The organism is Rhabdaerophilum calidifontis (genome assembly GCF_008641065.1).
Classification (GTDB): Bacteria; Pseudomonadota; Alphaproteobacteria; order Rhizobiales; family Beijerinckiaceae; genus Rhabdaerophilum; species Rhabdaerophilum calidifontis.
In genome coordinates, this window is the sequence record NZ_VTRS01000009.1 from 67,782 (window position 1) to 116,601 (window position 48,820).

The 48,820-nt window shown below is 66.2% G+C and carries 49 protein-coding genes and 1 pseudogene (1 of these 50 running past the window's edge); 35 read left to right on the forward strand and 15 right to left on the reverse strand.

Annotated elements, in window-relative coordinates; all coding sequences use genetic code 11:
• The 10 genes and pseudogenes from FWJ24_RS13220 to FWJ24_RS13265 all read left to right on the forward strand — a co-directional run.
• Window positions 1-167, forward strand: partial view of a DUF6511 domain-containing protein gene (locus FWJ24_RS13220; protein ID WP_150288308.1) — the 3' portion only. It extends 262 nt beyond the left edge of the window; the window shows 167 of its 429 coding nt (coding positions 263-429); the start codon falls outside the window, past its left edge; its stop codon occupies window positions 165-167.
• Window positions 167-925, forward strand: coding sequence for a PD-(D/E)XK nuclease family protein (locus FWJ24_RS13225; protein WP_150288309.1), 759 nt, complete (start codon window positions 167-169; stop codon window positions 923-925). The genes FWJ24_RS13220 and FWJ24_RS13225 overlap by 1 nt, the downstream gene beginning before the upstream one ends.
• Complete coding sequence (locus FWJ24_RS13230) at window positions 922-3,213, forward strand: AAA family ATPase (RefSeq protein ID WP_150288310.1); 2,292 nt, start codon at window positions 922-924, stop codon at window positions 3,211-3,213. Before FWJ24_RS13225 ends, FWJ24_RS13230 begins: the two co-directional genes overlap by 4 nt.
• 545 nt (window positions 3,214-3,758) lie before the next feature.
• Window positions 3,759-4,217, forward strand: coding sequence for a crossover junction endodeoxyribonuclease RuvC (locus tag FWJ24_RS13235; protein ID WP_206110852.1), 459 nt, complete (start codon window positions 3,759-3,761; stop codon window positions 4,215-4,217).
• A gap of 190 nt (window positions 4,218-4,407) precedes the next feature.
• Window positions 4,408-4,836, forward strand: coding sequence for a DUF6362 family protein (locus tag FWJ24_RS13245; protein ID WP_150288313.1), 429 nt, complete (start codon window positions 4,408-4,410; stop codon window positions 4,834-4,836).
• Window positions 4,837-5,280: 444 nt separating this feature from the next.
• Complete coding sequence (locus FWJ24_RS13250) at window positions 5,281-6,621, forward strand: site-specific DNA-methyltransferase (protein ID WP_150288314.1); 1,341 nt, start codon at window positions 5,281-5,283, stop codon at window positions 6,619-6,621.
• Between the two features lies 1 nt (window position 6,622).
• A pseudogene (locus FWJ24_RS14735) lies at window positions 6,623-7,129 on the forward strand (DNA cytosine methyltransferase); the annotation flags it as partial.
• Window positions 7,130-7,334: 205 nt separating this feature from the next.
• Window positions 7,335-7,817, forward strand: a complete 483-nt coding sequence (locus FWJ24_RS14740) for a hypothetical protein (protein WP_206110856.1) — start codon at window positions 7,335-7,337, stop codon at window positions 7,815-7,817.
• The gene (locus FWJ24_RS13260) at window positions 7,814-8,272 is read left to right on the forward strand and encodes a MerR family transcriptional regulator (protein ID WP_150288315.1); all 459 of its coding nucleotides are present in this window, start codon (window positions 7,814-7,816) and stop codon (window positions 8,270-8,272) included. The genes FWJ24_RS14740 and FWJ24_RS13260 overlap by 4 nt, the downstream gene beginning before the upstream one ends.
• The gene (locus FWJ24_RS13265) at window positions 8,269-8,493 is read left to right on the forward strand and encodes a DUF7220 family protein (protein ID WP_150288316.1); all 225 of its coding nucleotides are present in this window, start codon (window positions 8,269-8,271) and stop codon (window positions 8,491-8,493) included. The genes FWJ24_RS13260 and FWJ24_RS13265 overlap by 4 nt, the downstream gene beginning before the upstream one ends.
• Window positions 8,494-8,548: 55 nt before the next feature.
• On the opposite strand, the gene FWJ24_RS13270 is transcribed toward FWJ24_RS13265, so the two are convergent.
• On the reverse strand, window positions 8,549-9,118 hold the full coding sequence (locus FWJ24_RS13270; protein ID WP_150288317.1) for a DUF3489 domain-containing protein: 570 nt from the start codon (window positions 9,116-9,118) through the stop codon (window positions 8,549-8,551).
• A 96-nt stretch (window positions 9,119-9,214) separates the two neighbouring features.
• On the reverse strand, window positions 9,215-9,487 hold the full coding sequence (locus FWJ24_RS13275) for a hypothetical protein (protein ID WP_150288318.1): 273 nt from the start codon (window positions 9,485-9,487) through the stop codon (window positions 9,215-9,217).
• Window positions 9,488-9,607: 120 nt separating this feature from the next.
• Here FWJ24_RS13275 and FWJ24_RS13280 point away from each other — a divergent pair, with 120 nt between their 5' ends.
• From FWJ24_RS13280 to FWJ24_RS13315, 8 genes are all read left to right on the forward strand, one after another.
• Window positions 9,608-10,195: a hypothetical protein gene (locus FWJ24_RS13280; protein WP_246155684.1), complete on the forward strand. Its 588-nt coding sequence runs from the start codon at window positions 9,608-9,610 to the stop codon at window positions 10,193-10,195.
• A gap of 46 nt (window positions 10,196-10,241) precedes the next feature.
• The gene (locus tag FWJ24_RS13285; RefSeq protein WP_246155685.1) at window positions 10,242-12,230 is read left to right on the forward strand and encodes a phage terminase large subunit family protein; all 1,989 of its coding nucleotides are present in this window, start codon (window positions 10,242-10,244) and stop codon (window positions 12,228-12,230) included.
• A 42-nt stretch (window positions 12,231-12,272) separates the two neighbouring features.
• Window positions 12,273-12,482 carry a phage head-tail joining protein gene (locus FWJ24_RS13290; protein ID WP_150288320.1) on the forward strand — a complete coding sequence of 70 codons (210 nt, stop codon included), beginning with the start codon at window positions 12,273-12,275 and terminating at the stop codon, window positions 12,480-12,482.
• Entirely contained in the window at window positions 12,482-13,978 is a 1,497-nt protein-coding gene (locus FWJ24_RS13295; RefSeq protein ID WP_150288321.1) for a phage portal protein, read from the forward strand. Before FWJ24_RS13290 ends, FWJ24_RS13295 begins: the two co-directional genes overlap by 1 nt.
• Window positions 13,979-13,982: 4 nt before the next feature.
• Window positions 13,983-16,037: a prohead protease/major capsid protein fusion protein gene (locus FWJ24_RS13300; RefSeq protein ID WP_150288322.1), complete on the forward strand. Its 2,055-nt coding sequence runs from the start codon at window positions 13,983-13,985 to the stop codon at window positions 16,035-16,037.
• 77 nt (window positions 16,038-16,114) lie between these two features.
• Window positions 16,115-16,450 carry a DUF2190 family protein gene (locus FWJ24_RS13305; RefSeq protein ID WP_150288323.1) on the forward strand — a complete coding sequence of 112 codons (336 nt, stop codon included), beginning with the start codon at window positions 16,115-16,117 and terminating at the stop codon, window positions 16,448-16,450.
• The gene (locus FWJ24_RS13310) at window positions 16,450-16,761 is read left to right on the forward strand and encodes a head-tail joining protein (protein ID WP_036707952.1); all 312 of its coding nucleotides are present in this window, start codon (window positions 16,450-16,452) and stop codon (window positions 16,759-16,761) included. Before FWJ24_RS13305 ends, FWJ24_RS13310 begins: the two co-directional genes overlap by 1 nt.
• Complete coding sequence (locus tag FWJ24_RS13315) at window positions 16,758-17,387, forward strand: DUF6441 family protein (RefSeq protein ID WP_150288324.1); 630 nt, start codon at window positions 16,758-16,760, stop codon at window positions 17,385-17,387. Before FWJ24_RS13310 ends, FWJ24_RS13315 begins: the two co-directional genes overlap by 4 nt.
• A gap of 60 nt (window positions 17,388-17,447) precedes the next feature.
• Here FWJ24_RS13315 and FWJ24_RS13320 read toward each other — a convergent pair whose 3' ends face one another.
• Complete coding sequence (locus FWJ24_RS13320; protein WP_150288325.1) at window positions 17,448-18,320, reverse strand: GIY-YIG nuclease family protein; 873 nt, start codon at window positions 18,318-18,320, stop codon at window positions 17,448-17,450.
• A 99-nt stretch (window positions 18,321-18,419) separates the two neighbouring features.
• Between FWJ24_RS13320 and FWJ24_RS13325 the strand changes: the two genes are divergently transcribed.
• The 4 genes from FWJ24_RS13325 (at window position 18,420) to FWJ24_RS13340 (ending at window position 20,487) form a co-directional block, all read left to right on the forward strand.
• A complete protein-coding gene (locus FWJ24_RS13325) occupies window positions 18,420-18,839 on the forward strand; it encodes an acyl-CoA transferase (protein ID WP_150288326.1) in 420 nt (139 codons plus the stop codon).
• Window positions 18,840-18,863: 24 nt separating this feature from the next.
• Window positions 18,864-19,805: a phage tail tube protein gene (locus FWJ24_RS13330; RefSeq protein ID WP_150288327.1), complete on the forward strand. Its 942-nt coding sequence runs from the start codon at window positions 18,864-18,866 to the stop codon at window positions 19,803-19,805.
• Between the two features lie 2 nt (window positions 19,806-19,807).
• Window positions 19,808-20,245 (forward strand): hypothetical protein, encoded by a 438-nt coding sequence (locus FWJ24_RS13335; protein ID WP_150288328.1) that lies wholly within the window; start codon window positions 19,808-19,810, stop codon window positions 20,243-20,245.
• A 71-nt stretch (window positions 20,246-20,316) separates the two neighbouring features.
• Window positions 20,317-20,487 carry a DUF7697 family protein gene (locus FWJ24_RS13340; RefSeq protein WP_425468941.1) on the forward strand — a complete coding sequence of 57 codons (171 nt, stop codon included), beginning with the start codon at window positions 20,317-20,319 and terminating at the stop codon, window positions 20,485-20,487.
• On the opposite strand, the gene FWJ24_RS13345 is transcribed toward FWJ24_RS13340, so the two are convergent.
• Together FWJ24_RS13345 and FWJ24_RS13350 are read right to left on the reverse strand one after the other, a co-directional pair.
• Window positions 20,477-20,857, reverse strand: coding sequence for a type II toxin-antitoxin system VapC family toxin (locus FWJ24_RS13345; RefSeq protein ID WP_150288330.1), 381 nt, complete (start codon window positions 20,855-20,857; stop codon window positions 20,477-20,479). The genes FWJ24_RS13340 and FWJ24_RS13345 overlap by 11 nt on opposite strands.
• Window positions 20,857-21,075, reverse strand: a complete 219-nt coding sequence (locus tag FWJ24_RS13350; protein ID WP_007427722.1) for an AbrB/MazE/SpoVT family DNA-binding domain-containing protein — start codon at window positions 21,073-21,075, stop codon at window positions 20,857-20,859. The genes FWJ24_RS13345 and FWJ24_RS13350 overlap by 1 nt, the downstream gene beginning before the upstream one ends.
• Window positions 21,076-21,139: 64 nt before the next feature.
• On the opposite strand from FWJ24_RS13350, the gene FWJ24_RS13355 reads away from it, so the two are divergent.
• The 13 genes from FWJ24_RS13355 to FWJ24_RS13410 all read left to right on the forward strand — a co-directional run bounded on the left by FWJ24_RS13355 (window position 21,140) and on the right by FWJ24_RS13410 (window position 32,883).
• Window positions 21,140-23,557 carry a phage tail tape measure C-terminal domain-containing protein gene (locus FWJ24_RS13355; protein WP_150288331.1) on the forward strand — a complete coding sequence of 806 codons (2,418 nt, stop codon included), beginning with the start codon at window positions 21,140-21,142 and terminating at the stop codon, window positions 23,555-23,557.
• Complete coding sequence (locus FWJ24_RS13360; protein ID WP_150288332.1) at window positions 23,557-24,183, forward strand: DUF2460 domain-containing protein; 627 nt, start codon at window positions 23,557-23,559, stop codon at window positions 24,181-24,183. Before FWJ24_RS13355 ends, FWJ24_RS13360 begins: the two co-directional genes overlap by 1 nt.
• Window positions 24,180-24,530 carry a hypothetical protein gene (locus tag FWJ24_RS13365; RefSeq protein ID WP_028031152.1) on the forward strand — a complete coding sequence of 117 codons (351 nt, stop codon included), beginning with the start codon at window positions 24,180-24,182 and terminating at the stop codon, window positions 24,528-24,530. Before FWJ24_RS13360 ends, FWJ24_RS13365 begins: the two co-directional genes overlap by 4 nt.
• Complete coding sequence (locus FWJ24_RS14920; RefSeq protein ID WP_281291988.1) at window positions 24,523-24,654, forward strand: hypothetical protein; 132 nt, start codon at window positions 24,523-24,525, stop codon at window positions 24,652-24,654. Before FWJ24_RS13365 ends, FWJ24_RS14920 begins: the two co-directional genes overlap by 8 nt.
• Window positions 24,655-24,658: 4 nt before the next feature.
• On the forward strand, window positions 24,659-25,315 hold the full coding sequence (locus tag FWJ24_RS13370; RefSeq protein ID WP_150288333.1) for a lysozyme: 657 nt from the start codon (window positions 24,659-24,661) through the stop codon (window positions 25,313-25,315).
• Window positions 25,316-25,320: 5 nt separating this feature from the next.
• Window positions 25,321-25,551, forward strand: coding sequence for a hypothetical protein (locus tag FWJ24_RS13375; RefSeq protein WP_028031150.1), 231 nt, complete (start codon window positions 25,321-25,323; stop codon window positions 25,549-25,551).
• Window positions 25,544-25,645, forward strand: a complete 102-nt coding sequence (locus tag FWJ24_RS14970; RefSeq protein ID WP_425468938.1) for a DUF3789 domain-containing protein — start codon at window positions 25,544-25,546, stop codon at window positions 25,643-25,645. Before FWJ24_RS13375 ends, FWJ24_RS14970 begins: the two co-directional genes overlap by 8 nt.
• Window positions 25,646-25,797: 152 nt before the next feature.
• Complete coding sequence (locus FWJ24_RS13385; protein WP_150288334.1) at window positions 25,798-25,998, forward strand: hypothetical protein; 201 nt, start codon at window positions 25,798-25,800, stop codon at window positions 25,996-25,998.
• Window positions 25,995-26,879, forward strand: coding sequence for a DUF2163 domain-containing protein (locus tag FWJ24_RS13390; protein WP_150288335.1), 885 nt, complete (start codon window positions 25,995-25,997; stop codon window positions 26,877-26,879). The genes FWJ24_RS13385 and FWJ24_RS13390 overlap by 4 nt, the downstream gene beginning before the upstream one ends.
• On the forward strand, window positions 26,876-27,322 hold the full coding sequence (locus FWJ24_RS13395; protein WP_150288336.1) for an NlpC/P60 family protein: 447 nt from the start codon (window positions 26,876-26,878) through the stop codon (window positions 27,320-27,322). The genes FWJ24_RS13390 and FWJ24_RS13395 overlap by 4 nt, the downstream gene beginning before the upstream one ends.
• A 9-nt stretch (window positions 27,323-27,331) precedes the next feature.
• Window positions 27,332-31,297: a baseplate multidomain protein megatron gene (locus FWJ24_RS13400; protein ID WP_150288337.1), complete on the forward strand. Its 3,966-nt coding sequence runs from the start codon at window positions 27,332-27,334 to the stop codon at window positions 31,295-31,297.
• A gap of 53 nt (window positions 31,298-31,350) precedes the next feature.
• The gene (locus FWJ24_RS13405; protein WP_166443720.1) at window positions 31,351-31,731 is read left to right on the forward strand and encodes a hypothetical protein; all 381 of its coding nucleotides are present in this window, start codon (window positions 31,351-31,353) and stop codon (window positions 31,729-31,731) included.
• Window positions 31,732-31,806: 75 nt separating this feature from the next.
• Window positions 31,807-32,883 (forward strand): DUF2793 domain-containing protein, encoded by a 1,077-nt coding sequence (locus FWJ24_RS13410; protein ID WP_150288338.1) that lies wholly within the window; start codon window positions 31,807-31,809, stop codon window positions 32,881-32,883.
• A gap of 45 nt (window positions 32,884-32,928) precedes the next feature.
• On the opposite strand, the gene FWJ24_RS13415 is transcribed toward FWJ24_RS13410, so the two are convergent.
• The 10 genes from FWJ24_RS13415 to FWJ24_RS14745 all read right to left on the reverse strand — a co-directional run.
• Window positions 32,929-33,873 carry a GIY-YIG nuclease family protein gene (locus FWJ24_RS13415; protein ID WP_114535616.1) on the reverse strand — a complete coding sequence of 315 codons (945 nt, stop codon included), beginning with the start codon at window positions 33,871-33,873 and terminating at the stop codon, window positions 32,929-32,931.
• Between the two features lie 25 nt (window positions 33,874-33,898).
• Window positions 33,899-36,010 carry a BREX system Lon protease-like protein BrxL gene (brxL, locus tag FWJ24_RS13420; RefSeq protein ID WP_150288339.1) on the reverse strand — a complete coding sequence of 704 codons (2,112 nt, stop codon included), beginning with the start codon at window positions 36,008-36,010 and terminating at the stop codon, window positions 33,899-33,901.
• Between the two features lie 11 nt (window positions 36,011-36,021).
• On the reverse strand, window positions 36,022-38,529 hold the full coding sequence (gene pglZ / locus FWJ24_RS13425) for a BREX-1 system phosphatase PglZ type A (RefSeq protein ID WP_150288340.1): 2,508 nt from the start codon (window positions 38,527-38,529) through the stop codon (window positions 36,022-36,024).
• Complete coding sequence (gene pglX / locus FWJ24_RS13430; protein WP_150288341.1) at window positions 38,522-42,016, reverse strand: BREX-1 system adenine-specific DNA-methyltransferase PglX; 3,495 nt, start codon at window positions 42,014-42,016, stop codon at window positions 38,522-38,524. The genes pglZ and pglX overlap by 8 nt, the downstream gene beginning before the upstream one ends.
• Window positions 42,016-45,537, reverse strand: coding sequence for a BREX system P-loop protein BrxC (gene brxC, locus FWJ24_RS13435; protein WP_150288342.1), 3,522 nt, complete (start codon window positions 45,535-45,537; stop codon window positions 42,016-42,018). The genes pglX and brxC overlap by 1 nt, the downstream gene beginning before the upstream one ends.
• A gap of 4 nt (window positions 45,538-45,541) precedes the next feature.
• Window positions 45,542-46,144: a DUF1788 domain-containing protein gene (locus tag FWJ24_RS13440; RefSeq protein ID WP_150288343.1), complete on the reverse strand. Its 603-nt coding sequence runs from the start codon at window positions 46,142-46,144 to the stop codon at window positions 45,542-45,544.
• On the reverse strand, window positions 46,141-46,761 hold the full coding sequence (locus tag FWJ24_RS13445; protein WP_150288344.1) for a DUF1819 family protein: 621 nt from the start codon (window positions 46,759-46,761) through the stop codon (window positions 46,141-46,143). Before FWJ24_RS13445 ends, FWJ24_RS13440 begins: the two co-directional genes overlap by 4 nt.
• A complete protein-coding gene (locus FWJ24_RS13450; RefSeq protein ID WP_166443721.1) occupies window positions 46,758-47,630 on the reverse strand; it encodes a WYL domain-containing protein in 873 nt (290 codons plus the stop codon). The genes FWJ24_RS13445 and FWJ24_RS13450 overlap by 4 nt, the downstream gene beginning before the upstream one ends.
• A gap of 157 nt (window positions 47,631-47,787) precedes the next feature.
• Window positions 47,788-47,976 (reverse strand): helix-turn-helix transcriptional regulator, encoded by a 189-nt coding sequence (locus FWJ24_RS13455; RefSeq protein WP_246155686.1) that lies wholly within the window; start codon window positions 47,974-47,976, stop codon window positions 47,788-47,790.
• Between the two features lie 488 nt (window positions 47,977-48,464).
• Window positions 48,465-48,820: hypothetical protein (locus FWJ24_RS14745; RefSeq protein WP_206110849.1), on the reverse strand; the 356-nt coding region annotated here is incomplete at its 5' end.

Below are 48,820 nucleotides of genomic sequence, written 5' to 3' on the forward strand. Positions count from 1 at the left end.
TTCCCGCCGTCATGCGCGCGCTCGCCCCAGAGATGGAGCGCATCGGCTGGGAAAGGCCGCTGGGCCAGCTGACCCAAAACGACATGCACCGGCTGATCGTCGTGACCGTCGAGGCGTTCCGCGCCGAGATGGCCGAGATCGCCGCAGAGTCGGAGATCCCGTTCTGATGCTGGACTTCAACAAGCGCCCCGGTATCGCCGAGCGCATCAATGCGGCCGTGGATGCCGCGCTCGAAGCCGAGCGCGCGGCGACGCAACCGCGCGATTACCTCGGCGCGTCCCGGCTGGGCCATGCCTGCGAGCGCGCGCTGCAGTTCGAGTTTGCAGGCGCGCCGAAGGACGAGGGCCAGGACTTCTCCGGCCGGTCGCTCCGGATATTCGCGATCGGGCATGAGCTCGAAGATCTCGCCATCCGCTGGCTGCGGGCGGCGGGGCTCGATCTGGTGACCCAAAAGCGCGACGGCGGCCAGTTCGGGTTCTCCGTCGCAGGCGGGCGCATCCGCGGTCATGTCGACGGGATCGTCGCCGAGGCCACAGCGGCGCTTGGACTGCGCACCCCCGCGCTCTGGGAGTGCAAGACGATGAACGCGAAGAACTGGCGCGAGACGGTGGCCAAGGGCGTGACCGTCGCGAAGCCGGTCTATGCCGCGCAGATTGCGCTCTACCAGGCCTACATGGAAGCGACGGTGCCGGGCATCAGTGCGAACCCCGCGCTCTTCACCGCGATAAACAAGGACACGGCCGAACTGCACCACGAGCAGGTCGCCTTCAATGCCGATCTCGCGCAGCGAATGTCGGATCGCGGCGTCCGGATCCTGCGGGCGACCGACGCGGGCGAGCTGCTCCCGCGCATTGCCGCCAATCGCGACTTCTTCGAATGCCGGTTCTGCCCGTGGGCCGAGCGCTGTTGGGGTCTGCCGGCATGAGCGACGACAACATCATCCACTTCAATCCCTGGCGGGACTTCAACGACGCAGCACCCCTCGCCGATCCCTTCGCGGTCGAACCGGACGCGGGCCAGATCGCGCGCTTCGTCGATGTGGTCTTTGGCTATTCCGACGGGCTGATCCCGGTTCGCGGTTTCGTCGACAAGGGTCAGGGCAAGGACGGCCGGCCGCACAACATCTGGATCGACGCGGACGCCACCGCGCCCGAGAAGCTCGGCACCTTCGCGGGATGGGCCGCGCGTGAGGGCGCGGCGGTCTATGTCATCCCCGGCACGGTGGCGGAGACGGGTCAGGCCCGCGCCGCGGACGTCCATCAGATGCAGAGCCTCGTGGTCGATCTCGACTCGGGCGACATCCCTGCCAAGCTCGATCATCTCGTTCACCACCTCGGGCGACCGACGCTCACCGTCGAGAGCGGCGGGCGCACGCCCGAGGGCGCGACCAAGCTGCATGTCTGGTGGAAGCTGACAGAGCCCGTCGAGGGGGCGGACCTTGCCCGGCTCTGCCAGCTGCGCGGCGAGATCGCGCTGAAGGTTGGTGGCGACACGCATTTCCGCTCGGCCCACCAGCCGATCCGCGTGCCCGGCACCGTCTATCACAAGGGCGGGCTCACGCGCCTCGTGCAGATCCGCGAGGCGGCCGCTCTAGAGGTCGATCTCGCCGAGATGACCGAGCGCGTCGCCGACATGCCGCCCATGCCCGGCGTCGGCATGGCCACGGCCGAGCTCCGCGAGAAACCCGGCATTGACGACGTGCTGGTGACCCCGGTGCACGAGGGCGGCACGGACGACTGGTCCCGTTTCGAGGGGGCTTCGGCCGCCATCGGCTATTTCCTGCGGCTGGTCCACGAGGGCCGGATGTCGATGGACGAGGGCTGGACGGCGATCTGCGGCTACAACGCCGCGATGCTGCGCCCCGCCTGGCCGCTCGACCGGCTGAAGCGCGAGACGAACCGGCTGTGGGAGCTGCACATCAAGCGGCACGGGCCGCCGCTGATCCGCCTCGACGGCGCGGCCCCAGCGCAGACCGAGCTGCCGACCTTCACGCTGGGCGCGCTTCTGGACGACATAAGCCCGATGCCCGACGACATCATCGGCCCGCGAGTGCTGACGCCGGGCGGGCTCTTGGTGCTGGGCGGCGCGCCCAAGGTGGGCAAGAGCGACCTGCTGATCGCATTGCTGGTGCACATGGCGGCGGGCGTGCCCTTCCTCGGCTTCTCCCCGCCACGACCGCTGCGGATCTTCTACCTGCAGGCAGAGATCCAGTATCACTACCTGCGCGAGCGCATGCAGCAGATCGGCCTGCCACCCGAGCTGATCGCGGCCGCGCGCGACAACCTGATTGTCACGCCGAAATTGCGCATGCTGCTCGATGCCGAGGGCAGCGCCCGCGTGGCCGAGGCGATCAAGGCCGCGTTCCCAGATGTCTCGCTCGACATCCTGTGCATCGATCCGATCCGCAACCTCTTCGATGGCGGCCCGGACGGCGGCGGCGAAAACGACAACGCCGCGATGATGTTCTTCCTCAAGGACCGGGTCGAGGTGCTGCGCGACCACGTCAACCCGGACTGCGGCGTGATCCTCGTCCACCACACCAAGAAGCTCTCGAAGCACCAGGTGAAGGAGGACCCGTTCCTCGCCCTTTCCGGCGCCAGCGCGCTCCGGGGCTTCTACACCACCGGCCTGATCCTGCACCGGCCAGAGGAGGACTCGACCCAGCGCCGCCTCGAGATCGAGCTGCGCAACGGCCCGGCGCTGCCTACGAAGCTGGTGGACAAGGTCAAGGGCACATGGGTCGAGATCAACCCGATGAGCGAGCGGCTCGTGCGCCCCGAGGTCGGCGCGAAGCATGACGCCGAGCGCGATCGCAAGCGGGACGTGATCCTCTCGATCCTGCTCGAGGAGGCGGCCGAGGGGCGGCTCTACACCATCAACCAGTTCGCCGAGGCCTTCGAGAACAAGGGCGGTCTGGGCGGCAAGGACACGATCCGCGACCGGATCGCCGTTCAAGCCACCAAGGGGGCGATCAAGTTCATCCGCGACGGCGCCCCCTACGGGCTTGGGCCTTCGCGGTCGCGCTTCGGATACCTCTGCGTCGAGGGGATGGTCATGCCCACGGACGGCGAGGATGTCGATCCGGCGACCGGCGAGGTCACCCCCGCCAGCATCGCAGTGCTGCCCACCCATTACAAATCGCCGCAGACCGGGGCGCTGCTCGAGGTCGAGAACCCTCAGGTCTGGGTCTATCCGGAGGGGGAACGGCCATGATCACCCCCGCAGATCGCTTCGCGCAGAATTGCGCGCGGGCCAGTTTGAACCAGATGCGGAGCCTTTCCGAAACTGCCCCGCCACCCTCACGCAGAAGCGCGCATGCGTCCGACTTGGCCAGTTTCGGCCCGCTTCCGAAACTGCCCCCGCAGGATTGCGCGGATGCCGCAACCGCTACGCTGCACCCAGTTTCGGGCGAGTCAGTCGAAAGCACCCTCCCGAAACTGGAATTCCCATTTCTTGTCAGCGTGTTGATGCGGTTTTCCAGTTTCGGGGGTGAAACCACCCCCTACGGGGGTGGGGGAGAACGCCGCAGGCGGGTTCTCCCACGCCCACCCCCAGGGGTTTCGCGCGCGTGGCTCGTCCCCGCCCAAACCTCCCGATCCGACGACGGCGGCCCCGTACCGCCAAGCACCAGACCGCCGTCGTCTTCCACCCGAGCAGCCAACCAGAAGAGGAGACCACCCATGGCTGACATGACTCTCGCTACACACCGCCGCGAGGCAATCCCCGTTCTGCCGCCCGTCGTCCGGGCCAACCGGGCGATGCTGGCGCTCGACCTCGGCACCACGACGGGATGGGCGCTGCACGGCATCGACGGGCTGATCACCTCCGGCACCGTGTCGTTCCGGCCCGGCCGCTTCGACGGTGGCGGCATGCGGTATCTCCGCTTCACCAACTGGCTGACCGAGATCGACCGCCTGTCTGGGCCCGTCGCCGCCATCTGGTTCGAGGAGGTCCGCCGCCACGCGGCCACCGACGCGGCCCATGTCTATGGTGGGCTGATGGCCACGCTGACCGCATGGGCCGAACTGCGCGGCATTCCCTACGAGGGCGTCCCGGTCGGCACGATCAAGCGCCACGCCACCGGCAAGGGCAACGCGCCCAAGGAGGCGATGATCGCCGCGGCCCGGGCGCGCGGCTTCAGCCCCGCCGACGACAACGAGGCCGACGCCATCGCGATCCTGCTCTGGGCGCTGGAGACCCAAGGGGGCCTCCAATGAGGCGGTTTCCCCGTGGCTATGGCGGCGAGCGCCGCAACCCCGAACAGGTCAAGCGCGACGGCTGGAAGGAGCAACGCGTATTCGCAGTTTCCCTTGACGACCAGAGACTTACTTGGCCAGAGCGGGAGTTGGTGAGGCAACTCGGCGAGCGTCTCTATGGCGCGCGCCCACAAAATCGAGAGGTTCAGAAATGACCCATTGGACACCAGCCGACGTGGAGGCACGGCTCGCCGAATCCGGAATGATCCTGCGCCGTCTGCCCGAGCCCCGGCGCAACGGATACTTCAGCACATGGCCCGAGATCGTCCACGGGTTCGCCGACAAGGTTGGCCAGGAGCCCAAGGCGATGCGCGTCTCGCCGTCATCGCAGGACATCAGCCGGATGGAGGAGACGCTGACCTGGACGAACTGCCTCGAACCCGTCGACGGCAAGATCGTCTGGATGAAGGCGCATGGCGAACGCTGGAAGAACATCTGCTGGCACGTCGGGCTTTGCCATGCCGCCGCGAACCAGCACTGGCAGTACGGCCTGTCGCTGATCGCGCTGAACCTCAACAGGCAGCCCTTTAACCGCAAGCTGCCGATCCTCGAGATCATCAAGCTGGCGCGCAGCCAGTAGGAAAGTCTCTTGTAGAGGGTTTTCGCGCAGACAAAAACGCCTCTTCCGGGCTAAAAAGTGGATATACTCGGGAGAGGCGCGTGCGGCGCAGCCCCGAACGAAACCATCCTTTCGTTGGCGAAGGCCGTTAGAAAAGGAAAGGCGCTGATCCTTTCCTTGCGCGCCGCTGTCCGCCCCCGCCAAGCCCCCTCAGCCGACTTCGCGGTTCCTTCTGCGCGATATTCGTATGCTGGCGGGCGAAGCGCGGGACATCGCTAGCGACAGGGCCGGATTTTTGGGAAGCCACCCGGAAGCCGGAGCCACGCGCGTCCCGCGCAAACACCAATGAACGCTGGCCTTCCGACCGGACGCCGCTGGTGGCCGCTGGACCCCGTGTGGAGTCCGGCCCGGCATCCGGAGTCCGGAAGCCACCGGCATCCACCCGACCGAGGAAACTTGCTCACCATGACGCTGAGCTTCGCCCCGGACGCGATCGAGACGTGGCCGCTGGCCAAGCTCCAGCCCTACGCGAAGAACGCGAAGGCGCACGGGCCGGACCAGGTCGCCAAGATCGCCGCCAGCATGGCCGAGTTCGGTTGGACCGTGCCCTGCCTCGTGGCAGAGGATGGCGAGTTGATTGCGGGACATGGCCGGGTGCTGGCGGCGACGCAGTTGGGGTTGATAGAAGCGCCGGTGATCGTGCTGGGCCATCTGACCGAGGCGCAGCGCCGGGCGTACCGCATCGCCGACAACAAGCTGACGGAACTCGGCACCTGGGACGAGGCGCTGCTGTCGGCGGAACTGAACGACCTGCTGGCGGAGGATTTCGACCTGTCGCTGGTCGGCTTCTCCGACAGCGAGTTGGACAAGTTGCTGGCCTTCGTGCCGGAGGGGGACGGTGAAGAAGGTGGCGCCGGGGGCTCAGTGCCGCCGGTGACTATCCCCGAACCCCCGCGCAATCCGGCCTCGCGGACCGGCGATCTCTGGATCCTCGGCGACCACCGGCTGCTGTGTGGTGACAGCACCAGTGCTACCGATGTGCGCCGCCTGATGAATGGCGAGCGGGCGATCCTGTTCGCGACCGACCCGCCGTATCTCGTGGACTACGACGGATCGAACCATCCGACCCGGAACAAGGACTGGTCGGCCTCCTATGGCACGACCTGGGACGACAGTTCGCAGGGGGCCGAGCTTTACGACGGCTTCATTTCTGCCGCCGTGGCGGAAGCCATCACCGAAAACGCCGCCTGGTATTGCTGGCACGCGTCTCGCCGTCAGGCGATGCTGGAAGCCTGCTGGGAAAAGGCCGGTGCCTTCGTCCATCAGCAGATCATCTGGGTGAAGGACCGCGGCGTTCTGACCCGGTCGCATTACCTCTGGAAGCACGAGCCCTGCTTCATGGGCTGGCGGCGGCCGAACCGCCCGCCGAAGATGGCCGAAGAAACCCTGCCGTCAACATGGGCGCTCCCCAGCTTCGCCAAGGACGAGCGCCCCGACCACCCGACGCCGAAACCGCTGGACGCCTTCGGGATCCCGATGCGCCAGCATGTGGCACGGGGTGGCCTCTGCTATGAGCCTTTCTCGGGGTCCGGGTCGCAGATCATGGCGGGCGAAGCCAACGGCCGCCGCGTGTTCGCGATGGAAATCAGCCCGGCGTACATCGACGTCGCCGTCGAACGTTGGCAGGCGGACACAGGGCGCAACGCAATCCTCGACGGCGACGGTCGGACCTTTGCACAGGTGAAAACGGAGAGGCTGGGGGATGCCCCGGCCGCGCCCGAAATCCAACCCGAAGCTGCTGCGTGAAATGCATGACCTGGCTTTACATCCCTCCGGACGAGATTCCGGAACCGGAGACGCATGCCTCTTTGGCCTCTCCCTCTGCTCCGGCGCGGGCGGTCTTGATCTCGGGCTCACCATCGCCATCCCTAGATATCGTGCTGTGGGCCATGTCGAACGGGAAACCTTCGCCGCAGCCACTCTCGTGGCGCGGATGGAAGACGCGTCCCTGGATCAGGCTGTTGTCTGGGACGACGTTGCCACCTTTGACGGCCGCCCGTGGCGCGGCGCGGTGGACATCGTCACTGCGGGCTATCCGTGCCAGCCGTTCTCGGTCGCGGGCCGACGGCTCGGTGCCGAGGATCCACGCCACCTCTGGCCCCATGTCGCCCGCATCATCGGCGAGGTCGAACCGCCCTTCGTCTTCCTCGAGAATGTCGCCCATCATCTCCGCCTCGGATTCCCCGAAGTCGCCGCAGGACTGGTCGGCATGGGCTACCGCCTTGCGGCAGGCCTCTTCACGGCGGCGGAAGTCGGCGCGCCCCACCGACGCGAGCGGCTCTTCATACTCGCCATTCGCGAAAACGACGAGTTGGCCGACCCCGCGCGCCTGCTCTGGCGTCCGGTCGAGTGGCGGGAATCGGACGGAGATTCTGCGGCTCTGGCCGACGCCGAGGGCCAGCGCCAACGAGAACCGGCAGACGAAGCCGACGCCGTCGCAGGAGGCGGGTCAGCGTGGGATGAACCTCGCGACGACGGCGGCGCTGTGGCCGACGCCCCAGACCGACAGCTTCCGCAGCAGGGGGGGCGAGCGGAAGGACGAAAAGGGTCTGGACCGGATGGCGCGGGACTGGCCGACGCCGATGGCGAACGACGGCTGCAAGCCGAGCGCGGGCAACCGGCGGACAGCCGACCTGACCCATGCGGCGGGGATGTGGATGACGCCGACGGCCCGCGATCACAAGGATGGGGCGACGAGCCTTGCGAACACCCCGGTGAACGGCCTGCTTGGCCGCCAGGTCCTGGTGACGCCGATGGCTGGGAGCGATACCTCCGAGCCGCGCCGGACCTTGAACCCGCTGTTCGTCGAGGCGCTGATGGGTTGGCCCACCGGGTGGACCGGCTTCGCCTCTGTGGCAACGGCGTGGTTCCGCTGGTTGCGGCGCATGCGCTGCGAACTCTGGCGGCTGAACTGCTGGCCGATGGATGAGGGGGCGGCATGAAAACGTGGACGATCCATGAGGTCGCCGACGCCTGCGCCATGACGAAGGGCGAACTGAGCCAATGGATCTCGCGTGGTCATTTCCGGCCGTCCGGGGCTGTCCGGCCTGGTCAGCGCCGGCGGTTCGATTGGCGCGATCTCGCATGCCTGGCGGTCATGAGCGCGCTTCGGAAGCACTGTCTGTCGATCAACGCGATGGCGCTGATCGTCTCGGACCTGCGCGACGACCTCGCCGGGATGAACGACATCTCCGACATCTCGGGCCGGTCCTTCTTCTGCGCGGACTGGGGTAAGAAACAACCCTATCCGACCGTGGGGCTCGTCACCGAAACGGATCTCTTTGCGGTACTGAAACGGCGACCCGACACCGTGATCATCGTGGACGTTGCGGCCGTGTATCATGATGCTGCTGGTGCAATCCCCGCGGTGACGGCCACGGGAGGTGCTGCGCAGTGAAGCAGAGCCGGATCATGTCGCTGGTCGAGGCCGCGACGAATGTCGTCGTCGGCTATGTGCTGGCCATCGCCACGCAGATCGTCGTCTTCCCGTGGTTCGGGATCGAGACTGGACTGGCCGAACATCTGACCATCGGGCTCGCCTTCGTGGGCGTCTCGCTGGTGCGCGGCTATCTGCTGCGGCGGTTGTTCGAAGCGATCAGGATGCGGAGCGCAGAATAAGAGACCGCCACCCGAGTGTCGGGCGGCGGCTCAGAGGTGGTTTCGGTGCGTGGCGTCAGTCGCGGATGGCGTAGACGCGGCCTCTTCCGTCAACCTTCTCGGAGATGATTGTCAGGCCGAGCTTCTTTTTCAGCGCGCCGGACATGGCGCCCCTAGCGGTGTGAGCTTGCCAGTCGAGTGCTGCTACGATTTCGTCGACGGTCGCGCCACTTTCGGCGCGGAGCATCTCGATGAGCTTCGCCTGCTTGGTCCCCTCGCGCGGCGTGCGCGCCTTGGGCGCGGCCTCCGGTTCGGTGGGGGTGTCCGGCGCGGGCTCCTCGGTCGGCGCGTCCGTCGCGCCCGCAGGCGCGGGGTTCGCGTCCTCGGGCTCGATGCCGATGGCGGCGAGGCCTGCGTCGGTGGCGACCAGCGTGACGCCATGGCCGTCGCCGGTCTCGCGCCAGACGGGTTCGCCCTTGCGCATGTCGGCGTCGACCTCCTGCAGGAAACCCTTCGCGAGCATCGCGCCGACCACCTTGGCGGCGGCCCCGCCGCGCAGGCTCTCGGGCAGCGGCAGGGCGATGCGGTCTTCGCGCTGTGCGGCGGCGCTGAGGATGATGGCTTGGGTATCGGAAAGCTTGGTCATGGAGTCGTCTCCGTGTTCGAGGCCCGCGTCATGCGGCGCCTTCTACGACCCCGAGCCGCGCAGGGCGCGCGGCGGGAGTTCCGGCAGCGCCGGAGATCAGCGGGCGTGCTCGCCTTCGCCGAAGGCGCTGTCGGTGATGCGCTTCAGGAGGCTGGCGTAGTGTTCGAGGGTGCCAACCATGGCCCAGCCCGCCTCGTCGGGGTGGCAGTTGAAATGGTCGTCGCTGAGCGCCTGCAGGCGGGCGAGCATCTCGTCGATCTCGGCCTTCTTGCCGATGAAGGCCGCGAGTGCCGCTTCCTTGTTGCGCCGGGCCTTCTCCGCGCGGAGTTCGTGGCGCGGGCTGGTGATCGGGTTCAGGCGGGTGGTCATCTCGGTTGCTCCGGGTGAGTTGCATCGTCCTTGTGGGATGGACGTTCGCTCCGTCTCGGAGGCTTATCAACTCGATAAGCACATGATCTTGAATGATAATCGGAGCCGTCGATGCAGGGCATGAGCGAGCGCCAGTACGCCGCCCATGTCGGGCTGTCGCGGGGCGCGATCCAGAAGGCGAAGACCGCCGAGCGGCTGGTCCTCTATCCGGACGGCAGCATCAACGCGGCCGCCAGCGATGCGCGGCGGGCCGAGACGACCGACCCGTCGAAGACCCGCAAGCCGCCCGCGCCCAAGCTGAAGCCGGTCCCCGAGGCGGCGGTGGCGGCTGTCGGCGACACGCTGCGCGAACAGGGTCTCGCGGTCCCGGCGGTCGGCGGCGGCACGACCTTCCTGCAGGCCAAGACGGCGAACGAGGTGCTGAAGGCGCAGGAGCGGCGCATCCGGCTCCAGAAGCTGAAGGGGGAGTTGATCGAGCGGGCCCGTGCGCTGGCGCTGGTGTTCCGCCTGGCGCGGGAGGAACGGGACGCGTGGGTGACCTGGCCCGCGCGCGCGGCGGCGCTGATGGCGGCCGAGCTCTCGGCCTCGTGCCGCGAAGCGTCGGGCCAGCAGATCACCGTGGAGCCAGCCGCGATGCAGAAGGTGCTGGAGAGACATGTACGCGCCCACCTCGACGAACTCGCCGAGGTCCGGCCCGACTTCCGGTGATGAGGACCGGTTTCGCGACAGCGAAACGCAAGGGTCCAGTGGACCCTTGCGAGGGGCGAATGCCCGGAGCGCAAGCGCAGGGCCGGAAGATGGCCTGACGGACTTCGACGGCGCGGGCGAGATCCTGCGCGCCTGGGGCAACGGGCTGCGGCCCGACCCGGACCTGACCGTCTCGGAATGGGCGGACCGGCACCGGATGCTCTCGGGCCGCGCCTCTGCCGAACCGGGGCGGTATCGCACGGTGCGCACGCCCTACATGCGCGAGATCATGGACCGGCTGAGCCCCGGCGATCCCACGCAGCGGATCGTGTTCATGAAGGCCGCACAGGTTGGTGCGACCGAGGCCGGCAACAACTGGATCGGGTTCGCGATCCACCAAGCGCCGGGCCCGATGCTGGCGGTCCAGCCGACCGTGGAACTGGCGAAACGCAACTCGCGGCAGCGGATCGACCCGCTGATCGACGAGAGCCCGGAGCTTCGGGAGCGGGTGAAGCCGGCCCGGTCCCGCGACGCGGGCAATACGATGCTGTCGAAGGAATTCGCGGGCGGCATCCTGATCATGACGGGGGCGAACTCGGCGGTCGGGCTGCGGTCCACCCCGGCGCGCTACATCTTCCTCGACGAGGTCGACGCCTATCCCGCCTCGGCCGACGAGGAAGGCGATCCGGTCACGCTGGCCGAGGCCCGGTCGCTGACCTTCGCCCATCGCCGCAAGGTCTTCCTCGTCTCGACGCCCACCATCCGAGGGCTGTCGCGCATCGAGCGCGAGTACGAGGCGAGCGACCAGCGCCGGTTCTTCGTGCCGTGCCCGCATTGCAGCGTGATGCAGTGGCTGAAATTCGATCGGCTACGCTGGCAGAAGGGCCGCCCGGAGACGGCGGAATATCACTGCGAGGGGTGCGACGCGGCAATCGCGGAACACCACAAGACGGCGATGCTGGAGGGCGGCGAATGGCGGGCGACCGCCACGGCCGCCGATCCGACCACGGTCGGGTATCACCTCTCGGCGCTCTACTCGCCGATCGGCTGGCTGAGCTGGGAGCGGATCGTGCGGGCATGGGACGCGGCTCAGGGGTCGGACGAGGCGATCAAGGCGTTCCGCAACACGATCCTCGGAGAGACATGGGTCGAGACCGGGGAAGCGCCGGACTGGCAGCGGCTTTACGACCGGCGCGAGCGCTGGACATCCGGCACGGTGCCCGCGGGCGGGATGTTCCTGACCGCAGGCGCAGATGTGCAGAAGGACCGGATCGAGGTCGATGTCTGGGCCTGGGGCCGCGGTCTGGAAAGCTGGCTCGTCGATCACGTCGTCATCGAGGGCGGGCCCGACCGGCATGACGCCTGGTCGGAACTGACCTCGCTGCTGGACCGCTCCTGGCCGCATGAACGGGGCGCGATTCTTCGCATCGCGCGGCTCGCCATCGACACGGGCTACGAGGCCCCGGCGGTCTATTCCTGGTCGCGGGCGCAGGGGTTTGCGCAGGTGTCGCCGGTCAAGGGTGTCGAGGGGTTCAACCGCTCGAGCCCGGTGTCCGGCCCAACCTTCGTCGACGCGACCGAGGGCGGGAAACGCCTGCGGCGCGGGGCGCGGCTCTGGACCGTGGCGGTGTCGACCTTCAAGGCCGAGACCTACTGCTTCCTGAGGCTGGTGCGACCCACTGAGGAGGAGATGGCCGACGGGGCGGCGTTCCCACCCGGCTCGGTGCATCTGCCGCACTGGGTCGAGAACGAATGGCTGAAGCAGTTCGTGGCCGAGCAGCTGGTGACGGTGCGCACGAAACGAGGCTTCGCCCGGCTGGAATGGCAGAAGCTGCGCGAGCGCAACGAGGCGCTGGATTGCCGGGTCTATGCCCGCGCCGCCGCCTGGATCGCGGGCGCGGATCGCTGGCCCGACGAGAAATGGCGCGATCTCGAGGATCAGCTCGGGGTCGCTCCCACCGACACCGATCCCGCCGGGCAGATCAACCGGCCGGGACAGGCCCCGCAGGGCAAGCGCCGCTCCGACTGGCTCGGGCGGCGCGGAGGTTGGTTCTGAACAAGAGGCGCAGAGGGCCAGCGGCCCGACAGGGAAACAACAATGACCGACTGGACGGAAACCGAGCTCTCGGCGTTGCGCCGGGCATATGCCAGCGGCACGACCCGGGTCAGCTATGACGGGAAATCCGTCGACTACGGTTCGGCCGAGGATCTGCTCGCCCGGATCCGCACCATCGAGCGCGCCATCGCGGGGATCGCGCGGCCGCTGCCGGTGGCCGGGCTTGCTGGCTTTAACCGCGGGGATCGCTGATGTCGGCCAACTGGTTCGATCACGCCATCGCCACGGTGGCGCCGCGCATGGCCGCGCGCCGCGTCATGGCGCGTCAGGCCTTCGAGACCCTGACGCGGGGCTATGACGGCGCCGCGCGCGGGCGGCGCACGGAGGGCTGGCGCGCGCCGGGGTCCTCGGCCGACACCGAGATCGGCGTCGCCGGGGCGCTGCTTCGCGACCGGATGCGCGATCTGGTGCGCAACAACCCGCATGCGGCCAAGGCCGTGGCGGTGCTGATCAACAACATCATCGGCGCGGGCATCATGCCCCGCGCCGCCAGCGGTGACGACACGCTCGACCGGAAGGTCGACGCGCTGTTCGAACGCTGGACGGCGGAGTGCGACGCCGATGGTCAGCTGGATTTCTACGGGCTGCAAACGCTGATCTGCCGCGAAATGGTCGAGGCGGGCGAAGTGCTGGTGCGCCGCCGTCTGCGGCGATCTTCGGACGGTCTGGCTGTGCCGCTGCAACTGCAGGTGCTGGAGGCAGACTTCCTCGACGCCACGAAATCCGGCGCCATCGGCGCGGGGCGGCTGGTGCAGGGGGTCGAGTTCGATCCGGTCGGCAAGCGCCGGGCCTACTGGCTGCATGCCGAACACCCGGGCGACGCCTATGGGTCATTGCAGAACGGTCTGCAGAGCCGCCCGGTCCCGGCGATTGAGATCGCCCATGTCTACGAGAAGCAGCGCACGCAGGCGCGCGGCGTTCCCTGGGGCGCGCCGGTCATCCGCAGCTTGCGCGATCTCGATGACTATGAAGTGGCGGAACTGGTCCGCAAGAAAACCGAGGCCTGCGTCACCGCCATCGTCTTCGGCGATGATGAGGCGCAGCAGGGCATCGCGCCCTCCGTGGTCGACGCCGATGGCAACCGGGTCGAGCAGTTCGAGCCGGGGCTGATCGCCTACGCGCGCGGCGGCAAGGACATCCGCTTCAACCAGCCTTCGGCCACCGGCGGCTACGGCGAATACAAGCGGGCCAGCCTGCACACGATCTCGGCCGGGTTCCGGGTACCCTACGAGTTGCTGACCGGCGATCTCAGCCAGGTCAACTATTCCTCGATCCGGGCGGGGCTCGTGGAGTTCCGCCGCCAGATCGACGCGGTGCAGTGGCAGCTGTTCATCCCGATGTTCTGTGCGCCGGTCTGGCGATGGTTCACCGAGGCTGCATGGGCGGCGGGCCAGATCCCGTCGCCCACGGTGCCGGTCGAATGGTCGCCGCCGAAGTTCGAGGCGGTCGATCCACAGAAGGATGCGATGGCAAACCTGCTGTCGATCCGCTCCGGCACCATGACGCTGGCCGAGGTGATCGCGAAACAGGGCCGTAACCCCGACGCGGTGCTGGCCGAGATCGCCGCGACGAACGCCAAGCTCGATGCGCTGGGGCTGGTGCTCGACAGCGACCCGCGCCGCGTCACCAAGACCGGCAGCGCGCAGACGAAAGACCCAGCCGAGCCCGACGCCGACCAACAGGACTGACCCCATGAACACGATGATCGAACTGCCGGCCATGCGCCGGTCGGCGGAGCTTGCGCCGAACACGGCCGATGCCGACAGCCGCACCGTCGAGGTGGTCTGGTCTGCAGGCGCCCGCGTCCGGCGCGCGACCTTCTTCGGCGAGCCCTATGACGAGGAGCTGAGCCTAGACCCTGCCCATGTCCGTCTCGACCGGCTGAACGCGGGCGCGCCGTTCCTGAAGGTGCACGAGCTCGACACGCTCGACGCGGTGATCGGTTCGGTCGTGCCGGGCTCCGCCCGCATCGAGAACGGGCGCGGCATCGCGCTGGTCCGCATCAGCGAACGCGCCGATGTTGAGCCGATCTGGCGCGACATCCAGGCCGGGCACATCCGCGCGGTCTCCATCGGATACCAGGTCCACCGCTTCGAGGTCTCGAAGCCTGAAGCCGCCCGCGAGCTTTGGCGCGCGGTGGACTGGACGCCGTTCGAGGTCTCCGCCGTCGCGGTCGGCGCCGACCCGGCAGCGGGCTTCCGCGCCCAGCATCCCCTTCACGACTGCGTCCTTCACCGCCGGGACGCCCCCACACCGCAAGGAGCATTTCCGATGACGGACAAGACCCAGACCCCGGCGAGCGACGCCGCAACCCCCGCCACCACCCAGCCGACCGAGCCGGTCGAAACCGAGGACACCACCATGACCGAGCCGAAAGCGGCTGCGCCCGACCCGAAGGTCGCGGCCAGCGAGACGCGCGCGCAGCCGAAGACGCAGGCAACGCCCGCGCCCGACACCGAGGCGGTCGCCACCCGCGCCCGCGAGGCCGAGCGCGACCGCGTCTCCACCATCTACGATCTGGCCGGGCGGCTGAACCTTGAGCGCGGCTTTGCCGAGGATCTGGTGAAACGCGGCGTCAGCGTCGACGAGTCCCGTCGCCTGATCCTCGATCAGGTTGCCGCGAAATCCGACGAGACCCGGACCTTCCCCCATGTCTCCGTCCCGCTCGGCGGGCGCGACGAGCGCATCACCCGCCGCGACGCGGTCGCGAACGCGCTGCTGCACCGCTACAGCCCGACGCTGTTCCAGCTGGAGGACGCGGCGCGCCAGTACCGCGGCATGACGCTGCTGGAACTGGCCCGCGAAAGCCTCGGCAATGCCGGGGTTAACACCCGGGGTCTGTCGCGCGACGAGGTGGCGACCCGCGCCCTGCACTCGACCTCGGACTTCCCCGAGATCCTGTCGGCGGTCACCAACAAGACCCTGCGGCAGGCCTACGAGGCCTATCCCCGCACCTTCATGCTGTTCTGCCGCCAGGTGCTCGCCACCGACTTCAAGGCCATGCACCGGGTGCAGCTGGGTGAAGCCCCGCAGTTGCTGGAGGTGGGCGAAAGCGGCGAGTTCAAGCGCGGGACCCTTGGCGAGAGCAAGGAGAGCTACAAGGTCAAGACCTATGGCCGGGTGGTCGCGATCACCCGCCAGACGCTGATCAACGACGATCTCGACGCCTTCACCCGGATCCCGGCGATGTACGGCAACTCCATCGCCCAACTGGAGTCGGACGTCGTCTGGGGCATCATCACCGCCAACCCGGCGATGGCCGACGGTAACGCCCTGTTCCACACCACCCACAAGAACCTCGCGGGCACCGGCACGGCGCTGGCGGTGGACGCGGTGGGCGCGGCGCGCGCCGCCATGGCCAAGCAGACCGGGCTCGACAAGAAGACGGTGCTGAACGTCCGCCCCGCCTTCCTCATCGTGCCCGCCTCGCTGGAACTGAAGGCCGAGCAGCTGGTCGCCCAGAACCTCGTGCCCGCCGCGACCTCCAGCGTGGTGCCGCAGTCGATCCGCACCCTCGCGCCGATCAGCGAGCCCCGGCTCGACGCTGCCAGCGAGACCGCCTGGTATCTGGCCGCGAGCCCGAACCAGATCGACACCATCGAGTACGCCTATCTCGAGGGTCAGCAGGGCGCCTACATCGAGACGCGCAACGGCTTCGACGTCGACGGGGTCGAGATCAAGTGCCGCCTCGACTTCGGCGCCAAGGCCATCGACTGGCGCGGCCTCTACAAGAACCCGGGCGCGTAAGCCGCACACCTTCCTGAACCCTGACACACGGGCGGTCCAAACGGGCCGCCCTTCGTCTTTCCACAAGGATCCCCGTCATGAAAAACTACGTCCAGCCCGGCAACACCATCACCCTGACCGCGCCCTATGCCGTCGCCTCGGGCGATGGCCTGCTTGTCGGTTCCATCTTCGGCGTCGCCGCGGGCGCCGCCGCCCTCGGCGAGCCCGTCGAGACCGCGCTCGTCGGCGTGTTCGACCTGACCAAGGTCGGCTCCCAGGCATGGACCGTCGGCGCCAAGGTCTATTGGGACGACACCAACAAGCGCTGCACGACGGTCGCGACCGACAACACTCTGATCGGCGTGGCCGTCGAGGCGGTGGCGAGTGGCGCGGGCGACACCATCGGCCGGGTGCGCCTGAACGCGACGTTCTGATGAGCGCCTTCGCCGCCGCCGTCGGCGCGCTCTTCGCCGATCCGAACATCGGCCGGGACGCGGTCTACATCGCCGACGGCGGCACGCCCGTGCTGGTGCGCGTCGTGGCCCGGCGCGCGGATGCGGTCACCGACTTTGGCGATGCCCGGCTCTGGTCGGAAACCACGCGCATCGACCTGCGCGTCGCCGAGGTGGCAAACCCGCGCCCCGGCGACCGGATCGAGATCGACGGCGATGCCTTCCTGATCCAGGGAGAGCCTGTCCGCGACCGCGAGCGGCTGGTCTGGACCGTGGATCTGAGACCCGCATGAAACTGAAGCTCGACATCGATCCCGACATCGTCGCGATGATGGCGGCCGAGGTTGCGGCGGGCGAACGCGCGGTGACGGCCGCCATGCGCGAGGCCGGGACGGGACTGAAGACGGCGTGGCGGTTGCAGATCACCGGCGCGGGGCTCGGCACGCGGCTGGCCAATTCGATCCGGAGCCAGAACTTCCCGAGGTCGGGCGAGAGCCTCGACGCCGCGGCGCTGGTCTGGTCGAAGGCACCGGTCATCGTGGGCGCGCATGACACCGGCCCGCTGATCCGCTCGAAGGACGGGTTCTGGCTGGCGATCCCGCTGCCCGCCGCTGGCAAATCCCTGCGCGGCGGCCGCATCACCCCCGGCGAATGGGAGCGCCGCCGCGGCCTGCGCCTACGCTTCGTCTATCGCCGCACGGGCCCGAGCCTGCTGGTCGCGGAGAGCCGGCTGAACACGAAAGGCCAGGCGGTCGAGTCGCGCTCGAAGACCGGCCGCGGAAAGGTCACCGCGCCGATCTTCCTGCTCGTGCCGCAGGTTAAACTGCCGAAGCGGCTGGACCTCGCGCGGGATGCGGACCGGGCGTTGGACAGCGTACCGGGGCTGATCGTGGCGAACTGGGTGGGGGGAAGACTTTGACTGCGGCGCTCAGAGTTTCCCAACGGTCGCCAGCAATTGATACTCCCCGGCCCGTTGCCCTTAGCGACGGAACGTTGCCAATTTCGTCAGGACGGCCATCGGATCAAGATCGACATAGATTTCGTTGTTGTTCGTCTCCGTCCGATGTTTAGCGAACGCCTCGCCGAGATACTTCTCAACCTCAATGGCGTCTTGCACCGAACCTATTGGCTGGTCCGTGTGCAACACCCACTGAGGCTCGTTGGAAAGCCGGAACTTGTTGAACTCGATTAAGCGCTGCTTCGCGTCCTGCGCATGACCAATTTTCAATACGCGACCGGCTTTTCCCAGCGTAGCGATGTATATGCAGTTGGTGGCTTCGACGTTTGGTTGGACGGAATAGCCGTTGAGGGCGAATGGATGTTTTTGGCGAAGCTGGTTCACACGGCTTGCCATGGTCTGGAAGCGCGGCGTCATCACCTCCAACTCTTCACCGTTCGTGGCCAAGAGGTCTTTCAGTGTGGCTGCAAGCTCGTCACCTAGCTCCTGAACCGTTGTGATGGCCCTTTGTGTATGTGTGGATGGAGTGTAGCCGGGTAAATCGCGAAACTCGGGAGCATCTCGAATAATCCACGTTCTGATCGGTTGGAGAGCAAACGGCCATCGATAGCTGCCGTCTTCAAGTCGGTCCCAGGAATTCTGGGCCTCGATCCCGAATTCGGCAGTGTCTGCAGTGCCGTGGCTGATCTGCCAGACGTTCGCGACCCGCCCCCTCAGCTCGTCAGGGATCTGGACATCTGGATCACCAGGATTTCGGCTGACCACGCCAAAAACGAGATCGCCCTCCTGCGTGCTGCGGATGGCAACCGTGCGGTTCTGTTTGCTGGTAAACGTTAGTGGCCCACCACGGCGACCGTGGGTGCCCCAAACATAGGTATAGAATAGCCCGGTCATGCCGCTCTCGTTTTGCCACCGAAAAGCAGCTTAGCATCGAAGTCAGCCCCAGGGTAAAGGTCACGTAGATGATCTTCACTGAAGTCATCGAGGATTTCCATGCCCACCCCTCGCGAAACCATCCTCGCCGCGCTGCATGCGCGGCTCTCGGCGCTGCCCGCCACCGCCCTGCGCGGCGAGGTGCTGCCCGAGCGCGTGCCGGCCGAAGGCCTGCTGATTCTGCGCGACGGCGAGCCCGGAGAACCGGAAGTCACGCTCTCGCCGCTACGCTACCACTACCAGCACCGCGCCGAGATCGAGGCTGTCGTGCAGGGCGCGGCGCGTGACGCCGCATTCGACACGCTGACCGCCAGCATCGGCGCGACACTCGCAGCCGACCGCACGCTGGGCGGGCTTTGCGACTGGGTCGAGGCGGAAGCCCCGCGCCCGGTCGATCTGCCGGTCGAGGGCGCGGCCAGCCTGAAAGCCGCCGTGATCCCGGTGGTGCTGCACTATTCCACGGCCGACCCGCTCGGCTGATCCCTACAACCCGAGGAGAAAACCATGGCACGAGCCCAGGGGGCGCGGGCGCTGATGGCGCTTGCGTTCGAGACGACCTATGGCACGCCGCCCGCCAGCGGCTTCACCCGCATGCCCTTTGCCAGCACCTCGCTCGGCGCCGAGCAGCCGCTGCTGAACTCCGAACTGCTCGGCTATGGTCGTGATCCGCTGGCGCCGATCAAGGACGCGGTGACGGCCGACGGCGATGTCGTGGTGCCGCTCGACGCCGAGGCCTTCGGCTTCTGGCTGAAGGCGGCGTTCGGAACACCGACGACCACGGGCGCGGAGGCGCCGTACACCCACGAGTTCCAGTCGGGGTCATGGACGCTGCCCAGCATGTCGATCGAGACCGGCATGCCCGAGGTGCCACGCTATGCGATGTACTCCGGCTGCGTGCTCGACCAGATCACCTGGCAGATGCAGCGCTCGGGCCTGCTGACCGCAACGGCACGGCTGGTGGCGCAGGGCGAGACGGTCGGCACGACCACCAGCGCCGGAACGCCGGCCGCGCTGGACCTGAAGCGCTTCGGACATTTCAACGGGGCAATCACGCGCAACGGCACGGCGCTCGGCAATGTGGTCTCGGCCGAGATCACCTACGCCAACAACCTCGACCGGATCGAGACCATCCGCTCGGACGGCCGCATCGACGGGGCGGACCCGTCCATCGCGGCGCTGACCGGCCGGATCGAGGTGCGCTTCGCCGACCAGACGCTGGTAAGCCAAGCGATCAACGGCGAGGCCTGCGAGATGGAGTTCGCCTACGTACTCCCCTCGGGCGAGAGCTTCACCTTCACGGTGCACGCGGTCTACCTGCCGCGCCCGCGCATCGAGATTTCCGGGCCGCAGGGCGTGCAGGCCACCTTCGACTGGCAGGCCGCGCGCGACAGCGTCGTCGGCCGGATGTGCACCGCAACCCTGATCAATGACATAGAGGTGTATTGAGGATGTTGACGCTCGACCTGACCAACGCGCCGCGCTGGCATGACCTCGCCCCCGGCGTCCGGGTGCAGCTCCGCCCGCTGACCACCGCGCTGATGGTGGCGACGCGCAGCGACCCGGCCGTGGACGCCGTGCCCGAGGAGGCATCGGACGAGGAGCGCGCGGTCGCCTTCGCCAAGGCTCTCGCGCGGCGGGCCGTGCTCGCCTGGGAGGGAATCGGCGATGCCGATGGCGATCCCATCGATCCGAGCCCGGAGGCCATCGACGCGCTGCTCGATGTCTGGCCGATCTTCGAGGCGTTCCAGCTGACCTATGTCTCGAAGGGCCTGCTGCTGGAACAGGAAAAAAACGCCTCCGCGCCCTCGCCGAATGGTCCTTCGGCGGGGGCGAGCGATACTGCGACGCCTGCACGCAAGCCTGCCCGGACTGCCCGGCGCGGCTGAACCGGCCCCTGACGCATGAAGGCTGGCAGGTCTGGGACCTGGTTGGTCGTCTCGGCGGCCAACTGCGCGTCCTGCCTGGAGCGGTGATCGGCTGGGATATGTCGGCGGCGCTGGCGCTCGGCGACGCCCTCGGCGTGCCGCCGCTCGCCATGGCCGAACTGCTGCCCGTCATCGAAGCGGTGATGGTCCGGAAGCTGAACGAGGAGCTGAGCGCGAATGGTGGCCCGGGGGTCAGGCCTTGATCTTCTCGATCAGCGTGACGCCGGGCAGTCCCTCGAAATGTGCGTCGCAGGTCAGGAGCATCGCGCCCTGTGCGCGGGCAGTTGCGAAGATGATCGCGTCGGCGGTCGCAAGCTTGTGCTCGCGGCACGACTCCGCCGCCGCCAGCGCGATCTCGGTGTCGAGCGGCACCACATGGCAGACCTGCGTGAAGGCGATTACCTGATCCGCCTTGTCCTCGCCGACCTCGCGTGTCAGCCATTTCGCCAGCTCGAGCTGGACCATGGTCGGGACGAGCCAGTCGGCCTGTTCGGGCAGATGTTCGGACAGCTTCTCGCCGGTCGGCGAACCGACGAGCCACTCGATCCACGCCGACGTGTCGACGAGGATCATCAGAACCGATCCGTCCGGTCGCGATAATCGGTGGCGGACGCCCCTCGCGCGAGCCCCTTCAGCGCCTCCCGCTTGGGCACCGGCACAAGCAGAACGCCCGTGCCTTTCGGGATGAACGCGAAGGTCAGCCCGGCCTCCCAGTGCTGGGCGGCCCGGATCGCCTTGGGAATCGAGATCTGGAACTTCGAGGACAGGGTCGCGGTCTCGGCCATGGTCATACCTTCACTTGATCGATAGCATAAACGTAAGACGCCCATGCGGCGAAAGCAAGGAGTCTGACCGATGGCCGAGAAACGCGTCAGCGTCCGCCTCGCGGCCGTGGGCGGACGGCAGGTGCGCGCCGAGCTCGAAGGCGTGGGCGAAGCGGGGGCCCGCGGCGTCGGACGACTGAGCCGCGAGATGGAAGCGGCGAACGCCCGGCTTGCGGCCTTCTCGCGGCGGGTGCGCGTGGCGGCTGCTGCCGCAGTTGCCGCCGCTGCCGCTGCAGGCGTGGCGATGATCCGGTCCGGTCTGCAGACCGTCGATGCGCAGGCGAAGCTCGCGCAGTCCCTCGGCACCACCGTCGCCTCAATCCAGACGCTGGAGCGTGCGGGCGAGTTGGCGGGCGTGTCGATGTCCGGCATCGAGCAGGCGACGAAGGATCTGACCCGCCGTCTCAGCCAGGCGGCCGCCGGGACCGGTCCTGCCGCTGATGCGCTGGACCGGCTCGGGCTTTCGGCCAACGAGCTGATCGCCCTGCCGCTGGACCAGCGCGTGGGCGCGATCAACGCCGCCATCGAGAGCTTTGTGCCCGCCGCCGAGCGCGCGGCCGTTGCGGGCCAGCTCTTCGGCGAGGAAGGCTCCATCGCGATGTCGCGGATCGACACAGCGACGCTGCGCCAGGCGACCGAGGATGTGCTTGCCTTCGGGGTCGTCGTCTCCGAGCAGGATGCCGCCCAGATCGAGCGGACGAACGACGCGATCTCCCGGCTGGGGCTGATCTGGCGCGGGCTGTCCAACCAGCTGGCGGTCGCCGCGGCGCCTGCGCTGGAAGCCGTCGCCGATGCCATGGCGGCGGTGGCGAGCCGCACCGGCCCGCTCGGCATCGCGATCCGTGGGCTCTTCGACAACATCGGCCGCCTGACCACCTATGCTGGGACCTTCGCCGCCGTCCTCGCGGGACGCTGGGTCGCCGGCATGGCCGCCGCCGCGCTCTCCGTCCGTGGTCTCGCCACGGCGCTGGTCATCCTGCGCGGAGCGCTGATCCGGACCGGCATCGGGGCGCTGATCGTCGGCGCGGGCGAACTCGTCTACCAGTTCACCCGCCTCGTCTCCGGCACGGGGGGCTTCGGCGCGGCGATGTCGCTCCTGAAGGACGTCGCGGTCGAGGTCTGGGAGCGGATCAGGATGGGCGCTGCTGCGGCGGGTGCAGCCGCCACGGCGATGTTCTTTGACCTGAAGGCCGACGCCGCGTCGGGCATGCAGAGCGCCATCGAGAGCGTCGTCGGGTTCGGGAATACGGCCGCGAACACGTTCGAGGGCGCTTACGAGGCGATCAAGGCGATCTGGGGCCTGCTGCCGGCCGCCATTGGTGACCTCGCGTTTCAGGCCGCGAACAGCCTGGTCGACGGCGTCGAGGCGATGCTGAATGGCGTGGTCTCGCGCATCAACGGCTTCATCGGCGGCATCAACCAGGGGCTGGAAGCGCTCGGGTCGGAGCGCCGCATCTCACTGGTGCCCGATCTCGACCTCGGCGAGATCGAGAACCGCTTTGAGGGCGCGGCCAGTGCCGCCACGACAGCGGCGCAGGCGGCGTTCGACCGGGCCTTCGAGGACAACCCACTCACCGCACCCGACCTCGGACTCACGGGGGCGGCAAACCGGGCGCTCGAGTCCGCGAATGTCTACCGCGGCGCCGCGCGCGATCTGGCCGAAGGGGCTCGCGCCCCGCTGGAAAGCTGGCAGGCCCTGCGCGACGCGGTGCGCGGTAGCGACGAGGCCAGTGCCGATGCGCTGGCCGAGGCCACCGGAGCGGCCGAGCGGCTGGAGACGGCGCTCGGCGATGCCGGACGCGCCGCGACGGATGCAGGCGCGGCGGCCGGAGCTGCCGCCGCTGCCGCGGAGCCCGCGACCGAGGCCGCCGCCACCGGCTGGCAGGCGGTCACGGCGGCGCTTTCGGACTACGCCAGCAAGGCGCGCGAGATCGGCGGCGACATCGGCCAGAGTCTCGTCGGCGCCTTCCAGTCGGCCGAGAACGCGGTGGGCCAGTTCGTGAAGACCGGCAAGCTGAACTTCCGCGACCTCGTCACCTCGCTGCTCGCCGATTTCGCCCAGCTCGCGGCGCGGCGGTTTATTCTCGGGCCGATCGCCAATGCGCTCTCGGGCGTGTTCTCCGGTGCGGGCGGCATCTTCGCCAACGTCCTGCATGCGGGCGGGATGGTCGGATCGGCCGGGCCCTCGCGCATGGTCCCGGCGATGGCCTTCGCCGCTGCCCCGCGCATGCATGGCGGCGGCATGGCCGGGCTTCGCCACGACGAGGTGCCCGCGATCCTGCAACGCGGTGAAAGGGTGCTCTCGCGTCGCGAGGCGCAGAGCTACGGCGCAGGCGGTGGGGTCAACGTCACCATCATGGCCCGCGACGCCGAGAGCTTCCGTCAATCCCGCACGCAGGTTGCGGCCGACATCGCCCACGCCGTGTCGCTCGGGCGGAGGGGCATGTGATGGCGTTTCACGAGGTCCGGTTTCCCGACAATATCAGCCGCGGCGCGCGCGGCGGACCCGAGCGGCGCACGCAGATCGTCGAGCTCGCCTCCGGCGATGAGCAGAGGAACGCCAGCTGGGCGAACTCCCGTCGGCGCTACGATGTCGCCTACGGCATCCGCCGCGCCGACGATCTGGCGGCGGTCGTCGCCTTCTTCGAGGCGCGCAACGGGCGCCTGCACGGTTTCCGCTTCAAGGACTGGGGTGACCACAAGTCCTGTCTACCCTCTGGCACGCCATCGCCAACCGATCAGTCGATCGGCACCGGCGACGGCGCGACGACCGCCTTCCAGCTGGTGAAGCGTTACGCCTCGGGCGCGCAATCCTGGACGCGCGCCATCGCCAAGCCGGTGGCGGGCAGTGTGCGCATCGCGCTCGGCGGGGTCGAGCAGCCCTCGGGTTGGTCCGTCGACACCGCGACCGGCGTCGTCACCTTCGGCGCCGCGCCGGGCGCGGGCGTCGCGATCACCGCGGGCTTCGAGTTCGACGTGCCGGTCCGCTTCGACACCGACGCGCTCGACGTGACGCTCGACCTCGAGCGGCTCGGCTCGATCACCTCCATTCCGCTTCTGGAGATCCGGCGATGAACGACACCGGCAGCTTCGTTGCGGCGGTGCTGCGCGAACTCGCGGCATCGACCGCCGTGATCCTCGCCGCCTGGGGGGCGCTCGGCGGGGCCACAAACGCGCTGACCACCAAGATGCGGCTGCGCGATGCGCTGCGGCACATCCTGCTCGGCGGATTGATCGCGGCCGGGATGGGCAGCCTCTCCATGGCCGTGATCACCGCCTGGCTCAGCCTGCCGCCCGAGGCGATCCCAGCGGGCGGAGCGGCGGGCTCGGCCGCCTATCTCGTCGGGGTCTTCGGCCCGGCCTTCATCGAGATGCTGCTCGCCCGCCTGCGCCGCGCCAACGAAGGCGGCGGCGATGAATGAACTTCTCCGCCTCGCGCGCTCACTCCGCTGCGACCCCGCCGACCCTCGGCAGGCCTTCGCTCACCGCCTGCGTATCGGTCTCGTCGTCGCGGCACTGATCCTGATCCTCTCGCTTCTCCGGTAATCCCATGCACATGACCGACCGGGGCCTACTGGCCCTCGTCCGGCACGAAGGACTCGTGCCCGGGCCCTATCTCGATGTGAAACAGGTCTGGACCTTCGGCATCGGCCACACGGCCGCGGCCGGGCCGCCCGATCCCGCGACCATGCCGCGCGGCATGCCCGCCGACCTCGACGCCGGGATCCGCGAGGCGTTCCGGGTCTTCCGGGCCGACCTCGCGCGCTACGAGGCCGCCGTCCTGCGCGCGGTAAAGGTGCCGCTGGCGCCGCACGAGTTCGATGCGCTGGTCAGCTTCCACTACAATACCGGCGGCATCGCGAAGGCTGCGCTGACCCGACACCTCAACGCCGGCAATCGCGTTGCAGCCGCCGACGCGTTTCTGAACTGGCGGCGACCGGCCTCCATCGTCCCCCGCCGGGAGGCCGAGCGCGATCTGTTCCGGCATGGCCGCTATACCGGCGGCACGATCCCGGTCTGGTCCGTGGATCGCACGGGCCGGGTGGACTTCTCGCGGCCGATCCGTCGCCTGACCGAGGATGAGGCTCTGGCCTTGGCTCGCGGGCCGTCGCCGACGCCGCCGGTCATCAAACCTGCACCCAACGCGCCGACCGGCTGGCTCGCCCGGCTGGCCGCCCTCTTCTCCACCCTGATCCGGAGGGCCTGACCCCCATGCGCTACGTTCGCCCCAACTCGCTCACCTGGTGGGCGGGACTTCTCGCCATGCTCACCGGCATCGCCTCCCTCGCGCTGCCCGCCACCGGGCCGCTCGGGGAACTCTCCCGTCTCGTCGCGCTACTCGCTGGCAGCGGCGATGCCTCGCCTGCGGGGCTGATGTTCCTCGGTCTGGGCCTGATCGGCCTGCGCGACCGGATCGAGCGCGGGTTCCGCGGCGATGCTTGAGTTCCTCGCGGGTCTGGTCGTGGGCGGCTGGCTCGGCGTCTTCGTCGCCGCCCTCTGCGTCGCCGCCGCACGCGGGGAGCGGGACGATGGCTGATCTCCTGATCTGGATGGTCGCGGCTCTAGGCGCCGTTGGGGGCGTCGTCCTCGGCCGGGTCTGGGGGCGCGTGGAAGGGGAACGTACGGGCAAACGGGAGGCGGAACGGGATGCGATGGAAGACGAGAACAGGCGCGTCGAGCGCGGGCGCGATGCGGTGCGCGATGGCCGCGGTGCTGGCAATCCCGCTGACCGGCTGCGCCGCAACGATGGGCGATGGTGATGCGGGCTGCGCCTCCTATGCCGAGGCGCGGCTCGCTCGGCCGCCCGCCGAAACGGTCGCGGAGGTGCCGCCGGTCTGGGCGGACTGGATCGCCGATCTCGACGACCGCATGACGGGAACCTGCCGATGAAGACCCTCTCGCCCGCGTTACAGGCCCATCTCGACGAGGGCACGACGACGCTCGCCTGGTGCTGGCGGATCACGCGCGCCAACGGCGTCACCTTCGGCTTCACCGACCACGACCGGAAGCTGATCTTCGATGGCACGGACTTTGAACCCGAGAGCGGGCTGACGGCCTCCGAGGTGCGGTCGGGCTCGGACCTGGCGGTCGATGCGCAGGATGCCGAGGGGGTGCTGACCTCAGACCGGATCACCGAGACCGACATCCTCGACGGCCGCTGGGACAACGCGGCCGTCGAGGTCTGGCGGGTGAACTGGGCGGACACCGGCCAGCGCGTGCTGATGCGGCGCGGGGCCATCGGTCAGATCCGGCGCGGGCGGCTGGCCTTCGTCGCAGAGGTGCGCTCGCTGGCCCATGTGCTGGGCCAGACGGTCGGGCGGACTTTCCAGGCGACCTGCGATGCGGCGCTCGGCGATGCGCGCTGCGGTGTCGATCTGGAGAACCCGGCGTTCAAGGGCACCGGCGCCGTGATCGACCTTCTGCGCGACAGGGCCTTCACCGCCTCGGGCCTCGGCGGGTTCGAGGCCGGCTGGTTCACCTTCGGGACCATCGAATGGACCAGCGGCGCGAATGCAGGGCGTCGCGCGGAAGTGCTGGGCCACGACGTCACGGATGGCGTCGCGATCCTGACGCTGCTCGAGGCCCCGGTCCGCGCGATCGCCGAGGGAGATGCCTTCATCATCCGCGCCGGCTGCGACAAGCGCATGGAAACCTGTGGCGCGAAGTTCGCGAACACCCCCAACTTTCGCGGTTTCCCGCACATCCCCGGCCAGGACGCCGTGCTGCGCTACGCCACCAAGGATGGCGGGCACGAGGGAGGAGTGCTGTGACGCAACCCCTCGCATTGACCGACCCGGCGCGCGTCATCGCCATCGCGCGGTCCTGGCTCGGCACGCCGTACCACGACCAGGCCAGCCTGCGCGGCGTTGGCTGCGACTGCCTAGGGCTGGCCCGGGGCGTCTGGCGCGAGGTGGTGGGCCCCGAGCCGTTCCCGATCCCGCCCTACAGCCGCGACTGGGGTGAGACAGGCCCGCGCGAAGTTCTGGCCGAGGGCGCGCGCGCCATGATGATTGAAGTGGAACCCGCGGCAGCCGGTCCCGGCGCGCTGGTTCTCTTCCGCATGAGGCCCCGCGCCATCGCCAAGCATGTCGGGATCCTCACCGGTCGCGAAAGCTTCCTCCACGCCTACGAGCGGCTCGGCGTGATCGAGGAACCGCTCACACCATCCTGGCGGCGGCGCATCGCCTTCGCCTTCCTGTTTCCGCAACGCTGAGACCCCGACATGGCCACCCTCGTTCTCGGTGCGGCCGGCGCCGCCATTGGCGGCAGCATCGGCGGCGCGATCCTCGGTGTCAGCGCCGCGACCATCGGCGGCTTCATCGGCTCCACCATCGGGTCGGTCGTCGACAGCTGGATCATCTCGTCGCTGGCGCCCACCCAGCGCATCGAGGGTGCGCGGCTCGACACGCTGCGCATCACCTCGGCCACCGAAGGCGCGGTGATCCCGCGCCTCTATGGTCGGATGCGGATGGGTGGCAACATCATCTGGGCGACGGATTTCCGCGAGGAAACGAAGACCACCACCCAAGGGGGCGGCAAGGGCGGCGGGGGCGGCAAGGTCAAGACCACCGAGTATCTCTACTACGCATCCTTCGCCGTGGCGCTTTGCGAGGGGCCGATCACGGGGATCGGCCGCATCTGGGCCGACGGCAAGCCGATGGACCTCTCCGGCGTCACCTGGCGCTGGTATCCGGGCGACGAGGCGCAGACAGCCGACCCGTTCATCGCCGCGAGGATGGGCGCGGCCAGCACGCCCGCCTATCGCGGCACCGCCTATGTGGTCTTCGAGGAGCTGGCGCTCTCGACCTACGGCAACCGCCTGCCGCAGCTGTCCTTCGAGGTGTTCCGCCCGCTGGCCGATCCCGACACCGCCGAGGGGCTGACCCGAGCCGTCACCATGATCCCGGCCTCGGGCGAGTTCACCTACGCCACGCAGGCCATCCGCAAGACCGATGGCGGCGCGACGGCGCCGGAGAACCTGAACGCGCTGGCAGACTCCACCGACATGGTGGAGGCGCTGAACCGGCTGCAGGCGATGGCGCCTGCGGTCGAGAGCGTCAGCCTCGTGGTGGCGTGGTTTGGCGACGATCTGCGCGCCGGCTCCTGCAAGGTGCAGCCCGGCGTCGAGGTGTCGGCCAAGTCGACCACGCCCGCCAGCTGGTCGGTCAACGGCGTGAGCCGCGCCAACGCCTTCCTCGTCAGCCGCGACGACCAGGATCGCCCCGTCTATGGCGGCACGCCGTCCGACTTCGCGGTGGTGCAGGCGATCCAGGAGATGAAGGCGCGCGGGCTGCGGGTGACCTTCTATCCCTTCATCCTGATGGACGTGCCACCCGGGAACACGCTTCCGAACCCGTATTCCGACAACGCCGCCGCATCGGGCCAGCCCGCGTTCCCATGGCGGGGGCGTATCACCTGTTCGCCTGCAGCGGGCTACGCGGGATCGGTCGACAAGACCGCCACGGCGGCAAGCCAGGTCGCGGCGCTGTTCGGCGCGGCGACGCCTGCGAACTTCAGTGTAGCTGGCCAGTCTGTCTCGTGGACAGGCACGCCCGGGGACTGGGGCCTGCGGCGCATGGTGCTGCACTACGCCCACCTCTGCGCGGCGGCGGGCGGGGTCGATGCGTTCCTGATCGGCACCGAGATGCCGGGGCTGACGACGATCCGCTCGAGCGCCAGCACCTATCCGGCTGTGCAAGCGTATCGGGATCTGCTCGCGGATGTCCGCTCGATCTTCGGGTCGGGGACGAAGATCGGCTACGCGGCCGACTGGTCGGAATACTTCGGTCACCAGCCGGGCGACGGCAGCGGCGACGTGTTCTTTCATCTCGACCCGCTCTGGGCGGACCCGGAGATCGATTTCGTCGGGATCGACAACTACATGCCGCTGTCGGACTGGCGGGACGGCTTCGAGCATCTCGACGCGGCCGATGGCTGGCCCGCGATCTACGACCGGGCCTATCTGCAGGGGAACATCGCGGGCGGCGAAGGCTTCGACTGGTTCTATGCCAGCGCGGCGGACCGCTCCGCGCAGGTTCGGAACCCAATCACGGACGGCGCGGCCGCCAAGCCATGGGTTTTCCGCTACAAGGATCTGCGCGCCTGGTGGTCGAACCCGCACTACGACCGCCCGGGCGGGGTGGAGAGCGGCACGCCGACGGCGTGGGCGCCGCAGTCCAAGCCGATCTGGTTCACCGAGCTCGGCTGTCCCGCCATCGACCGGGGCACCAACCAGCCCAACGTCTTCTTCGATCCGAAGTCATCCGAGAGCTTCACGCCGCATTTCTCGCGGGGCTGGCGGGATGACGCCATTCAGCGGGCCTATCTCGAGGCGACGTATCTCTGGTGGGGCGAGGCTGTGAACAATCCGGTGTCCTCGGTCTACGGCGGCCGGATGGTGCATGTCCCCGAATGCGCCGCCTGGACCTGGGACGCGCGGCCCTATCCGTTCTTTCCGGCGCTGACCGACGTCTGGACGGACGGCGCGAACTGGCGGCTCGGGCACTGGCTGACCGGGCGGCTCGGCGCGGTGTCGCTGGCCGCGCTCGTGCGGCACCTCTGCCTGCGCGCCGGGCTGCCGGAAGCCAGTATCGATGTCACCGGCCTCTGGGGCGCGGTCGAGGGCTACGCCGTCACCGCGCTCGAAAGCCCGCGGGCCTCGATCACCACGCTGTCGCGGCATTTCGGCTTCGATGCCGTCGAGACCGAGGGGGTGATCCGCTTCGTCATGCGCGGCCGAGCGTCGGTTGCCACCCTCGCACCCGACGATCTGGTGGCCGCCCGCGAGGGCGACGTGCTGGAACTGACGCGCAGCCAGGAGACCGAACTGCCTCAAGCGCTGAAATGGCAGGTCGCGCGTGCCGACGAGGACTACGACGCCGCCCTCGTCGAGGCGCGGCGCATCACCGTGGACACGACGCGGATTGCCTCCGAGTCCTTCCCGATGGCCGTGCCGCCCGAGGAGGCCGAGCGCCGCTGCCGCCGTGCCCTGATGGAGGCGTGGGTGGGCCGGGAGACGGCGGCGTTCCGCCTGCCGCCCTCGCGCCTGGCGCTCGATCCGGCCGATGCGATCCGGCTGGAGCATGACGGGCGACTGGTCGATCTGCGGCTCGTCTCCATCGCCGACGCCGAGGCGCGCGGCATCGAGGCGGTGCGCCAGGACCGGGCGACCTACGACCTGCCGCCCGGCGATCCCCGCGCGGCGTCGCTGACGCGGGCGGTCGTGTTCGGCGCGCCGGATGCGGTGCTGATGGATCTGCCGCAACTGACCGAGGACCAAGCCGCGCATCGACCGCTGATCGCCGCGCACGCGGTTCCATGGCCGGGCGAGATGGCAGTGTTTCGCAGCCCCTCGACCGATGGCTTCGAGCTACTCACGACGTTCGGCAGCCGCGCCCGGATCGGGACACTGGTCTCGGACTTCTACACGGGCCCCACGTCGCGCTTCGATCTCGGCAATGCGCTGATGGTCGATCTGCTGACAGGCACGCTGGAGAGCGTCACCGACCTGACCCTGTTCGGCGGGGCGAACGCGCTGGCGATCGAGAGTGCGCCCGGCGTCTGGGAAATCGTGCAGGCGGGCGTGGCAGAGCTTCTGGCGCCGGGTCGATATCGTCTGACCGGGCTCCTGCGTGGCCAGCGCGGGACCGAGGGCGCCATGGGCAACCCGGCGCCTGCTGGCGCGCGGGTCGTGGTGCTCGACGACAGCCTCGCAACGCTGCCGATCGCCGAGGCCGACCTTGAGATCCCGTGGAACTGGCGCATCGGCCCGGCCAGCCGTTCGGTCAGCGACGAGACCTATGTCGCGCAATCCTTCACGCCTCAGGGCGTGGGGCTGCGGCCGTTCTCGGTCGCCCATGTCGAGCAGCCGTGGCGCAAGCCACGTGCGCCCGGCGATCTGACGATACGCTGGACCCGCCGGTCCCGCGCGCTCTCGGCCGACAGCTGGGGCGGGCTCGAGGTGCCGCTGGCCGAGGAGCTCGAAGCCTACGAGGTCGAGATCCTCGATGGCGCTGCCGTGAAGCGGGTGCTGAGCACGACCACCACCAGCGCGGTCTACACCGCCGCAGACCAGACCGCCGATTGGGGCGCGCCGCTTGAGCCCGGCGACACGCTCGACATCCGCATCCATCAGCTCTCCGCCCTTTTCGGGCGGGGTGCGCCCAAGGCTGTAACGCTGAGCTTCTGAGGTAGCGCAATGAGTTCTGGCACGGCGCGCGATCTACGTCGTAGGCTTGGGACATGCGCCCCGAGGACGAAGACAGGATTGCAGCCCAGCTTGCCAGAGTGATGGCCGTGGCCTGCGTGCGCAACACGCAGCTCGAGGACTTGCATGCGGGTCCGGCGCCCGTCTCCCACGCGGGCGACGGCAGCGACGTCATCGTCGTGGACGCCGGGGGGAACCGTATTCCCTGGTCCGAGGTCTCTCGGATCGACGACGACGAGATGCGCGCGCTCATGCGCGAGATCGTGGATCGCCTCTACACCTTCCATCTGCGGATCGACGACCCGGCCTTCAGGGCCGAGATCGATCGCTGGGCCGCAATGACCGCGAAGTGGGACGCGCCGAAGCCGGACCCGGTTCTGTCGGCCATTCCGGCGGAGACGCCCGAGCGCGGGTAGCCCGCCACCTACCATCGCCGCGCCTTCATCCGCCGCCTGCCATGCAGGCGGCGTTCTTCGTTTTGGAGACCGCCAATGTCCGACGCCACGACCCATCTCCTGCTGCCCTACATCCTCGCGGCGCAGGCCCAGAAGCATGTCACCCACAACGAGGCGCTGAGGATCCTCGACGGGCTCGTCCAGCTCTCGACCCTCGATCGGGACCTGACCAGTCCGCCCGGAAGCCCCACCGATGGCGACCGCTACATCGTCGCCTCGGGCGCGACGGGCGATTGGGCGGGCTGGGACCTGAACGTTGCGCTCTGGACGGACGGCGCTTGGCTCCGCTTGCCGCCCCGCACCGGCTGGCGGGCGTGGGTCGAGGATGAGGGCCTGCTGCTGGTCTACGATGGTGCGGGCTGGGTCGGCACCACGCCCAGCGAGTTGCAGAATATGGCGCTGCTCGGGCTCGGCACGACGGCGGACGCCTCGAACCCGTTCTCGGCCAAGCTGAACGCCGCGCTCTGGACCGCCAGGACTGTGGCCGAGGGTGGCACCGGCGATCTGTTCTACACGATGAACAAGGAGGCCGCTGGCGACGATCTCGGCCTGACGCTGCAGACCGGCTTCGTGACCAAGGCGCTGGTGGGGCTCTTCGGCTCCGACCGCTTCCGCCTCGCGGTCTCGGCCGACGGCAGCACCTTCTTCGACGGGCTGAGCGTCGACAACGCCACGGGCATCGTCGACCAGCCTCGGCTGCCGCGGTTCAAGGCGTACACCAACTACGACAACTACGTCGGCGTCGGAACCTGGACGAAGATCGGCCTCAACAACACCGACTACAACGATCAGGGCGCGTTCGACGCCGCGAACAACCACTTCGTCGCCCCCGTGGACGGCACCTACCTCTTCGGCGCGACGCTCCTCTACAAGATCAACGCCAGCGCGACGGCCCGAATGCGTGGGCGGCTGGTGCTGAACGGTGCGACCGAAATCCGCGGCTCCCTCGGCGAAATCTCCGCAACCCACGTCTCGCTCGCCACCGCGATCTGGCTGCAGACGATGGTCCCGCTCTCCGCAGGCGATACCGTAGAGCTGCAAGGGTATTTCCGCGTAGCGGACGGGTATTTCGCCGCCGATCATACGTCCTTCTGGGGTTGCAAGGTCGGCTAAATTCTCGCCACGCTGACGGTACCGTTCCCCGGGCAGTCGCAACCTTCAGAATTGGCCTGACGCGTCGCCCGCCGCATCCTGGTTTGCCTCCCAATCCCCGTAATTGCGTCCGTCTGGGAGCTTCCAGAGGATCCGGCCATTGGCGCTCGCACCAATGACGGCCGCAGCCGCGGCAGAGGCAGACGTGAAGCTGTAGGCGCTTGTGAACACAAGAAAATCGCCTTCCTCGCGGAGAACGCCCTTCTCGACAAGTGTGTTCCGGAGCGTGACCGTCCCTCTCGGTATCGTTCTCGTCGTCCGGACCCTTGCCCTCGAACCTGCCGTGACGACGAAATCCCCGGAGGGCCCGATCTCCATCTCTGCCGCGAAGCCGTCGCCCCGGAAGAAGAACCGAGGGCTTTCATGGAGTTCAGCCTTTGGCAGTTCTTGCTCCGCGATCTGCTCCGGCGCACGACCGCGGACTTCTCGGAAGAGATCCCAGCCAAGGGCTCCAACCAGTGTTTTCGTCTGATCCACGAACTCGTCCATGGCCGCGCGGTCGGGGAGCGGTAGCTTGCCCGCGTCGTCGGACGGCGTGCGCGTGTTGGGCAGGGTCCAACGGGGATTGCTGACGACCCCCCGGATCAGACAAGCTTCGACATAGCGCGCGTGGCTCTTGGTCAGGTTCTCGTCCTTGCTGATAAGCACCACCGTATCGGTCCAGAAGCCCTTGGCATCGCGACCAGCTTCATTCGAATTGTGATACGACAGGCGAGCACCGACGCCTTCGGACTCGCCAATATACGCAAGCTGCCGGTCCTGCGCGTCTTCGTCGGCGCCGATCAGGATGTAGACGCCTGGCCGTTCAATCTCGGGGAAAGCTTCACGAACCCGCCGAAGCTGGTTGCGCCGGAAGGCAATCGCCTGGATCGTCGACATCGAGATCTGCGCCACCCGAATGCCGTTCGGATCGCCGTCTAGCAGGAAGATATTAATCGAGCGCGGTTTCATCAAAGCCGTTGAAATGAAAATACCATCACAGGGCCGCCGCTCCCTCTCGCAGGTAGGTCACCTCAAAAGCCTTCACTTGCCGGAAGCGTTGATGCCTGTTGGCCGGGCTAAACCCGTTGTTCAGGTCTGCCCGCTGGAATACGTCGAGTCCCCGATCTAGCAGGATCTTCCAGCCAGTGTCTGTCACGAGGTGCCGGGCGTGGATTGTGCTCGTCCCGTCAAAGGCCCAGCCAAATTCCACGCCCAAGGGTGCGATCCCGTCCCGGATCTGCTCAAGATATCCCGTCTGCCGCTCGATGTCGTCCGGGTCCGGAGCGGTGATGAGCTGGAACTGGACGTCCTCCCCGTCTGGCTTGCGCAACGCCACGACTTCGAGAAGTTCCATTAGGTTGCGCATCTGGTGATAGACCCGAATGTAGGGGTCCGTGAGCGTGATCACCGCCGCCCCGTCGAGCCATGGGCCGAGAAGCGCGTCGAAGCTCACCCCCTTTTGGTTCTCCACGAAGGTGACGTGACCGGGCGCGGGTCCGCGCGGGACGTCCGGCACCGCCGGCGGATGCAGATCGCGTCCCTCCGGGGCGTCCCGGACCGGCGCGGAAGCGGGCGCGCCCGAATCCAAGTGGGGCGAGTCTGGCTCGATTGCCGCCTCGCCCACCTCCTCGACGTTCCGGCGGTGATACCAGCGCGGGTGCTCACGCTCCTCGAGGGTCTGCACCTTCGTCACTCGACCCGTCTTGTCGGCGAAGTTGAACTCGACCTCCGGGTAGGTGCTGTCGATCCGCATCAACTGGTCCTTGACGCGTTTTCGCCCCTCTATTGCGAGAGTCAGCAGCTCCCGAATTTCCTCCGGAGTCGCGCGCCCGTCCGGGAAGAGGAGCTTCATCAGGCCGGAGAAGGTCTTCTGCACCCCGTCCCGGTCTCGGGTAGAGATGGAAGCATCCAGCGTGAACAGCTCCCGGTAGTCCATCGAGCGGTCCTGCCCTCGCAGGTGACGCAGCACCTCCGCGAGGTAGTCTACGATGAAGCCGTAGCCGGTCGCGAACATCTCTCCGCGGATGACGTCGATCTCCCAGCCAGGCAGGTAGGCGTGGAGGCGATCAATGAAGGCGCTATCGTAATACTTCTCAGGCAGCTCCTCGAAGAGGTCGGTATGCTTGAGCATGTACGCGACGGAATGCTTGGTGTTCCCGATGAACGCCATCGACGCCTCCGCCCCGAGCGTCTCGACTCCGCGCGAGAAGGACTTGTTCGCCAGGTAATTCTTCATGATGTCGACGAGCGCCTTGTCGACCTTCTTCTGCCGGCCGGCGAACTCGTCGAAGGCGATCGTGTCCCAGTAGCCGACGAGACCGATCTTCCCGCTCGCATTGCTCACGAACAGCTTAGGGACGGTTACCTCGCCACCAGAGATCAGGATCCCGTGCGGGGAGAACTCGGAAAAGATGTGCGATTTGCCAGTCCCTTTTGGGCCAAGCTCGATCAGGTTGTAGTTCCGCTCCACATAGGGGATCAACCGCAGCAGCTGGAGGAGCTTGCTGCGCCGGCCGAACGCGTCCGGGTTGAACCCGATCGTCTGGATCAGGAGGTCAATCCACTCCTCCGTCGTGAACTTTGCCCGCCCGGCCAAGTACGCGTCGAAGTCGAAGCTGGACATCTGGATCGGCTTAAGCCCCGCGAGAACCCAGGGGACCGAATTCGCCTCCTCCTTGTGATCGTATTCGAGGTCCGCGATCGACCAGACCCCGGAGACGAGCATCTTCTGGTTCTTCTTGACCGTGTCGCTGTCCACCAGGACCTTCTTGATCCCAAGGTTGGCAAAACTGGCCTCATAGGAGTCAGTTTTCTCGTTAAGCGCGACCGACACCTTGTCTATGACCTTACCGCGCCCCTTCTCGCGGATGTTCGACCGGATCAGGCCCGCTTCGTTGCGGTGCACGTAGTGCCGGTGCAGGATCTCCTTCACGGTCTCGATGCCGGTCTGGATCGAGGCCTCATCATCGGTGGCGCAGTATTGGCCGAGCAGATACTCCAACACATAGGTCGGCACGATGGCGTTGCCCTTGACCGCCTTCACCAGGTCCTTTCGGACCACGAAGCCCGCGAAGTGCTCGTTAGTCTTGTCGTCGAGGTCACTCATTCGCAGGCTCCTCAGAAATCAAAGTCAGTGGTCATGCCACGCCGCAGCTGGAAGCGGTGGGTGGCATAATCCTGGTAATGGCTGGTCTTTCCGACCCGTTCACGCAGCTTCAGGATGACATCCTGATTGTTAAACCGGTCGGCCTCCCGCGAGAGGAGGAACTTGCGCGGCATTTCCCGCTCGCGGGCGTTTTCGGAGCGGAAATCGAAAATCAGGGTGTACTCGTCGGAGATCAGTGTGCCGTCCGTCGCATAAATGCCGGCCAGAAGCTCCCGAGGCCGCATCTTCTCCGAGACAGGCTGGGTCTGATAGAGCGTCACCGCTGTCTGGCCCGAGGAGATCAGGCTGCGGCCCGTGACGAAGATCTGCACGTCGACCTGGCCCACATCCGTCTCGCGCTGTTTGCCGACCCGGATGACCGGGATGACCACTTCCTGCAAGCTGGCGCCGCCATGTACGAAACGGCTGCCAGCGCCCTTCACGCGCATCCGGTTGATCGAATTCGGGATCAGGACGTCCAGTCCACCAGAAAGGCCCAGCCCTGCTGCGCCGAAGTGCTTCATGCCTGATGTAGGTGTGAGGCCCCGCCCAATCACAAAACGCCGGTTGCGGAAGAGGATCTCGGCGCCCTGCGGATCGGCGATCGCGAAATCGCTCTCGTCAAGAGCACGATGCTGATAGAGGAACCCGTGATCCGCAGTGATGAGGATGTTGGAGAAATTGGCCGAAGTCAGCTTGCGGACGAGCTTGGTCAGATCTTCGATAGCATCCTCAGCCGCCTCGGGCAGCTTGTCTTCCGTTTGCAGCTTGTCGCCGATGGCGTCGATGCGGTTGTGGTAGACGTAGACGATGTGATTGTCGCGGAAGAGCGCCTTTCCGTCATCGGTGCGCATGTTCATCACGTCTTCGGATTTCAACGCCCGCGCGCTGTCTCCCTTACGCCCCGCGGCGAGCAGCTTTTCTCGAGCCGCAAGACCCTTGGTATTCTCCCCGTCCGAGATGACATCGCCGCTTCCGTCCTCTGCCAGGGCGAGCGCGCTGTGCGGCAAAAGCGCCGCCATGCCGAGCTGAGTGTAGCTGGGCAGCGAACTGATCATGGGCTTCAGTTCGGCATCGAAGCGATCCAGAGCGCGGATCCGGCGCAGGCATTCCTCGCCCACCTCGAAGCGGAGGGCGTCCGAAATGATCACAGCGACCTTCTGGTCCTTACGCCGGTACTCGGCGGCCTGCTCCTGATAGAAATTGGCCTGCGATGCGAAGCCGGGGATCTTCCACTCGCCGAGGCCGGCGATCTGATCCTGCCATGCGTCGTTCAGCGCCAGGACGAAGTTGTTCGTGTAGCGGTTCTCGACGGACGCATAGAGGTCGGCCAGGAGGGACGCCTGACCGCTTTTCTGCATGTGGTAGATGAATTTGCGGTAGAGCTGATCCAGCCGATACCAGCTGGTCACATAGCGTTGCACGCCCTCAGCAGGGCTGGTCATCCCCAGGTTCGTCTCTGCGAGCGCCTGCTGGAACTCGGTGGCGTAACCGATTGCCTGATAGATGTCCGCGTAGGTCGGATACCAATGGCTCTGGCGCCGCTCGCGCACCCAGTTCAACGCCTCCGGCGCGCTCACGGATTGGGCTGACATCGCGCGGACGATCTCGCGGATGATCTGGCGGTCGATTTCCTCGAAATGATCGACGCCCACCAGAGTGCGGAAATCACGCTTTTGCAGATCGGCGGGGATCTTCAGCAGATCCTGATACCGGGCCGACAAAATCTCGAAGGCATCCGTCCAATGGCGGTTGTTCTTCCAGCGGCGGAAGACCAACAGCGCCTCGGCGTTCAACGCGCCGTCCTCCCCCAGAACGCGGGCATAGGCCGACTGGAACAGCGCGATGGCGAAGTCCTCGAAATCCGGCTCATCGGGCTTGTAGCCATAGGCCTGGCCGACCTGCTTCCAGAGGAAATCCGTCAGCCCCGAGCGCTCGATCAGCCTCAGGGCGTCGTCCTTGTCGACGGCCAGCTCGCCCAGCAGCGCCTCGATCACCGTGTCCAGCCCGCCCTCGGCGCCCGCGCAGATGGCCAGCATGCGGATCCGCATCTGGGTCTGGGTGTCCGAGGACGAGGTCGGCATCAGCCGCTTCAGCGCCTCGACGCGGGCCTTGGCGCGGAAGAACTCGATATGTCCGCGCACCACGTTCTCGAACTGCAGCGGCAGGCCCAGCTCGGCCAGCCAGATCGCCGCCTGGTCGGCCTTGAACACGGCCGAGGCCAGCTGCAGGTCCAGAAGCCAGTTGTCCACCATCTCGGGCTCGGGCCCGTCCTTGAACAGCAGGAAACGGCCCTTCGGCTCTTGCCGCAGGATCCGGTACTTCAGGCCGAACTCGTTGTTCGCGATCTCCAGCTTGGTCACGCCGGGCAGATCGACCGCCTCGAACTCCGCCCGCATGTCGCGGTCGGCGTCGTACCAGAAGACGAGCCGCTTGTCCTCGAACAGCTGCCGCAGGCTGGCGGCGATGCGGTCACTCATCCGCGGCCTCCAGCCCCTTGATCGGCTTCAGGGCCGCGCCGAACAGCGGGTAGTTCCGCTTGACCCCGTCATCCAGGTCGATCTCGATCTTGGCCTGCGCCAGCGGGAAGATGACCTCGCGCTCCCATTCCTCCAGCTCGGCGAGCTGCTTGGCGATCACGCCCACGTCCTTCAGCGCCTTTGTCCGCTGGGTCTGGGTGGCGGCGGGGTCGTCGGACAGCTTGTCCAGCCGCGCGCGCTCGGCCTCGAGCTTGCGGATGAACTCGCGCAGGTAGTCGTTCAGCAGGACCGAGACGGTGTCGGGCCGATAGCGGTGCATGTAGATCAGCGCCTGGAACGTGCCCTTGGGGGAGGAGAACATCCAGTAGATCGGGCGCTTCTTGTAGCGCTTCACGTGGTCATCGTAGAAGCCGCGCGTGAAATACTTGCGGATGTCGCCGATCTGCGCCTCGACGAAGGCGAGGTTTTCGCGGAAATGCGCATCGCCGAAGGTCACGCGCAGGAACTTGCGGAAGCGGTCCACGATGTCGTCGGCGAACCAGTCGGCATCCAGAACGGGGATGACGTTGTCCTCGTCAGGCAGGAAGCTGGGGTTCGGCACGCGGGCCAGATAATCCGCCGGCGTCTCGCCCGGGTTGGCGAGGATCAGGCCCGGCGCGTCGAGGCTGTAGCGGCCGAACATGCAGCCCACGGCGTAGGACAGGAACTCGGCCATGGTGTCGGTGCGCAGGCGGGCTTCGCGCTCAGCTTCGGTGCCCTTCACGCCATAGCGATAGGCGGGGTTGCAGGTGAGGGTGATCTCCTCGATCGGGACCTCGGGGGTCAACTCGTCCTGCAGGCCATAGGCGTCGATGAAGATGCGGTTGTTCTCTTCCTCCAGCAGCTGCATTTCGTCCGTCATGGTCTGCCAATGGGTGCGCAGGCGGGCATAGGTGACCTCGAGCGTCCCGGCCCGATGATCGGGCGAGAGCAGCGGGAGCGTGGTGAAATCCCAGGAGGTTTCGTAGGCATCCCAGTCGGATTTTGCGATACGGCGAAGGGATCGAACTTGGTCGATCTGCTTCACCGCAAGGCCCGGAAGTGAAGACAGATAGCCTGGGTGAAGGTTGATCGTTGGATTGATCAAGGGCAAAGCTGTTTCTGTGATCTTTGAATTCAGCAGCCCGAGCAGATACTCGATTTCGACATCAGTTTTGGGCTGGCATAGGCCGGCTGCGGCATCGAATATGAAGCCGTCGGAGTGGAGCCTGAATCCGTTGCGACCGGTTGTGACAACGGTCCAGCATATCGCGGGCTGAAAAATATTTGAAAGATTGAAGTTATGCGCCCAGATTCGATCGCTGGTCGGATGTTTAGTGTTCTGAAGCAGAGAGCCGTCATTCTCCCAATTTACAAGGCTTTCTTCGTTTCCCGCCCATTTTCGGAACTCCCCGCCCTTTGCATAGGGAAACCACTTTCTTCCAGATGCCTTGGCCGCCTCTCGAGACGCGGCTCCAAATTCGGCTCGCTTACAGGATACCTCCTGCCACTGGCGCACGTGCCATTCGTTCTTTCCAGTGGCCATCCCAATTCGAAAGTCGCAGAAGTCGCCAAGCAAAGTTGACCGTGGGAACGTTTCCCGAAGCGCCTCACTCACCCAGTAGGCAATGGGACTTCCTGGAATTTTCTCAAAATCCTTGGATGACACCATCGAAAGACGCTCGTTGTTTGGCGGGAACTCGAGCGGAACTCCGTTATCGTCGGTTTCGTAATATCGAACGCAGCAGAATCTACCGTTGAACTCAGCCTTTGGCGACTTTTCGCAGACGAAGGCACAGGTTCCGAAGTTAATTCCCATGCTTGTTCCACCCTTGCCAAGGTATGGCATGTGAACCATCGACTGAATTGTTGTCTCTTCTAGAAGGCGTATCCTAAGCTTCTCAAATGACCCCAGGAACATCCAGCTTTCCATCGTGACCATCGCGCTGAAGCCACGCGAAACCGCAAGGCTTAGCCCTCGCTCAATGAACGCAGCAAACAGATCCGATTTTCCGTCCGGATAGTTCTTCTTCGTGAAATCTTGGATTTCGGAGTTCATCCCCTTCCCGCCCATATACGGCGGGTTGGCCACCACCACGTGATACTTCGGCGACAGCGCCTCGGCCATGCGCAGCACGGAAACGACCCGCTCCTGCACCTCCTTCAGCAGCAGGTCGCCGCCGAAGTCCCGCGCCTGCACCACCCGCAGAGTCTCGGCCGGGTCGCGCAGTTTCGGCACGATCAGCGAGCCGAAGTTCTTCGCCTGCTCGAACTGCAACAGCGTCTCGCGGAACTCATCGGTGAACAGGTCGCGCCCCACCACGGCCGCCACGTCCTGCATCTCGGCCGGGGTGAAGGTCACGTTCTGCAGCACGACGATGTCGGGCTTCGCCTCCATCCGCAGGAATCGCCGCCGCCCCAGCCGCGCCGCCGCCTTCATCGCCAGCGCAAAGGCCGCGAGCGCCCCTGCGCGGTCGTCGATCTCCACCCCGGTCAGGTTGTGCTGCAGGATCAGCGCGGGGATCCTGTCGGCCTCATACCCCTCTTCCTCGTAGATCGCGTGGAGCAGGTCGAAGGCATAGGTCAGCATGTGCCCCGACCCGCAGGCCGGATCGCAGACCTTGATCTCCTCGGGCTTGCCGATCTTCAGGAAATCCGTCTCGGGCTCTTCCGGCGCGATGTAGTAGTCCATCCGCTCGGCCAGCTTCGACCCCGGCCGGTTCAGGAGCCACAGCCGCCCCAGCGAGTTCTCGACCAGGTAGCGGACGATCCAGTGCGGGGTGAAGAGCTGCGTGGCCGCCGGGATGTTCTCGGCCGTGATCTTCTGGTTCTTCTTGAGGCCTGCGAAGACCTGGTCCTTCTTTTCCGAGATGTAGAACTGGTAGAGCCAGCCGATGATCTCGACATCCTTGCAATCGTCCTCGGGCATGGCGTCGCGCAGGCGGGCGAGGATCGAGGTCGGCGAAAGCAGATCCTCGGGCATCAGGAGTTCGGTGTAGTCGCCCACCTTCTCGAACAGGAAGGGCATGGGCTTGTGCCAGGCGTTGCAGGCATGGACGAGCAGCGCACGATAGGCCTCGCCCTGCGGGTCGCGGCTGGGGCTGCGGCCATCGAGAAGGGCCGCGATGGTGGCGGGCGCGCCCTCGGGCAGGTTGCCCGCCATCGCCTCGGCCAGAATCTCGGGTCGCGTGGCGTCGCCCTCGGGCGAGACGACGCGCGGGTTGGTGTAGCCGTTCACGTCCATGAAGCGGAGCGCGGTGAAGCGGTTGAACCAGGTGTAGGCGACCTGTTCGATGACCTGGGCCTTGCCGGTCTGCGCGATGGCGGCGTCGAGCTTCTTCATCGCCGCAGGGTTCTCACGCCGGGCGGAGGAGGCCGGGTCGATGACGACGGAAAGCTTGGCGGTGACCTGATCGATCAGAAGGTTGCGCGCGGCTTGCGCGAATTTCTTGAGGGCGTTGGTATCCATCAGACGATCACCTTCTTGCCCGCGGCGATCTCGGCCATCAGGGTCTTGCGCAGTTCGTTCACGTATTGGTCGACATCGGCCTCCTCGGCCAGATAGGGGCGCGGATAGGCCACCTTGATGTCCGAGGCGTTGACGTAGGACGGCGGCCGTGGCGCCGGGGCGGGCCGTTCCTTCATGCCGGGATCGGCCGGAGCGGGCGCCGGGGGCTGCGTCATCCGCGCGATGTCTGCCAGCATCTGTTGCATCAGGCCGGAGCGCGCGCCATTCGCCCGGTCGCGCAGGATCGGGATCATGGTCACGGTATCGAGCCCAGCCTTGTGCGAGGCGACGCTGCGACGGATCTTGTCCTGCTGCTCGGGGGTGAGAGCCTCGAACTCGGCCGTCTGGGCGACCTTGTCGGCGCATTCATCGACGGCGGCGATCACCGCCTTGCGCTCCTTCAGGACATCGAGTTCGACCTTGTCCTTCAGGGCGTAGAGTTCGGACTTCAGCGCCTGGATCGCCGTGCCCTTGTAGCAGTCGGGATCGCGCAGGGCGGCGCGCAACTTTTCCCCGGCGGTGGCATCGACATAGCCGATGTTGGCCTCTTGTGCCTGGAGGAAGTCGCGGACGTCGTCGTAGATCTCCCGCTGAGCCCCGCCCATGAAGCTGCGGATCTTGTCGAGGATGTCCTCCTTGGCGTTCAGCAGCGAGTCTTCCTGCTTGACCGGTTCGGTGATGTACCAGGCAGCGGGTTTGCCGACCATGGCGACAACCTGATCCCGTAAGGGCTCCAGCGCCGCGACGAACGGATACTTGTGGTTTTCGGTGACGAGCCGGTTCAGTTCGTCCGCCAGCTTGCGAATGCTCTCCGCCCATTCGCCGCCGAGAACCCGTGCATCGGAGCCGTCGGCAGGCAAGCCGAACAGTTCCTTGTAGAGATCCTTGGCTGCGCGGATCTGGGACGAGGTGAACTCGAGTTGCGGGGTCAGGAGGATATTGCCCAGCATGTGGCTGTTGTTGAGCGCCCGGGCGAGTTCGGCCCCTTCCAGCGGCGTGCCGTCCGACCGGGCCTCGCATTTGCCTTTTCCGGACAGGCTGGCGGTGAGGCACAGGGTGGCAACCGTCGGCCATCCGTAGGGCTTTGCCCCGAAGCGTTCGGTAAGGTATTTGGCCGAGACCTTCACTCCGTTGCGGGCCTGGCTCTGAATGTGGTTCAGCACATCCTGTTCGGCTTCCGTCAGGCCGGTACCGGCTTCGCCAAACAGGGTGGACGTCGGACTGGCGGCCTTGGCGATGTCTGCTTCGACGTAGTTCACGCCCCTCAGCATCGGCAGGTTCACGTAGACCTTGTCGACAAGCGCCTGGAAGGCCTTGACGATGCGGTCCTGGGGATCGTCACCGCCGATGTCCAGTTCATCACCACGCACGAAGAGGCGTGCGGCGGCCATGAGTTTCCGCAGGCGAAGTTCCAGATCTTTCGCGCGGCGGCCGTTTTGCTCTCCCTTTTCGAGAATGATCCGGTCTCGGCCAGGCTGGGGCGATCCGCTGCGCGATTGCCGGATGAACTTGTCGGTCTGCCGGAACAGGGTCAGATCCCGAATGAACCGGACATCCGGCTGCAGCACGATCGCCAGTTCCTCGCGCCCCATGTTGCGCATGCGCACAGCGTCAGGAGCCGCAGCATCGTCACTGAAGGGGCTGATGATGTTGATCGAGAGCTCGTATTCCCGGCCCAGCAGATGGTCATCGAGCTTCCGGCTGAAGGAATACTCATAGCCCGTGGTCAGGTGCTTGATCTTGCGGTGCCGAAGGATCGTGTCGAAGGCAAGGGTTTCCAGCTCCTTGCTGATCTCGGTCGGATCGACATCCAGCGCCTTGATCTCAGCCTCGACGTCCTTCTCTTCGTTTGTGAGGAATTCGTAGACCTCGCCATTGCGCTGAATGTAGGTTTCGCGCTCGAGACGCGCCAAAGCGTCTTCGATCTTTCGCCGTTGTCCCGCTTGGTCAGCCTCGAATTCCGACAACAGAAGAACGCTGATGTTGCGTACGGTCGGCTTGAATTCCTTCACATACTTGACAAGGAACAATGCTTTCAGAACGCGAACCGCGAAGGGATCGTCGAGGTTCCGCTCGGCGATCTGGATGGACTGTTGGACGGCGGACTTTAACGCGGTGCGGATCCCCTCGAACATCAAATCGAAGGTCGCGAGCCCCCCGACAGGACGATCGGCAAGGGTTTTGGCGACCTCTTGGAACACGCCCAGCATCGAGCGTTCGCCCACGGAGCTATGCTTGCCCTCGAATGCGTTGTGCTGGGAGAGCGACGTGATCGCCATCTGGAACAGCGTGTACTGATAGGGTGGGAACGGATAGCTCGCGACGAAATGCTCGCGGTCGCGATAGTTCTTCAGCCGGATCGAACCATCTGCGAAATCGAACAAGGTCTTGAGATTGTTCTCCTCCTTGTCGTGCAAATTGCCCAGCATGATCTGAGCCGCGTCGGTCTTGGACAGCAGGCGGCGTTGAATGACCTCGGCTACATCCGCCGAGTTCAAGGGCATGCGGTTGGCAAATCTTGCCTGGATTTTCGAGAAGTCGTTTTCCTGCCGGGCAGTCATGTCCCCGACGACTTCTGTAATGGCCTGCTGCGCCGTCACTATGATCCACGCCTGACCCTTGCACTTCGTGTTCAGGCTCTCGGCGATGGTCTGAAGGTTCGTCATCAGCTTGACGTTGTCGGCAATGTACTGGCCGACCTCATCGACGAAGAAGTTCAGTCTGAAATTCGGCACCTGCCGGTCGATCCAGGCCTTCACCGTGTTGGCGAAATCTTCGATTGAGACCCTCGTATCTTTTCGGTACTGTGAGAGGATATCCTTGGCATCGACGGGATCTGCGCCAGTTGCCCGTGCGAATGCCGCAGCGATGTTGCGCCCCTCCAGCAGAGCCTCCTCACGGCCTCGAGTCTCCCAAGGCTTTCCGGAAAGCTCCAGGAACGCCGCCTTGAACGCCTCGAACTGACCACGCTCATCGAGTTGCCGTTCGAACTGCGCAATGTGCGGCTGCTTGCCGTAATAGCCGCACATCTCGTCGAACACCTTCTGGAAAACCGATAGCAGCGCGTCGACGTCGTTCTTCGAGATTACGTCCGCCTTCTGGTCAATGTTGAACAGGATCGACTTCGAAGGGATCGACACGGCTTTGCGAAGGGCGCCAGCAAGCATAGGCTCGTCCTTCAGCTTCTCAGCGAAGATGTCGAACGCCTTGATCCCGTCGACTTCGCGATTTTCCAGCAAGAGCGCCAGCATCTTCAGAAGATGCGATTTGCCTGAGCCGAAGAAGCCTGAAATCCAGACGCCGTTCGCGGTCTTGTAGTTATTGTAGGCATCGAGGAACTGCTCAAGCCGTTGCCCGATCTCGCCGGTGATCACATACTCGTCGAGCTCGATCCGGAGGCTTGCTTCGTCGTCCGCCTTGATGACGCCATCGATGGCGCGGTCGACGGGCTTCTCAAAGATTTCGCGCATCGCAATCGTCATCGGATCAAACCTCGTAGTTCAGAATATTGAAGGCCCGGTAGTACTTGTCGTCGTGCAGGCGCCCGAACAGATCGAGTGAGGCCCCCGTTGCGAGCGCATGGGTGTAGCTGCCAGGGAAGAACAGGACGGTCGGCTTGTCCTTGGCCGTGCTCTGCAGATTGTTCAGCACGTTGTGCGACCGGATGTATGGATAGACCTCGCCAACGCCGGAGAGGAAGATGACGTCATGCGGTGTGGCTTCGATGGCGTCGCCAATCTTCGGGATCAGGTTGGCTTTGGGATCCAGAACGGACTGCAGAAGCTCCCGGATCTCTCCTTTGTCGGTGTCCGACTCGATCTCGAGGATCTGCTCGAGGATGCCGCGCTCTTCGAGAATGCTGAGCGAGAGGTCGTAAAGGCTCAGGTCGAGAACGGCGATCCCGGCGTGTGTTATCCGGGTAACGAGATCCAGCCGGTCCTCAACCATCGACAGTCCTTCTTCTGCCGGATAAGGGCAGATGAAGAACGGCACCTCATTTCCGAGGCCTTGCTTGGTCAGGAACCGCTGGCTGGTGACGACCTTGAATAGATGCTCTGCCCGCTCTTTGCGGCTGGTCGGCTTTCTCACAAAGCGCCTCCATCATGGCTCAATCCAGGAAACACGACGAGGTCCCTTGGATTTTTCTCTGCCAGGATCGCCTTGAGCCGCGGCGAGACATAGGCCGACAGGATCTTGTTATCGTCGGAGATCACGTTTGCTTCGCGCATCATCCGGAACAGCACCTGCCGCAGCTTTGCGCGGGTCGTCGGACTGATCCCGGCAAGGCCTTCATCCCATTCGGCTTTGGCGGCAAACAGGACGTCGAAACTTTCCAGCGGCAGGTCGAGTTGGAAGGAAAGAAATCGCTCGTGGATGACTTCCGTCGCGAACTCTCGGACAAATCGGTATGCTCTGCAGGTCGCGAGCCACAGTAGGGCTTGCTGGTCTTGGCGATCTGCCACCTGGACGAGATAGCCGAGCTCTTCATCGCTCAAGGTCGAAATCCGATTCACGATCTCACGAAGCGTTCTGCGACGCGACGCGGCCTTGGGGAGGGACGTCACACCTCCCTCCAAGGCGCGCCGCAACGTGGCGTCCCACGCCTCCGATGGCGCGTGCATTCGGGCAACTTCGACGCTTTCGTTAAGCAGCAGTCCTCCAACGGCGAAAGACATCTTGTAAGGCTGGTGGTCTGCACCCGTCATCGTGCCGAGCTCCCATCTTGCAGATGAACCACATCACGATTCAGGAGAACGATCTGCTGATCCTGCGGCTTCCTAGCGCCGGGATCAGTATCAAGCCCGAGACGCCTGAGCGCGTAGTACAGCAACGCCCGCCGGACTATGATCTTCGCCTTGCCGGCCCGCATGCCGTAGTCGAGCGCGATGACCTTCGCCTGCGTCTCCGATAGGTCGGGGTGGGGGGCGACTTCCAAGGTGACCTCTGAGTGCCAGTCGCGGTCATTCTCGGCCGAGGTATCGCTTTCCCGCGATCCGCGGATGTCGAGGATCCGTGAGAGCAGGAAATCCTTGAAGCTTTCGTCGGTAAGGCAGAACGCCCGCGCGTGCCAGCGGAAGCCGTCGAAGGCGATGGCGTGAGGTGCAATCCAGCGCCATCGCGGCTCGGGGCTGGACAGGGACTGGTATTTAACCTCGATCGCCTCGGAGCGACGGATGGCGCCGACCACGGAGCGGAGCGTCACCGGATTGACCCCGCGCACCGGCGTCGGCGCGGCCGCATAGGGCGGGAGACCCGCGATCCAGGAATCCTCGCGGTCGAGGATCCCGTCCGCGACCGAGCGCAGCTGGGCGAGATAGCGGCTGGCGTCGGGCTCGAGGAAGTGCGGCTTGAAGGCTGAGCCGCGGACATAGGTTCGCGCGCTCTTGTCGTAGACCATGTTGTCCGGCGCGAAGCCGATGTAGCGGTTCAGGTCGGTGGACGCCTGGTTCACCGAGACCCCGAACTGGTCCATCAGATCGCTTCGGTTCACATGCCCCTCCCAGAACAGGCGGAACTCTATGAACTCGAGGCGCTGCTCGACGCCCCAACGAAGTTCCGACCTGTCGCTCTCCATCACGCTCTCCCGGCTCGGGCGATGCGCACGATAACTATGCGCGCCCATTTACTGGGCCTGAGCCGAGGCTAGCCGAGCCGGGAAGGTGGCGCAATCGAAATGCGCCGCAAATCAGAGCTTTGGAGCGTGACTTGCGGCCGGGAGGTCGCCAATGGCGTCAGAGCGCGACGATCCGCTGATCAGCAGTGGATTGAATGACCTCTTGCTCGAACGCCTCGATGTCGCTGACGCGGTAGACGACGCGTCCGCCGAGCTTCATGTATGCCGGGCCTTCGCCAGCCCACCGCCACCGTTCCAGTGTGCGGTGCGAGATGGTCCAGCGGTCGGCGAGTTCTTTCTGGGTCATGCAGTTCCGTTTCATATTGTCCTCCATCTGAGCAACTCGACATGGTTGCGTCTGAACGAAGGCGTGAAAGAAAATGCGAGGCAAGTCAGTTAGTTGCGCAAGTCCGCGCATTGCGTCTGGTTTGGCGACAGCGGGGAATTCGAGCGGGGATCAGCGCCCCGGTTTTGGGAAGTTCCGAACGGACGCAACCGAGAGAAAACGATTAATAATCGCTTGGAGACGAGCGATCTCGTGTAGTTCTGCCAGCGCATGACTGCGGGACTCTGAGCCGAGATTTTCGATGACTCATTCCCTCCGCCATTCACGTCAAATTAAGCGTCTCTCGGCGCGCTGCGCAACGGCAGATAGTGCAACGTTTCAAAGGCTTTGCAGGTTCGACCTCTGCACTGCCCAGCCGACAAACTCCGTGCGACATTCTCCAAATGGACCATTTCTCTCCGGACCTGTGGACTGAGGCCCGCAAGATACGGCCGGAAACCCTATGCATTTCAGTATTTTAGGCAGAAGAGCCTGACCGCGGAGTTGGTTTCGGCAATGGTGAGGAATTGATCATTGGTGGCGTAGGGTGGCCCTGACTTGCCGGGGGAATGCCTGAAGCTGATTGGAGCAGGCAGGCTGTCCTCTTTCCTTGAGGGCGAGGTCAGGCTGTGGCGCCGATCTCGATTTGGCCTTCGGTCCCCAGCAGCCATTCCTCCAATACTGTGATCGCGCTGTTCACAGAGCTGGCTCGGGAAATCTGGACAGCGGGGATAAGTGGAAATTCTGCCTGAGATCGGCATGATGCCGTGAACAGGAGAGACCATGACGAGACGACCGCGCCGGAACCATAGCCCGGCTTTCAAGG

Bases quoted from the DNA above. Each gene is read 5' to 3' on its own strand.
- FWJ24_RS13270 (WP_150288317.1), bottom strand. From the start codon at position 9,118: ATGACCAAGCTTTCCGATACCCAAGCCATCATCCTCAGCGCCGCCGCA.
- FWJ24_RS13300 (WP_150288322.1), top strand. From the start codon at position 13,983: ATGAACACGATGATCGAACTGCCGGCCATGCGCCGGTCGGCGGAGCTT.
- FWJ24_RS13325 (WP_150288326.1), top strand. From the start codon at position 18,420: ATGCCCACCCCTCGCGAAACCATCCTCGCCGCGCTGCATGCGCGGCTC.
- brxL (WP_150288339.1), bottom strand. From the start codon at position 36,010: ATGAGTGACCTCGACGACAAGACTAACGAGCACTTCGCGGGCTTCGTG.
- FWJ24_RS13225 (WP_150288309.1), top strand. From the start codon at position 167: ATGCTGGACTTCAACAAGCGCCCCGGTATCGCCGAGCGCATCAATGCG.
- FWJ24_RS13310 (WP_036707952.1), top strand. From the start codon at position 16,450: ATGAGCGCCTTCGCCGCCGCCGTCGGCGCGCTCTTCGCCGATCCGAAC.
- FWJ24_RS13455 (WP_246155686.1), bottom strand. From the start codon at position 47,976: ATGACCCAGAAAGAACTCGCCGACCGCTGGACCATCTCGCACCGCACA.
- FWJ24_RS13230 (WP_150288310.1), top strand. From the start codon at position 922: ATGAGCGACGACAACATCATCCACTTCAATCCCTGGCGGGACTTCAAC.
- FWJ24_RS13355 (WP_150288331.1), top strand. From the start codon at position 21,140: ATGGCCGAGAAACGCGTCAGCGTCCGCCTCGCGGCCGTGGGCGGACGG.
- FWJ24_RS13260 (WP_150288315.1), top strand. From the start codon at position 7,814: ATGAAAACGTGGACGATCCATGAGGTCGCCGACGCCTGCGCCATGACG.
- FWJ24_RS13330 (WP_150288327.1), top strand. From the start codon at position 18,864: ATGGCACGAGCCCAGGGGGCGCGGGCGCTGATGGCGCTTGCGTTCGAG.
- FWJ24_RS13315 (WP_150288324.1), top strand. From the start codon at position 16,758: ATGAAACTGAAGCTCGACATCGATCCCGACATCGTCGCGATGATGGCG.
- FWJ24_RS13400 (WP_150288337.1), top strand. From the start codon at position 27,332: ATGGCCACCCTCGTTCTCGGTGCGGCCGGCGCCGCCATTGGCGGCAGC.
- FWJ24_RS13385 (WP_150288334.1), top strand. From the start codon at position 25,798: ATGCGGTGCGCGATGGCCGCGGTGCTGGCAATCCCGCTGACCGGCTGC.
- FWJ24_RS13370 (WP_150288333.1), top strand. From the start codon at position 24,659: ATGCACATGACCGACCGGGGCCTACTGGCCCTCGTCCGGCACGAAGGA.
- FWJ24_RS13250 (WP_150288314.1), top strand. From the start codon at position 5,281: ATGACGCTGAGCTTCGCCCCGGACGCGATCGAGACGTGGCCGCTGGCC.
- brxC (WP_150288342.1), bottom strand. From the start codon at position 45,537: ATGACGATTGCGATGCGCGAAATCTTTGAGAAGCCCGTCGACCGCGCC.
- FWJ24_RS13290 (WP_150288320.1), top strand. From the start codon at position 12,273: ATGACCGACTGGACGGAAACCGAGCTCTCGGCGTTGCGCCGGGCATAT.
- FWJ24_RS13450 (WP_166443721.1), bottom strand. From the start codon at position 47,630: ATGGAGAGCGACAGGTCGGAACTTCGTTGGGGCGTCGAGCAGCGCCTC.
- pglZ (WP_150288340.1), bottom strand. From the start codon at position 38,529: ATGAGTGACCGCATCGCCGCCAGCCTGCGGCAGCTGTTCGAGGACAAG.
- FWJ24_RS13415 (WP_114535616.1), bottom strand. From the start codon at position 33,873: ATGAAACCGCGCTCGATTAATATCTTCCTGCTAGACGGCGATCCGAAC.
- FWJ24_RS14920 (WP_281291988.1), top strand. From the start codon at position 24,523: ATGAATGAACTTCTCCGCCTCGCGCGCTCACTCCGCTGCGACCCCGCC.
- FWJ24_RS13295 (WP_150288321.1), top strand. From the start codon at position 12,482: ATGTCGGCCAACTGGTTCGATCACGCCATCGCCACGGTGGCGCCGCGC.
- FWJ24_RS13235 (WP_206110852.1), top strand. From the start codon at position 3,759: ATGCTGGCGCTCGACCTCGGCACCACGACGGGATGGGCGCTGCACGGC.
- FWJ24_RS13275 (WP_150288318.1), bottom strand. From the start codon at position 9,487: ATGACCACCCGCCTGAACCCGATCACCAGCCCGCGCCACGAACTCCGC.
- FWJ24_RS13245 (WP_150288313.1), top strand. From the start codon at position 4,408: ATGACCCATTGGACACCAGCCGACGTGGAGGCACGGCTCGCCGAATCC.
- FWJ24_RS13445 (WP_150288344.1), bottom strand. From the start codon at position 46,761: ATGACGGGTGCAGACCACCAGCCTTACAAGATGTCTTTCGCCGTTGGA.
- FWJ24_RS13305 (WP_150288323.1), top strand. From the start codon at position 16,115: ATGAAAAACTACGTCCAGCCCGGCAACACCATCACCCTGACCGCGCCC.
- FWJ24_RS13365 (WP_028031152.1), top strand. From the start codon at position 24,180: ATGAACGACACCGGCAGCTTCGTTGCGGCGGTGCTGCGCGAACTCGCG.
- FWJ24_RS13350 (WP_007427722.1), bottom strand. From the start codon at position 21,075: ATGACCATGGCCGAGACCGCGACCCTGTCCTCGAAGTTCCAGATCTCG.
- FWJ24_RS13405 (WP_166443720.1), top strand. From the start codon at position 31,351: ATGCGCCCCGAGGACGAAGACAGGATTGCAGCCCAGCTTGCCAGAGTG.
- FWJ24_RS13410 (WP_150288338.1), top strand. From the start codon at position 31,807: ATGTCCGACGCCACGACCCATCTCCTGCTGCCCTACATCCTCGCGGCG.
- FWJ24_RS13375 (WP_028031150.1), top strand. From the start codon at position 25,321: ATGCGCTACGTTCGCCCCAACTCGCTCACCTGGTGGGCGGGACTTCTC.
- FWJ24_RS13335 (WP_150288328.1), top strand. From the start codon at position 19,808: ATGTTGACGCTCGACCTGACCAACGCGCCGCGCTGGCATGACCTCGCC.
- FWJ24_RS14740 (WP_206110856.1), top strand. From the start codon at position 7,335: ATGAACCTCGCGACGACGGCGGCGCTGTGGCCGACGCCCCAGACCGAC.
- FWJ24_RS14970 (WP_425468938.1), top strand. From the start codon at position 25,544: ATGCTTGAGTTCCTCGCGGGTCTGGTCGTGGGCGGCTGGCTCGGCGTC.
- pglX (WP_150288341.1), bottom strand. From the start codon at position 42,016: ATGGATACCAACGCCCTCAAGAAATTCGCGCAAGCCGCGCGCAACCTT.
- FWJ24_RS13280 (WP_246155684.1), top strand. From the start codon at position 9,608: ATGAGCGAGCGCCAGTACGCCGCCCATGTCGGGCTGTCGCGGGGCGCG.
- FWJ24_RS13360 (WP_150288332.1), top strand. From the start codon at position 23,557: ATGGCGTTTCACGAGGTCCGGTTTCCCGACAATATCAGCCGCGGCGCG.
- FWJ24_RS13345 (WP_150288330.1), bottom strand. From the start codon at position 20,857: ATGATCCTCGTCGACACGTCGGCGTGGATCGAGTGGCTCGTCGGTTCG.
- FWJ24_RS13390 (WP_150288335.1), top strand. From the start codon at position 25,995: ATGAAGACCCTCTCGCCCGCGTTACAGGCCCATCTCGACGAGGGCACG.
- FWJ24_RS13320 (WP_150288325.1), bottom strand. From the start codon at position 18,320: ATGACCGGGCTATTCTATACCTATGTTTGGGGCACCCACGGTCGCCGT.